Genomic DNA, 57,671 nt, shown 5'->3' with positions numbered 1-57,671 from the left:
AAGCCGAAGACGATCCCGGCGCTGCACGAGCCGGATCAGGCGATCGAATCGGCGCGCGAGCCGCAGGGGGACGAATGGGCCGGCCCGATCGGCGCGCGCTGAACGGGCGCGACCGTATAATGGGCAGCGGCGGCCGCGACGACGGCCGCCGCCCGCGAACGAAGGCGTCAAAGGTGAAGGAGCAGCCATGGCGGATGCGATTGTGTTGATCACGACGGACAGCGATATGGTCGGCGATGCCGCGAAGCGCATCGTCGAACTCGACGGCGTGCGCGACGTCTACTCGGTGGCGGGCGACGTCGACCTCGTGGCCGTCGTCTCCTCCGACCGTTTCGAGGACCTCGCGCAGATCATCCCCGAAGGCATCGCGAAGGTGGACGGCGTCGCCGCCACGCAGACGCTGATGGCCTTCCGCACGTACTCGAAGGAGGACGAGGAGGCCGCCTTCGACCTCGGCGGCGACTGATCGCGTCGCGCAGGTGCCGGAACACGCCGAACATGACGGCCCGGCGGCAGCGTCCCGTGCAAGCGCACGTCGGATGCTGCCGCCGGGCCGTCGGCCGTCAGTCGCCCTGCTCGGCGACCGCCTTCGACGCGACGGCGCCGACGTAGTAGATCGGCTGGTCGAAGTTCGGCTGGAACAGGAAATCGACGTCGGCGAGCATGTCGATCGTGAACCTCGCCTGGATCGCCACCGATACGACGTTCGCGGCGCCGGAGACGTCGACGCTCGAGCAGAACTGCGCGCCCTTGACGAGGCGCGTGTTCGGATCCCAGGTCAGGATCGACGTGACCGGCGCCGTCGTCGTCATGAAGGTGGGACGGTAGTCCTCGACGAGTTCCGTCGAACGGATGTCCATGCCGCGGCGGTCCGCGCCGCCCTGCGTCAGGCCGGACGCGGAGAGCGACAGGTCGTAGAGCTGCACGGCGCTCGTCGCCTGCGTGCCCATGTACTTGCGCGTCGGCCGTTCGATGTTCGCGCCGACGAGCATGCCCTGGCGCACCGCGTTCGTCGCGAGCGGGATGTAGTCGTGCGCCCCGGTCGGGTTGTACAGGACGGTCGCGCTGTCGCCGGCCGCGTACACGTAGGGCGTCGACGTCTGCATGTATTCGTTCGTGACGATCGCTCCGTTGTCCATCATGTCGAGCTGCCCGCGCACGAGGTCGGTGTTCGGCAGGAACCCGACCGCGAGCACGGCGAACTGCGCCGTGTACTCGCCGCCATCGGTGACGACGGTGACGGTGTCGTCCCCGTCGTTGTCACGGAACGCGACGACCTTCTCGCCGAGCGCGAGCGTCACGCCGTGCGCACGGTAGCGTTCCTCCACCTGATCGGTGATCGGCTTGTCGAAGTTGTTGGCGAGCACGCGGTCGGCGGCGTCGACGAGCGTCGTCTCGACGCCGATGCCGCTGAACTGCTCGGCGAGTTCGGCGCCGATGTAGCCGGCGCCGATGACGACGACCGACTTCGCGTCCGTCGAACGCTCCTTGAGCTCGATCGCGTCGTCCCAGTTCTTGCACAGCTGCACGCGCTTCGAATCGACGCCTGGGATCGACGGCACGACCGGGCGCGATCCGGTCGTCACGACGAGCTTGTCGAACGGCAGCGTGGCCGTGTCGCCGGTCTCGAGATCGCGGTATTCAAGCGTCTTCGCGGCGACGTGCACGTCGGTGACGTCGGTGCGCATGTGCATCGTGGCGCCGGCCGCCTCGAGCTGCGCGGGCGACGAGTAGAACATCTTCCTCGGATCGGACACATGGTCGCCGACCCACAGCGCGATGCCGCACGAGAGGAACGACACCGTGGCGTTGCGTTCGAAGACGTGCACATCCCAGTCCGGATGCGCATGGAGGATCGACGATGCGGCGAAGGTGCCCGCGTGGGTGCAGCCGATGATTGCGACAGTGGTCATGAAAGTCTCCTTCGATGGTCGTGCGAAGGCCGGCGATCCGTTTCGCGCGGCGCCCGGCCGGTGGCTCCGATGATAGGTGCGGGGCGCCGGTGCGGACGCGGTTTTGCGCGCAACGCCGATAACGCCGACCGTCCGGTCCTGCGCGCGTGCATGCGCGGGCCGCGACTTACATGCCTTATGGCACAATGAAGGGCTGATGGGTGACGGCGCGGCCGGCCGCGGAAATAAAAACGGCGGCGCGCGGGTAGATATACAGAAAGACGGACGGACTTACTCGGAAGGCGCCGCATTGCGCCTCCCGCGGCAGCGATAGGACATGAAAGAGGTAGACGTGGCCGAACATACGGATGACGTGTTGCACGTCGTTGGTGGCAAGCCGCTCAACGGAACGATCAAGGTCCGTGGAGCCAAGAACTTCGTCAGCAAGGCGATGGTCGCCGCATTGCTTGCGCCGGGCACGAGCGTGCTCAAGAACGTGCCGGAGATCCGCGACGTGCACGTCGTCTCCGACCTGCTGCGCCTGCACGGCGTGAACGTGGACGTCGACGGCTCCGAGGGCGTCGTGACGATCGACGCGACGAACGTGCAGCTCGCCGACGTCGCCGACGTCGACACGCTCTCCGGATCGAGCCGCATCCCGATCCTGTTCTCCGGCCCGCTGCTGCACCGCCTCGGCGAGGCCTTCATCCCGGCGCTCGGCGGCTGCAACATCGGCGGACGCCCGATCGACTTCCATCTCGAGACGCTGCGCAAGCTCGGCGCCGACGTGGACAAGGAGCACAAGGACGGCATCCACATCACGGCGCCGAACGGCCTGCACGGCGCGAAGATCCATCTGCCGTACCCGTCGGTCGGCGCGACCGAGCAGACGCTGCTCGCCGCCGTGCTCGCGGACGGCAAGACCGAACTGTCCGGCGCGGCGACCGAGCCGGAGATCATGGATCTCGTGGCCGTGCTGCAGAAGATGGGCGCGATCATCTCGGTGGACGTCGACCGCACGTTCCGCATCGAAGGCGTCAAGGAGCTCAAGGGCTACACGCACACGGCGCTCACCGACCGCATCGAGGCCGCAAGCTGGGCGTCGGCGGCGCTCGCGACGCACGGCGACATCTTCGTCAAGGGCGCCACGCAGCCGGAGATGATGACCTTCCTCAACGTGTTCCGCAAGATCGGCGGCGAGTTCGACATCACCGACCGCGGCATCCGCTTCTGGCATCCGGGCGGCGACCTCAAGCCGGTCGCGATCGAGACCGACGTGCACCCGGGCTTCATGACCGATTGGCAGCAGCCGCTCGTCGTGGCGCTCACGCAGGCCAACGGCCTGAGCATCGTGCATGAGACCGTCTACGAGAACCGCTTCGGCTTCACGAAGCCGCTCGTGCAGATGGGCGCGACGATTCAGCTGTACCGTGAATGCCTCGGTTCGCTGCCGTGCCGGTTCCAGCAGCGCAACTACAAGCATTCGGCCGTCATCTTCGGGCCGACGCCGCTCGAGGGGCGCGACATCGACGTGCCGGATCTGCGCGGCGGATTCAGCCATCTGATCGCGGCGCTCACGGCGAAGGGCCCCTCCGACGTGCGCGGCATCAGCCTCATCGACCGCGGCTATGCGGACTTCCGCGGCAAGCTCAATGCGCTCGGCGCGCAGATCGACTGATCCGCGCGGGCGCACCGCCCGTCATCCTCATTCTTTCTTTCCCACCGGCCGGCTGGCTCTTCTCTCCAGCCGGCCTTTTCATATCCGTGGTCCATGTCCGTGCGGGGCCGCGGGACGGGCGCGCAGGTAAGTACGGTTCTCGGGGCACAATGGGGGGCATGGCATCCAAAGGCAAACCCTCCCCGCGCTCGGCGGTCGAGCCGCTGAGCAATACGCAGGTCGCCAGGCTCGCGGCCGAATACGATCTCGTCGATCCGACACGGCCGTTCCCGACCGGTCGCATCCGCCCGAACCAGAAGGAGATCGACGAACTCAACCCGAAGACCACGCACCGTCTCGTCGAAGGCGCGGCGAAGGTGCTGCGCGCGAGCTGCAAGGTGCGCGCATGGGGATTGGACAACGTGCCGGTCGAAGGCTCCTACATCACGGCAGCCACGCATGTGACGCAGTTCGACGTCTTCGTGCCGATGGTCGCGATGTTCCAGATGGGGCGGCGCCCCCGCTATATGGCGAAGGCCGAGATGGGCAAGTGGCCGATCATCGGCAAATGGTTCCGCGACGTCGGCATGCAGCCGGTGCCGCGCCGCAGCGGCAAGGCGCGCCAGATCGAGGAGGAGTCGATCAACATCCTCACCTCCGGCCACGCGCTGACGATCTGGCCGGAGGGCACCGTCACGCGCGACCCGAAGAAATGGCCGATGAGCATGAAGAACGGCATCGGCTTCATCGCGCTCGAGGCCTCGCGCCGCGTCGGCCATCAGATTCCGCTGCACTGCGCGGTGACGTGGGGCGCCGCGAGCATCAACCATTGGTGGCCGTGGCCGCGCAAGAACGTCGTCATGTGCTACGACGTGCGGCTCGACTACGCCGACCTGCTCGCGCACGCCGACCAGTGGGGCGACGAGCCGCCGGTCGAGCTCGCCGACGAGCTCGCGCGCCGTGTGCGCGTGCGTATGAAGGAGGTCATGGCGAACATCCGCGGCGTCAAGGCGCCGGACGGGTTCTACGACTACCGCATCATGAAGGAGGTGCCCGAGGTCGCCCCCTTCACCGATCCGCACGTCGTCGACGCGCGGGCGCTCGGCAAGACCACGGACGCGTTGCCGAAGGACGAATAACGCGCCAAGAGCGAAATCGAACATGGCCGCGCGGCAACGGCAACAATAGAGAGCAGACGAATCAGCGGGGACGAGCCGGCGCCCGGCCCCGCCACCAACGACAGATGCCGGCGCACGCGCGCGGCGGAAGGAGCACGATATGGCGAACATCACGGTTCTGGGCGCGGGCGCCTGGGGAACGGCCTTCGGACAGGTCCTCGCGGATGCGGGCAACAACGTGACGATGTGGGCGATCGAACCGGAGATCGTCAAGGCGATCCAGACCGAGCACCGCAATCCGGTGCGGCTGCCGAGCGTCGAGAAGCTGCCGGACACGATGACGGCGACCGGCGACCGCGCCGAAGCGGTCGCGCACGCCGACGTCGTCGTCGTCGCGATCGCCGCGCAGGTCGCGCGCAAGGCGCTGGAGGAGTTCAGGGGGCTGCTGCCGGACGAGGTGCTCGTCGTCTCGCTGATGAAGGGCATCGAAAAGGACACCGGCAAGCGCATGGACCAGGTCGTCGAGGAGGCGCTCGACCTGCCGTCCAACCGCTTCCTCGCGCTGTCCGGACCGAACCTGAGCAAGCAGGTCGCCGCACGCGAGCCGGCCGCCGCCGTCGTCGGCTGCACCGACATCGACAACGCGCGCGCGTTCGCGAAGATGTGCACGACCGACTACTTCAAGGCCTTCATCACGGTCGACGTCATCGGCCTCGAACTGTGCGGATCGCTCAAGAACGTCGTCGCGCTCGCCGTCGGCATGTCGCACGGCGCCGGCTACGGCGAGAACACGGCCGCGATGATCGAGACACGCGGTCTGACCGAGATCAAGGAGGTCGGCACCGAGGCGGGCGCGCTGCCGGAGACCTTCTACGGCCTCGCCGGCGTCGGCGACCTCATCGCGACGTGCGGCTCGTCGCTGTCGCGCAACTACACCTTCGGCTACAACCTCGGCAAGGGCATGAGCGTCGAGGAGGCGACGAAGGCCAGCAACGGCGTCGCCGAAGGCGTCGCGACCGCATCCGCGGTCGTCGAGCTCGGCGAGCGGTACCATGTGGACACGCCGCTCGCGAAGGCCGTGACGCGCGTGCTCGACGACGGCATCTCCTTCGACCAGATGATCTCCGAGATGTTCCCGAAGGACATCACCGTCGAGTGACCGATTGATCGATTATCGATAACGCGAATACGAATCAGGAGGGCCGTGCACAGCATCCGCTGTGCACGGCCCTTTGTCCTATTTGCGTGGCGGCTGCGGCCGCCGTCAGCGGCCCAGCGCGCCTTCGATGAGCAGTGTGACCATGTCCGGGAACGGGATGCCGGTGGCCTCCCACGCCTTCGGGAACAGCGAGATCGACGTGCAGCCGGGGAAGGTGTTGATCTCGTTGACGAGGACGTCGCCTTCGGCCGTCACGAAGGTGTCGACGCGGCTCAGGCCGGTGCCGTCGACGGCGTTGAACGCACGCACCGCGGTGTCGCGGACACGTTCGATCAGCTCGTCGGACAGCTTCGGCGGGATCTCGGTGTGGCTCGCCTGCGCATCCATGTACTTGCTGTCGAAGTCGTAGAACTGGTCGTCGCCGTCCTCGCGCTTGTCGAGCACGACCTCGCCGGGCAGGCTCGCGCGCGCCGAGTCGGTCGGCTTCGGGCGGATGACGCCACATTCGATCTCGCGCGCGTCGATGCCCTGTTCGATGAGCACGCGCCAGTCATGCAGGCTCGCCTCATACACGGCGGCCGCGAGCGCCTCCGGGTCGTTGACGCGCTCGACCTTCGTGACGCCGAAGCTCGAGCCGGCGCGCGACGGCTTGACGAACAGCGGATAGGCGAGCCCGGCCTCGTCGACGAGCCCCAGGAAGGCCTCGCCGTCGGCGGCGAAACGGTCGGAGGCGTCGAAGCGGCGCGTGTCGATCGTGATGCCGGGCGCGACCGGGATGCCGGCGGCGCCGAGCAGCACCTTCGTGTAGTGCTTGTCCATGCATGCGGCCGACGCGAGCACGCCGCAGCCGACGTAGGGCACGCCCATCATCTCGAAGAGCCCCTGGATCGTGCCGTCCTCGCCGTACGGGCCGTGCAATGCCGGGATGACGACGTCGATATGGCCGAGCGAATCGAGCGTGCCGTCGGCGTTCTTCGCCCAGAAGCCGTCGGAGCCCTGACCGATGTTGAGGACGACGTCACGTGAGCCTTCGACGCGTTCGACCTGCGGCAGGCCGTGCGCGAGGTCCCAGTCGAGCGGATCGGCGCCGTCGGTGATCCACGCGCCGTCCTTCGTGATGCCGATGAGGACGGGCTCGAACCGCTCCGGGTCGAGCGCGCGCAGGAACGTGGCGGCCGTGATGCAGGAGATCGAATGCTCGTCCGCCTTGCCGCCGTATATGACGGCGACGCGCGTGCGGTCGGTGGTTGCTTGCTGGGGCGTCGGTTCGGACATGGTCACCTCTGTGCTGAAAAGTCAGGATCTACGACGTCTTCAGCCTACTCGCACGACGGTAATTGCGGCCGGTCCGCCAACGGGTCCCATGACCCCCCGGGGCGCCCCTCGTGCATGCGTCGCCGGGGCGCCGGGCGCGCCGGCGACATCTCATAGGTCAGAATGGGCGCCTGCGGTGGCCGGGGCTTCGATACACTGTTGCTATTCGCGTGCGTTACCGGGAGCCATGCTCGTTGCGGCCATTGCCGAACGCCGCCGAACCACGACGTCGACGATGCCCCGGCATCGCGACGGGACGGCCATGCCGCGCCAGACGCGGAGGCGGCCGTCCGGCCGACCAGGAAAGGGAAGACACGAAGATGAGCAACCCCAATGCGCCGTACGATCCGGCTGGGCAGCCGCAAGGCAGCCAAGGCTATCCGCAGACCCCCGCCTACCCCAATTACGAGGACACGCGTTCGGCGGGACAGGAACCGACGCAGGCCTATGGCGCGCCCGCGGCCGAACCGATGGCCTATGGCGGCTACGACGAGACGCAGCCCTACACGCCGTCCGCGCCGCAGGTGAGCCAGACGCAGCCGATGCCGTCCTATCAGGAGCCGTACGCCGCGTCGTATGAAGGACAGCAGCAGCCGCGCACGACCGGGTTCGACGGCGCCGCGCAGGCGCAGCCGACGCAGGCCTTCGACTACGGGCAGATGCCGCAGGCGCCGTACGGCGCCCCGGCCCAGATGCAGCAGCAGCCCGGCGCATATCCCGGCGGCAACGGCTACGCGCCGGCGAACGGCTACGGTCAGCAGCCGGCCCCCACTTATGGCGGTCCGGGTCAGGTGCCGCCGCAGATCCCGCCGGACGGCAATGCGCCGTTCAACGGCCAGCAGCCGCCGAAGAACAGCAAGACGCCGATCATCATCGCCAGCATCGTCGCCGCGGTGCTGCTCATCGCATGCATCGTCTTCGCCGTCATCGCGCTCAACAAGAGCGACGACAACAAGCCGGCCGAGTCGCCGAGCTCGACGCACAGCCAGACGTCGTCGCCGAAGGCGACCGATGATCCCTTCGACGATCCGACAGACGATCCCTTCGATGATCCGACAGACGATCCGACCGACGATCCCGACGACCCGCTCGGCGGCAACAGCCTCGGCAGCGACGTCCTCGAGCAGGAGCTGCGCGACGGCAAGACGCTCGAGCAGGCCTTCCGCAACCCGCAGGTCAAGCAGCAGCTCGAGGAGGCCATCGAGGAGTCCTCCGGCGACACCGAGGGCATGGCGTTCGACGTGTCCGCGAAGGGCAACACGCTGATCTACTCGATCCGCTTCACCGATTCGGCCTATGACGGCTACGGCAGCATCTACACGACGATGATGGACGGCATCATGTGCTCGCCGATGAGCGAATTCGCCAAGCAGCTCGAGAACCAGTACGACCTGAAGGACGCGAAGGTCGAGTTCATCCTCGAGGATTCGACCGGCAAGAAGATCCTCGACGAAACCTACGATCCGCAGTCGGAATGCGAGGTGACGAGCGACGACTACGATTCGCTGCTCGACAACGATTGACGGCCGATCGCGGCCGACGGCCGACGATGGACATGGGGACGCCGCGTGCACCACGCGGCGTTCTCGTCTAATGTAGAGACGATGCGTGGCGCCCGCAGGCGCCGAGGACACGCGCGCATGCGCGGGAAACGAGGAGACGATGAGCCAGAACAACCCGACCATGAACAACCCGTACATGGGAGGCGGGGCGCCGATGCCGCCGCAGTACCCGAACTACCAGACGCAGCAGCCGCAGTACTACGCCGCGCCGTCGTCGAAATGGAACGCCATGGCGATCGCCGGCTTCGTCTGCTCGTTCTTCTTCTCGCTCATCGGCCTCGTGCTGAGCATCATCGGCTACTCGCAGACGAAGAAGAGCGGCGAGCGCGGCGGAGACTTCGCGCTCGCCGGCATCATCATCTCCGCCGTCTCGCTCGCGCTGAGCATCCTCGCGTGCATCCTGCTCTTCGTGCTCTTCGGCACCGTCATCACGGCCGCCGTCGTGCAGTGAGGCCGCCGATGAGCGCTCCGATGACTCCGGCGCCGCAGCCGATGTACTATGCGCTGGGGCCGCAGACGCCCCGTCCGCAGATGGAGGCCCGCATCGCGAATGCGCGCCGCGCCGCGTCGTCGATCGGCGCCGGATTCACGTTCATCATCGTCATCTGGAGCGCGATCACGCTGCTGCTGCAGTCGGCCTTCATGTGGCTGCGCAGCAGCATGGCCGGCTGGATGGCGCTCGCGATCTCCGACTTCGCGCTGTGCGTATGCGCGATCCCGATCGGCTACCAGCTGCTGCGCAACACGCCGCTGCCGGCGACGCGCCGCTTCGGCCTGCGCTTGTCGCAGTGGTTCGCCTATCTGCTGATGTGCCTGCCGATCATCTGGGTTGGCAATCTGCTCGGCGCCGGCCTGTCCGCGCTGCTGTCGTCGGGGCGCGCCGGCAACCGCGTCACGGAGCTGATGAGCGGATCGAACTGGTTCGTCATGGCGATCGCGACCGTCGTCGTCGCGCCGCTCGTCGAGGAGTGGCTGTTCCGCAAGCAGATCATCGGCCGTCTGCGCCGCTACGGCGAAAAACCCGCGATCGTCCTGTCCGCGCTGTTCTTCGGCCTGTTCCACCTCAACCTGTACCAGTTCTTCTACGCCTTCGGCCTGGGGCTGCTGTTCGGCTACGTCTACACGCGCACGAGCCGGCTGCGCTACAGCGTCGCGCTGCACATGGCGATCAATGCGAACAGCGCGATCATCGGCACGTCGATGCTGGGCCGCTACGAGCGGATCATCGCGAAACCCGACCTGCTGAGCCATCCGCAGACCGCGGACGTCCTGTTCATCGTCGCGATGGCGCTGTATCTCGTGCTGATGTTCGCCGGCATCATCGCCGGGTTCGTGCTGCTCATCCGCAGGCGCCGCCGCTTCCGCTTCTACACGGCGCCCGACGAGCTGCCGCGCGGCGCGGCGATGCCGGCCTTCTTCGGCAACGCCGGCGTCGTCGTCTTCCTCGTCGTCGGCGTCGTCGGCACGTTCGCGCTGACGCTGCTGTAGCCGCGCGTCAGCGGGCGGCTGCGTCCTTCGCGGCGACCGATCCCGAGGCGGCCAGGTCGGTGAACATCGACGACGCGCCCACGTCGCGCGCGATCGCGTCGGTCACCGCCGACAGCGCGACCCCCGGCTTCGCGTAGGCGATGATGTTGCCGGTCGTGCCGGCCGGCGAAAAGCCGGTGAAACGGATCAGCGGCCTGGGGGAGGGGCAGATCAGGTCGTGCGCCGACTCGTCGATCTTGCCGAGCAGCTCGTCGGTCAGCGCGTCCATGTCGACGCCCGGCTTCGCCGTGAACGGGATCGTCACCTGCGATTCGTTCGTCGGCAGGCACTTCTCGAGCGCCGTCGTGTTGAGCACCGAATTCGGGATCATCAGCGTGTTGCCGTTGCGCTCGCGCACGACGGTCTGCCGCCAGGTGACGTCGGTGACGGTGCCGGTCACGCCGGAGATCGAGACGACGTCGCCCGGCTGCAGCACATGAGAGAACATCAGCTGGAAGCCGCCGATCGTGTTCGCGATCGAATCCTTGAGACCGAGAGAGATCGCGAAGCCGCCGATGCCGAGCGCCGTGAACAGGGTGACCGGGTTGACGCCGAAGACCGGCTTGAGCACGATCGTGATGGCGAGCGTCCAGATGAGGATGCGCGCGAGGTTGATGAAGATCGACGCGTTCGGGATCTGCGAGCGGCGCAACACCTTGTCGAGCACACGCGACGTGATCCGCGCCGCGATCATCGCGGCGACGGTCACGATGACGACGAGGATGATTTTGCCGCTGTTCGCACGCAGCCAGTTCAGCACGATGTCCATGACGCTCCCGGAAGAATCGGATCGATGACCGCCGGTCGGCGGCACCGCCATCATAACGGCAGCGCGGGAACCATGACGACCGCGCCCCCGGCGGCCGTCAGGCCGCCGGGGGCGCGCACAGCGGGGGCGCTGCCCCGCTCAGCGGTAATGGTCGCCGGGCGCGATGAAGCTCGGCACATGGTTGTGGACGCGGTTGTAGCCAAGCACCACGCGGCGCCAGAAGGACATCGGATCCTCATCGGCCATCGTCAGGAACAGCCCCATCACGAGGATCGCGACGTCGCTGTCGAGCAGGTCGTCGACGGTGACGTCGTTGCGCAGCTGCGGCCAGTTGTACAACGACGACAGGATGCCGCCGACGCAGAAATCGACGAGCATCCTCGTCTTCGGCTCGATCGAGACCGTGTCGGAGCCGACGATCGTCAGCAGCGTCATGCGCAGGAAGTCGCGCAGCGAGTCGACGAGCTCGTCGGTGCTGTGCGGGCCGACGAGCAGCGACAGGCGGTTGAGATGCTGCAGCTGATCGGGGTCGTTGAGCAGGCGGACGCAGAAATGGCGCCATTCGACGTTCGGGTCGCCGTCCACACGCGTGTAGAGCGGCATCGGCAGCCGCTCCACCTCGTGCAGGATCGACGAATCGGCCAGTTCGGGCAGGCCGGAGTAGTGGTAGTAGAAGGAGTTGCGGTTCACCTGCGCCGCATGCACGATGTCGGTCACCGTGATCCTGTCGTAATCATGGTCCTCGAGCAGCGTCCAGAAGGCGTTCTCGAGCCGATCCTTGGCTGGGAGGATCTCTGAATCACGACGAGGCCTAGACATGGGTTTCGCTCCTTCGGATTGGGTCGATCGCTTCGATCGATGACGGCGGCCCATGTGCCGTGTGCTCTTCGGGGCCATGTGTCGCGTGCGAGACGGGGTGCGGGACGGGGCCCGCGCTCCTTCGTTGTCTACCAGTGTATAGGCATGCGGTTGCGATTCGGCCGGACGATGGCTGCTGGCGAAAAACCGGGAGATGGATCGGGGGCGCCGGTCAATGGCGGAACGTGGCCGTGGCGAGCATCCACAGCGCCTGGTTGATGTACCGGCGCTCCTCGCTCGTCAGACCCACATACCGGCCGAGCATGCCGGGGATGACGCGCGGGCCGGCCTTCATCAGTTCGGTCGTGCTCTTGTATCCGCTCGACGTGAGCACGCGGAACAGCGCTTCGACGCCGTGCTCGCGCTGGCGCTGCGTCATGCCGGACAGCCACGAATTGAGGGCGTCGTTGAAGGTCTTCGAGCTTTCGGATAGGCCGCCCTCGGCGATGTCGAAGTCGTCGCCGTGCATCCGCCAGCTGTAGCAGGAATGCTGGGCCAGGCCGTCGGCGTCCGACCTGACGACGACGAGACGCTCGTTCGGCGACTCGTTGAGCAGCATGCCGATGATCGATGAATCGGGGACGACCTTCGTGATGCGGTTGACGACGGTGCCGTACTCGTAGCTGTGCACGACGTCGGGCGGGAATCCGGGGCCGTCGAAGGAATAGATGTGGCGGATGCGGTCCTTGACGTCGTCGCGCGCGTTCATCGCCGCATACACGGAGACGTTGCCGCCCTTCGAGTGCCCGGTGAGGATGATGTCGCCGTCCCACAGCGCGGCCACCTTCTCGAGGTAGTCGGCCGCCTGCTTCTGCGCCGGCACCGGATACTGGTAGGCCATGTTGAAGTCCTCCTTCCAGCCGACGAGGGAATCGTCGGTGCCGCGGAAGGCGATGACGAGCTCGCCGGTCGGCAGCCGGAACGTCAACGCGGCGAACTGCGTCTGCGCGGCCTCGTCGAACCGTTCCTCGGCCGCCGCGACGCGCACGACCGAAAAGCGCGGATTCGCGGCGATCGAACGGTAGAACTCGTGCGATTCGCGCGGATCGCCGAAACCCGCATGCTTCGCGATGTACGGGTGGAGGGTCTCGTACTCGCCGAGCTCATGCTCGATCTGGCGCAGCGCGGGGCCGTCGAACGGCGCGCGCACGAGCGCGCGCACCGAATGGGAGAGCCGGTGCCAGTCGAAGGAGCGCAGGCGCCTCGACAGGCTTCCGTAGCGCCGTTCGAGCGTCGCAAGCGTCGGCACGTCGGCGGGGATCCGGTCATAGCTCAGCAGCGCGAACACGAGCGCGTCGGCCGTATGGAACGGCCATTGGGAGAAATCCCGCGTCTCCGTGCGCGCATAGTCGAGAATGTTACCCATGCCGGCCTTCCCGGAACGTGCCGCCGCGGCCGTCCCCGACCCATTGTACGGGCGGCCGGCCGCGGGCGTGCGTGCGATTGCGGCGGGCGGAAGTCAGCCGCCGTACACCTCGGACACGAACTCGCGCAGCCTCGCGACGCCGCGGCGCACCTGGTCGGTCTCCAGACAGTAGGAGATGCGCAGATAGCCGGGCATGCCGAAGGAATCGGAGGGCACCATGTACAGGTCGTAGTCCATCGCCTTGCGCGCGAACGCGTTCGCGTCCTCCTCGAGCGCCTTCGGGAAGATGTAGAAGGTGCCGCCGGGGCGCTGCACCGTGAATCCGAGGTTGATGAGCGCGTCGTAGATGATATTCATGTTCGTCTCATAGATCGACAGGTCGCTCGTGTCGTCGAGCACGCGCGCGACGGCGAGCTGCATCGACGACGACGGGCAGTTGTGGCCGATTGTGCGGCTGATCTGCGCGAACATCGGCACGAGCAGGTCGGCGTCCGTCGCGCGCGGGTTGACGGCGATGTAGCCGATGCGCTCGCCCGGCAGCGACAGCGACTTCGAGAACGAGTAGCAGGTGAGCGTGTTGTCGTAGAAGCGCGCCGGATACGGCTGCTCGGCCCCGTCGAAGACGATCTCGCGGTACGGCTCGTCGGAGATCAGGAAGATGTCATGGCCGAACTCGCGCTGCTTGGCGCGCAGCATGTCGGCGAGCGCCTCGAGCGTCTCGGCGGAGTAGACGGTGCCCGACGGGTTGTTCGGCGTGTTGATGAGCACGGCCGTGACCTTCGGGTTGAGCGCGCGCTCGAACGCGTCGAAATCGATCTGGAACCGTTCGGTGTCCGGCGGCACGACGGTCAATACGGCGCCGGTGCCCTCGACGTACGGCTGGTATTCGGGGAAGTACGGTGCGAAGGTGACGATCTCGTCGCCCGGCTTCGTCACCGCGCGGAACGCGTGCGCGAGCGCGCCGGTCGCGCCGGCGGTCGGGAACAGGTGCGCCGCCTCGTAGTCCATGCCGAAGCGGCGGTTGAGCGAATCGGCCATCGCCTGGCGCACCGACAGGATGCCGGTCGACGGGCTGTAGCCGTGCAGCACATGCGGCGGTTCGGTGGCGTAGAGGTCGAGCATCGCGTCGGTGAACTGCGACGGGCACGGGACGTTGGGGTTGCCGATCGAGAAGTCGAAGACGTGGTCCGCGCCGATCTCGCGCTTGCGTGCGCTCGCGCGTTCGCTGATCGAACGGATGACGGATTTCTCGTTGAGCATGTCCTTGTAGCGGTCGTTGATCATGGTGGCCTTTCGGATCGGACGGGACGGGGATGAGGCCAGCGTACGCCGAAGTCATGTCGCGCGCGTTGCGCCGGCGCAGGGGTCAGCGCGACGCGCGGCGCTCGCGGTATTTCGCGAACTGCGCGCGGACCTCCTTGAGCACATGCGGGTCGTGCGCGGTGCGCATCCGTGGGTAGGCGTCGATGAGGCGGCGCTGCTGCAGGCTGAACAGGTCGTGCACATGCGTCGAGAACTGGTCGCTCGTGTCCCTGACGGCCTCGCTGGCGTCGCGCACCCTCGTGCCGATGCGCGCGCCGAGGTCGTCGGTGGCCGCGTTGAAGCGCGCCTCGGCGGCCTCGATATGCTCGTCGGCGGCCGTGATGCCGACGTCGATCCTCGCGATGCCGCGCCGTTTGAGCGCCTTGATGTCCGATTCGGCGCGGCCGAGACGGCTGTTCATGCTGATCAGGCCGGCGAAGGTGATCACGGCGTCGACGAGCGTCAGCACGAGCAGCGTCGTCGCGACGGCGATCAGCGTCGTCGGGGGAACCGCGTCGAGCGCGGCGACGACGTGCGGCTGCACCCACAGTTTGATGGCCGTGCAGCCGAGACCGAAGAAGATGAAGCCGTTGAGGTAGACGCGTCCGTTGATGTTGAACGGCTTGTCCGAATAGTCCCACAGCCGCATGTGGAACAGCTTCTCGATGCCCCACGACGTGAGGTATTCGAGCGTGCACGCGAGGACGCCGCTGCTGAGGAAGACGGCGAGGAACGAATGCTCGCCGGGCAGCGCGTAGATCGCGAGCATCGCGCCGAAGCCGTAGATCGGGCACAGCGGGCCGTTGAGGATGCCACGGTCGACGAAGCGCCGCTTCATGACGATGTTGAGGCAGGTCTCCCACAGCCAGCCGACGAAGCTGTACAGCAGGAACCACAGGAAGATCTTGTCGAAGGCGAGGATCATATGCGTCATGGACACCACGGTATCGCATCGGCCGCCGCGGCGGTTCTCACGTGCTGGGATGGCGGTGAAGGCGCGCCGCGACTGCGCTACACTGACGAAACCATGGAAAGGCGCGCCACAGCGGTGGCGCAGGCGCAATGCCCTCTGCGGGCGACGAGGTCTCGCAGACGACCGGTCCGGCGACGGACGGCGAGGAGCGCCGCAGACGCAGCAGACGACGACGGCCGGGGCCGGCCGTCGGGAAGGAGCATACGCGACGTGTTTGGATTCGGCAGGAAGAAGGACAAGGCGAAGCGCGACGCCGAAGCCGCGGCGCAGCCCATGCAGCCGTCGCCGCCGCAGGCCCCCGGCATGGGCGCCGTGGTGCCGCCGCCCGCCCCGACGAACGGGCATACGCACGGCCCGGTGCGGCTCATCGATCCGGTGCCCGGACAGCCGCAGGACATGCGCGTCGGCGTCGTGCAGGCGCTCGAGCAGCCCGAAGGCGGTCAGGGATACATCGTCGAACTCACGCCGGTCGGACAGATGAACATCCTCGCGTGGATCGGCGACGACGACGCCGTGCATCCGACCTCCACCGTGCTCGCCGAGGATCCGGGCACCGCGGACGTCGAACTCAAACTCGACCCGTGGAACGAAGGCAACGACCGCATCGGTGCGATCTTCATCTGGGACACCGTGCATGGCTTCCAGGGCGACGACCCCGACATCCCGATCTGCATCGGCGAATACACGGTCGACCGGGACCGCAGCGTATACATCGCCCAATGCTCCCTCGACGCCGGCACCTACGGTTCCGCGTCACATCCGCGTGCCGACGCGATCGCCGCATGCTGGCTGCTCGCATGCCGCCTGCCGGCGCTGCGCGGCGAGCGGATCACGACGAGCTCGGGCCGTTTCGCCGACCTCTTCGACCAGATCGAGAAGATGCCGCTGCCTGACGCGATCGACATGATCATCCACCGCGGCACGTCGAACACCGGCCGCGTCACGCCGGTCGAACGCGCGCTCGCGCGCCAGCTCGTCGAGATCGGCGCGCCGCAGCTGCGCGCGATCGCCGCGAACACCGAATTCAACCTGCGTCGTCTCGACACGACCGGCCAGTTCTGGATCAACTTCGACGAGGAGGCCGTGCAGGGGCTGCAACGCGACCTCGTCATCGCCGTCGAGGGCGCGTTCAACCGCGCCGTCGACGCGCGCAACGCCGCCGCGCACCGTGACAACGACGTCGCGTTGCTCGCGACGCTCGACGAGCGCACGACCGGTTTCGTGTTCCGTGACGCCTTCGGCCACTGGGGCGAGCATGCGCGCTTCGCACGCGGCCAAATCGACGCGCGCAACCCGTACATGGAGCTCTACGACGCGCACGCCAGACGCGGCGGCGCATGGGAGTCGCTGACGCGCTTCGGCAACGTCGCCGAACGGCTGCGGCTGCCGCTGCGCCTCCAATACGGCGTCGACGTCGACAACGCGTCCGGAGCGATGGCGATCGCGTTCAGCGCGCCGACGGCGATGGGCTTCCCGGCCTCGTGCGTCGACGACGACGGCGTCTGGCGCGACGTGCGCGACACGCGCGGCGCGCAGGCCTCCGTCTACGCGCTGCGGCTCGCCGGACTGCTCGCCTACGTTGGCTTCTCATCGAGCACGGCGACGACGTCGGTGACGATCACGGCGCGTGCCGGCACGATCACCGGCACGCCGGTGCTGTCGATGCGCTTCGAACGCATGGCCTTCTACGGCGCCGTGCTGCCGTACTACCTCGGCGGCGACATCGATGACGATGCCTTCAGCGTCGACCCGGCTGCGTTGCTGCGGCTGCTCGCGCCGGCCGCGCAGGCCGTCGACTTCGGAGAGGACCTCGGCCTCAGGGGCGTCACGCCGTTGCCGATGCCGCCGGCGATCAAAGCGCACCGCGTGCCGCTGTGGAAGGACATGCGCGAACTGCCCGCCGACCTCGGCGAACGGTTGCGCGCCGAACGCGCGTGCGAGCTCGACGTGCTGCACGACGATGCGCCGATCTCGATCGCCGACGTCGAGAAGATCATCAAGGACAACGAGGAATCGCCGGTCTCCGCCGCGATCGAACTCGAATCGGTCGTCATGGAACTGTCGAAGTCGCTGCCGCAGGAGACGCCGACGTTCCGCCCGCTGTACTGCAACAACCAGGGAGAGCGCGAACTCGTCACGCTCGCCGACGACGACGATCCGCAGACGCATGCGGACGGCCGGCCGAGCGTCGACCCGTCGACGATCCGGTACTTCAAGGTGCCGGACGCGCTGTTCCGCGCGCTGATCGAACTCGCGCGCATCAGCATCGCCAACGGGCAGCTCGACAAGGCGAGGGAGCTGCTCGCGCGCATCCACCACATCGGCAAGCTGTCGATCCCGCCGTACGTCAGCGAATCGGTGATGTACGTGGACGTCGACGAACCCGACTGGGCCAAGGACGCCGACGTGCTGACGAAGGCGTTGCCTTACGCCGTCGAGGCCTCCGACGTCGCCATGCTCTACTACCGCCTCGCCTACGCGATGCGCAACCTGGACAAGGCCGATCTGTCCGCCGCCTGCTACGCGATGACGCTGACGATGCCGGTGCGTTGGCTGCGCGACACGGCGATCGAGGAGCTGAGCGAGCTGCTTGACGGCGACCTGAGCCGTGCGCCGGCGATCGAGGACGCCAAACAGCTGCTGCGCGCGAACGGCATTCCGATCGTGCCGTCGCACGGCCTGATGCATCTGCTCGCGCGCAACACGATCGACCTCGTGGACGCCGGCTTCCCGAAGGCCGCCGGCATCGGCACGCGGCTGCTCGCGGCCGCCGAACGCGACGACACGCTCAACTGGCTCGGCGGCACATTGCTTTACGGCACCTACGGCGAGGACGAACTCGGCGACGAATGAGCGCGCCCGGACCTCCGGCCATAGGGTGGCCAAGCCCCGTAACGACCCCAGCAACGACCAAAGGACGCAACGATGACGCAGATGAACGGCACGAACGGTTTCACCGTGCCACCGATTCCGCCGGCGCCGGGATCCGGCGCCCCGACGCCGCCTCCGATGCCGGCGCCCCCGCAGCATGCGGCGCCGCAGCCGACGCGCGCACGGCATGCGGCGCACCCGATCCGCCAACTGGACGGCCACGGCCGCACCGACCGGCTGCCGGCGCTGCCCGGACAGCCGGTGGATCACGTTTACGAAGTGACGGACGCGCTGCCGCAGCCGGAGCGCGGCCTCGGCTACGTCGTCGAACGGGTCGCCGGTGGCGTGCGGATCCTCGCCTGGATTCGCGACGACATGAAGGTGTACCACACCGAACATCCGATCGACGAGGACGCCGGTGACCCGCTGCGCGACGACCATGCCGACATCCACCTCGACCAATGGGACGAAGGCAGTGAAGACCTCACCGGCGCGATGCGCGTACGCAGCATCTTCGATGCCGAACGCGGCGTCAGTTTCGGTGAATACCAGCGCACCGGCAACGATCTGACGATCCTCGCCGCCGCACTCGACTTCGGACCCTACGCGCATGGAGCGCACCCGATGACGGAGGTCCTCGCGGCGAGCTGGCTGCTCACCTACCATTTCCCGACGATCGCCGGGCGTCGTCCCGGTGTCGGCCTCGGCCGCATCTTTGACGAGTTCAGGAGGGTGACGCGCGAGCCGGTCGCCGACGCCGTCGACGCGATCGTCTGGAAGGGCGCCGTGAACGCGTCCACGGCGGCGCCGGCCGACCGTTTCGCCGCCCGTGAGCTCATCGAGGCCGGCGCGGCCGCGCTGCGTCCGGTCAGCGCACGTGAATCGGTGCGCTTCATCATCGTCGAGGGCACGAACCTGTTCTGGGCCGTGTTCAACGGCGACATGGCGACCGCTGACCGGCACGTCGTGCTCGCCATCGAATCCGCGCTCAACCGCATCGGCGCCGTGCGCCATGCGGCCGACGCGAAGGACAACGAGAACGGCTTCGTCACGACGCTCGACGAGGCCGCCTGCTACGACGCGGTGCGCCGTCGCGACCATATCTGGTCGCAGCACGTCGAGCATGTGCTCGACTACGCGGACGTCAACAACCGTTTCGCGCGAATCAACGACGCGGCGGCCGCGCCGGGCGGCATGTGGGACACGTTGACGCGCTTCATCACGATCGGCGAATCGCTGATCCTGCCGCATCGCTTCGAATACCGCGCCGACGTCAACACGGACACCGGCGAGATGGCGATCATCTTCTCCGCCCCCGACGAAACGCAGTTCCAGTCGAGCGACTGGCGCGACGGCCATGTCGTCGACGTGCGCGAGATGCGCGCCGCGCACGCCGCGACGTATGCGCTCGAACTCGCCGGACTGCTCGCGCAGATCGCGTTCACGGCCGGCCCGTCGGTCAACGCCGTCACCGTCACCGGATACCGCGGCTCGCTGTACAAGACCGAGGATCCGGTGCTCTCGCTGCGCTTCGACCGCGCGCGATTCACGGCGGACGTGCTGCCGCGCTACCGCGCCGGCGCCTTCGACGATGCGTCGCTCGACGACGACCCTGCGCGCGTCATGCCGATGCTCGAGCCGACGGCCTTCGCGCTCGCCTTCAACGCGCGCCGCGGCCTCGACGTCATCACGCCGCTGCCGGTGCCGCGGTCGCTGCTGGCGAACCGCACGCCGCTGTGGGCGGACACGCGTCCGCTGCCGCCGCAACTGTCCTCGCTGCTGCGCGCCGACCGCGCGCAGGACCTCGACATCCTGCACGACAACGCCTCGATCAAGGGATCGGAGGTCATGGATCTGCGGCGTGACAACGAGGAGGACACGCCGATCGGCACGTCGATCGAACTCGAATCGGTCATCATGCAGATCGAGATGAGCGAGCAGGCGCCGGCGAACCAGCGGCCGCTGTACTGCGAGAGCCCGACGCAGCGGCTTCTCGTCTCCCTCGTCGACGACGGCCCGGACACGCGCTACTGGAAGGCGCCGGACGCGCTGTACAACGCGCGCGTCGGCCTGACGCACATCTACCGCGACGACGGCGATTACCAGGCCGCCGTCGCGCAGGCGCAGGCGATGGAGCGCATCGCGCCGACCTGCGCGTCCGCGTATTTCGAGGAGGCGGTCGTGCACGCCGACAACGAGGACTACGAGGCCGCGGCGCGCGTGCTCAAGTTCGCGCTGACGATCGCCGTCGCGCGCGACGACGTCGACTTCGTCTACTACCGCCTCGCCTACGCGTTGTGGAATACCGGCGACCGTGAATCGGCGGCGGCCTGCTATGCGATGCGCACGCTCGACAGCGCCTCCTATGCGCCGTCCGCACGCCGTGAGGTCGCGCAGCTGCTTGCGCAGCTCGGCTGGGACAAGCTGCCCGACCATGACGACGCCGTCGCCAGGCTGCGCGAGGTCGGCATCCCGGTCGCCCCGCAGGCGCGCGCGCTCGATGTGCTCGCCGAGGCGGCGATGGGACTCGTCGACGCCGGATTCCCGTGCGCGGCCGACGCCGCCGCGGACATCCTCGCGAACTCAATCGAAGGCGACGTGTTGCGGCTGCTGCGCCAATGCCTGCGCTACGGCGTGCTCAACGCCGATGACGTGCTCGCGGCCGAGCGCGGGGAGTGACGCGCGCCGATGGGCGCCGATCGACGAAGACGGGCCGGGGCCTTGCGGTCCCGGCCCTGTTTTTGCATGGGTGGATTTTCGTGGAAGATCAGTCGGCGAGGCGCTCCTTGATGAACGCGGTCGCCTCGTCGTAGGGCGGGCAGACGGGGACTCCGTCCGCGTTGTGCGCGATCGACAGCGCGGCGGCCGCGTTCGCGATCTGCACGCTTGCCTCGAGGTCCCATCCCTCGGCGAGCAGCGCGCACAGCGCGCCGGTGTGCACGGGGCCGGCGGACCGGATGTGCGTCGCCTTCGTCGGGAAACCGTCGATGTGCATGACGCCTTCGCCGTGCTGGCGGATCCATGCGCCGCGCGAGCCGGCGCGCAGCACGATCGGCGCGTGCAGCACGTTGCTCAGCGCCGTGCACAGTTCGTGCATCGACTCGTCGAAGCCGCCGGAGACGCGCAGCGTCGGCGTCTCGTCGATGCTGATCGACAGCCGTTCGGCGAGCGAATACGCCTGCTGGCGGTTCATCGACCAGATCGGGCGTGCGAGGATCAACGTCTCGAGCAGCTGCGCATTGACGAGGCGCAGCGCGCTCGTCGAATTGAGCACGATGCGGAAGTCGCGCGCCTGCGGCTGGCATTCGGGGCGCGACAGGAACTGGTGGACGGCGATCGCGCCGTCGTTCATCAGCGCGTTGCTGCCGATGTGCACGACGTCGCCCTTCCTCGGATGGACGTTCCTGTAGGCGTCCGCATCGCCGCGCGACTCGGCGCCGTGATGCGCGACGTAGGATTTCGCGTCGCCGTCGGACAGGATGATGCGCATGCCGTTGTCCTGATTGGGCAATGTGCGGCCGGTGTGGGTGATGTGCGCCTGGCGCAGCGCATCCGCGATGCAGTCGGCCCACGGGCCGGTGCCCATCATGCTCGCCAACTCGGTGCGGGCGCCCATATGTCCCGCCGCGTCGAGCACCTGGAAGCTGCCGCCGATCGAACGGGTCACCGTGGCCGCCTCGACGAAACGGCCGGCCTGCGGCATCTCCGGCACGTGCATCAGCGTGTCCACCCAGGTCTGGCCGAGGGAGACGACGGTCGGTTCATGGTCGCGCTGCGCGCGGATCTTATTGACGATGTCACTGAGCATGACTGGTTCCTTTCTCACCGGAACCCGGCGCGATTCCCGCCTGTGGCTGCGCGCGAGGCTCCACTACCTCTTCCTTTACCCACTCCCGATATGATCCGGCACTTTCCGGTACCGATTGGCGGCCCCCTGAGAAGACGCTCTGGTTATGATTGTAGACGCTGCATGCGGGAACGGGACACGGGGCGGTGCGGATGCGGGCAGTCAGCGTTCTCGATGGAGCTTGCTGGGACTTGATGGGCGCGGTTGGGCGCAATTGTGAAGAATGCAACGGAAAAGTGGCGTTGTCCGGCATCTGGATGTATCATTGGGAAGTTGTGTGTGACGGCGTACGTTCTTGTATGCACGCAGCCGCACGCAGACTTGCAAGTCAACAGTAATTTATAGGGAGTCCATTATGGCAGCTCGTTGTGCAGTGTGTGGCAAGGGCCCGCGTACGGGTTATTCCGTGTCGCACTCGCATATTCGTAACAAGCGCCGCTTCCTGCCGAACCTCCAGCCGGTTCGCACCACCGTGGACGGCCAGAACGTCCGCCTTCGCGTGTGCGCGAAATGCCTCAAGGCAGGCAAGGTTCAGCGTGTGAGCGCCAACTGATATGCATTGAACCATGCGGAACGCATGAGGAAGCCCCGTCGGATGAGTCCATCTCGTCCGGCGGGGCTTTTCGTTGCCCGGGGTTGCCGGAGGTAGCGGGGCGGGGGTGTCCGGCGTCGAAGTGGCGGAGCAGGTACGGGACGCCGCGGCTCTCGGCCGCCGGCCGCCGTCGCGGGTGGGATCGTCGGCCGGGTCGATGGTTCGGCCCGGAAAGTGGCTGGTCGGCGGGATGGTTCGTCGGCGTCCTCGACGGTTTGGGACGCTGCAGGTGGGTTCGTCGGCCGGGTCGATGGTTCGGCCCGGAAAGTGGCTGGTCGGCGGGATGGTTCGTCGGCGTCCTCGACGGATCGGGACGCTGCAGGTGGGTTCGGCGGCCGTGTCGATGGTTCGGGACGGAAAGGCGCCGGTTCGCGGGTGTGTTCGTCGGTCCGCTCGACGGTTTGGGACGCCGCGGCCCGTTCCGTCGGGTGCGTCGATGGTTCGGCCCGGAAAGTGGCTGGTCGGCGGGATGGTTCGTCGGCGTCCTCGACGGTTTGGGACGCCGCGGCCCGTTCCGTCGGCCGGGTCGATGGCTCGGCCCGGAAAGTGGCTGGTTTCCGGGTGGATCCGTCGGGTGCGTCGACGGATTGGCCCGGAATCGGACCCGGCGGGACGCGCCGTGGCGCCTCGTCCGCGCGCGTGCGACAATGGGGGACTATGAGTACCGTGACCGTGGAATCACCGCTGGCGTCGTTGCTGACGAACAAGCGGCGCGTCAGCGCGCTCAAGGCGCTCGGCGTCACGACGGTCGGCGAGGCGCTCAGCTACTATCCGTTCCGCGTGACCGAGCCGGTGCCGGTGCGCGCGCTCAGCGACGTGCGCTTCGGCGAGAAGATGGCCTGCCCGGTCGTCGTGCGCGGCGTGCGCGTCGCGCCGATGAGCTCGCGCGGCTCCTACCGCCTCGAGGTGCTCGTTGACGACGCCGACTACGCGCGCGACCACGGGCTGCGCCCCGCCGCCGCGAACCTCGTCTTCTTCGCCCACCGCAAGTCGTATATCGACTGGATGGCGTCACGGCTGGCCACCGGCATGCGCATCGTCATCGCCGGCGATCCGAGCGTGTTCAACGACCGCCTGCAGTTCACGCATCCCGAGATCCTGACCGTCGCCCCCGACACGCCGCCGCCCGCGCCGGCGCAGCTCGCCTTCGACGATCCCGCCGCCGCGCGCGCCGCCGGCCGTCCGCGCAACACGCCCGCCCGCACGCTCAAATACGACGTCGACTCCGTCGCGCAGGGCCTCGCCCGCGTCTGCCGTCCGCGCCCTGTCTACCATGCGAACTCGCGTATCTCGAGCGAACACATCCACGAGACGATCCTGATGCTGCTGCATATGCTCGCCGGCGAGGAGCCGCAGTCCGCCGCCGAACCTTCCGACGACGCCCCGGCGCGCTCGCTGTGGGACGACGGCGAATCCGTGCGCGCCGCGCTCGAAAAGGCGATTCCGGACGTGCTGCCGGAACAGGTGCGCGCCGAACTCAATCTGATGCACCGCGCGCAGGCCTTCTGCGCGATCCACGACCCCGACGCCGTCGCCGACTTCCGCCATGCGATCCGGACGATGCGCTACGAGGAGGCCTTCGTCTGCCAGTGCGCGCTGCTGATGGCGCGCGACGCGGCGAGCGCGAGCGAGGCCTTCCCCTGCGGCGACGTCACGTTGCGCGACGACTACATCGCCACGCTGCCGTTCCCGCTGACCCACGGCCAGCGCGCCGTCATCGACCAAATCGGCGATGACATGCGCGCCGACCACCCGATGCAGCGGCTGCTGCAGGGCGAGGTCGGCTCCGGCAAGACCGTCGTCGCCGTCGCCGCGATGCTGCAGGCCGTCGGCTCGGGGCATCAGGCCGTGCTCGTCGCGCCGACGCAGGTGCTCGCCGAACAGCATTACCAATCGATCGCCGCATCGGTCGGCGCATTGGACGCCGACGTGCCGGTGCTGCTGCTCACCGGCGGCATGAAGCTCGCCGCGCGCCGCCGCGTCCTCGCGAAGGCCGCGAGCGGCGAGCCGTGCATCGTCGTCGCGACGCACGCCGCGTTCTCGAAGTCGTTCCAGACGCCGAACCTCGCGCTCGCCGTCATCGACGAGCAGCACCGCTTCGGCGTCGAGCAGCGCGACACGTTGCGCGGCAAGTCGGAGCGCGATCCGCATCTGCTCGTCATGACGGCGACGCCGATCCCGCGCACGGCGGCGATGACGTGGTTCGGCGACCTCGACATCTCATGGCTGACCGAACTGCCGGGCGGCCGCCGTCCGATCCGCACGTTCATCGTGCCGGAGGACGACGGCAAGCTGATGTCCGACATGTTCTGGCATCTGCGCGCGCGCGTCGACGCCGGTGAGCGCGCGTACGTCGTCTGCCCGCGCATCGACGTGCCGGAGGACGACGGTGCGACCTCCGCCGACGACGACATGCAGGTCGTCGAGCTCGGCGACGAAGCCGACCATCCGCGTCCGCCGCTGCGTTCGGTGGAGGAGATCCGCGAACGATTGCAGTCGCTGCCGCAGTTCCGCGGCGTCGCGATCTGCACGCTCACCGGGCGTGACGACGACAAGACGAAGCAGCATGTCATGGAGGGGTTCGCGAGCGGCGCGACGCCGGTCATGGTCGCGACGACCGTCATCGAGGTCGGCGTCGATGTGCCGCAGGCGAGCTGCATCGTCATCTTCGACGCCGACCGCTACGGCCTGTCGCAGCTGCATCAGCTGCGCGGACGCGTCGGCCGAGGCGGCACCGACGCGTGGGCGTTCCTCGTTTCGCGGGCCGAGCCGGCGTCGATCGCCGAGGAACGGCTGCAGGTCATCGCCGATTCGCTCGACGGCGCCGACATCGCCGCCAAGGACCTCGAATTGCGCGGCGCCGGCGACGTGCTGGGCGACGCGCAGTCGGGCGGCAAGTCGAGCCTCAGGCTGCTGCGCGTCGTCAAGGATGCGCCGATGATCGCCGATGCGCGCGAACGTGCACAGGCCGTGCTTGACGCCGATCCGACGCTCGACGGGCATGTGCAGCTCGCCGGCGCCGTCCTCGATTTCACGCGCGGCAACGAGAAGTTCCTGACGAGCAACTGAGTCGGACGGATCGGCAGATGCAGGTTGCGACACGCCGATGGGGTGCCGTCGTTTGTGAAAACATTGGGGAAATTGCCGATGGCGGATGTGCGTTTCCATGGTTCTTTGCGCGATGGTATGTGGCAACAGCGGCGCGATCGCGCTGTGCATGCGTGGATGGGACGCTTGCGGGCGCACATATTGAGACGCCATCGACGCCCCGCGATTCTGCTGATAGCGTGTATGCTGAAAGGTAAAACCGGAACCTCGCTGATGAAGTAGGGATTGCATCCGCGGTGTCCGGATCCTGATTTCCTGCGGGGGGGGGGGGGGCTCATTTGCGCTTCTGTCCACAGGGGGAAAACCGAGACAAAGGCACTGTGATGAATGGACAGCAGGTGCTCGAGTGGGGGAAGCGACTCTTCGACTCAGTGAGCACATATACGAAAAAAACGGCTGCGGCCGTGATCGGCCTGGTGATGATCGCGACGATGGCGATCGTCATGACGCCGACGCGCGCGGAGGCGAGCAATGCCGAACGCGTCGCCGATCCGACGACATTCACGCAGTGGGAGCAGGGCATCGGCAACCAGACCGATCCGCGATCGACCGGCCGAGTGTGGACCGACAAGTCGGTCTCGACGGATGCCGTTGAGCTCAAGACCTACGATGGCAAGACAGTGCGTGTGGCGCCGAAGCATACCGACAAGGACGCGTTCCTCGTCGGGCTTTCGGCGATGTCAAGCGCGCAGAAGATCACCGGCGTCTCGAACGTGACGAAGCCGCTCGACATCGTGCTCGTGCTTGATACGTCCAGTTCGATGACGAGCGGTTTCGGATACCGTGAGGTATACCCGCCATTCACTGAGACGCAGTTGAAAGAACTGTTCATCCTGAAAGCCAATGGGCACCATCAGAGAATCACCTGCAACGCGGCTGGGACCTCATGCCGCCGGGATGACACGAACAGAAGCATTACTGTCAAAACAGGCCCGAACGACACCAACCCCCAGCATACGCAAGTGTATTATCGCGATACGTTCAAGATCACGGCGTTGCAGACCGCAGTCAATCATTTCATCGACCAGACGATCACGGCGAATGGAACCGTAGCCAATCCGAATAGGAAAAACCGCATCGGACTGATTTCATACGGCACCAATGTCACCGTCCAGAGTAGTCTGACCGATGACCTCGATGGGCTGAAGACCAAAGTGGATGCGCTGACAACGGCTGGGCTCACCCGCTCCGATCGGGCATTGGAGCAGGCACAATCGATGTTGTCCTCGGGTGCTCGCGCCGATGCCTCCCAGATCGTCATCTTCTTCACCGATGGCTTGCCTACGGGAAGCGAAGGTGATAAATTCAATCCGACAATCGCCAACGACGCGATTACACAGGCGAAGGCCATCAAGGACGGCTTCGCGTCGATTTACGCCGTCGGCATCTTCGATAACGCCGACCCTGCCATCGATGTGTCTGATGTAACCGCAGACAGCAGCGACGCACTGAAGGCGAATGCGTTCATGCAGGCCGTCTCCAGCAACTATCCGGATGCGACAGCATATACGGCGCTTGGCGCGCGTGCCCCCGACGCCGATTACTATCTGACAGCCTCTGATTCGCAATCGCTCAATACCGTTTTCGAGACGATCTGGGACGAGGTGTCAAGCAAGCCGACGTCGCCGATCCAGTCGAGCACGACGAGCGGCACGACGGCCGGCTCGTCGCATGGCGTCGTGCGCTTCACCGACCAGCTCGGCGACTACATGCATGTGCTCGACATGAACAGCATCGTCTTCGCCGGGCAGCAATTCGAGCAGGTCTCGAAAACCACATCAGGCGACACGACGACCTACGTCTTCGAAGGCACCGTCGAAGCGAACGAGATCTACAAGGCCGCCGATCTGAGCAGGATGACTATCACCGTGCGCAGCTTCGACACGACGACGCCGGACGCCGAAGGCTATACGCCGGCTCGTCAGGGCGATCTCGTGACCGTCGACGTGCCCGAGGAACTGTTGCCGTTGCGCCTGTATTCGGCGAAGGTCAACGCCGACGGCACCGTCGAGACGCAGATCAACCGCACTCATCCGATGCGCCTGTTCTACGAGGTCGGGCTCAAGGACGGAGTCCGGGAGCTCGTCTCGAAGCCGGACGACGACATGACCCAGTACATCGCGGCGAACAAAGGCGCCGACGGCAAGATCCGCTTCCTGACGAACCGCTACGACGGCCAGCCGAACGAAGGCTACGGCAATACGACCGCCGTGTTCACGCCGGCGACGACGAACGACTTCTACTATTTCACGCAGGACACGCCGCTGTACGCTTCGCAGAGCCTCGACGCTCCGGCGAAGGAGGTCGACGCCGCCGGCACCTACTACTACCAGCGTGTGTTCTACGCCGATATGGTGGATGGCGAGCACACCGACGAGGCCAGCGGCATCGTGACCTCATGCTCGGCGAAGACGTGCACGCAATGGGTTCCGGTGCCCGGCGACGCCGCCGTCCGTGCCGCATCGAAGAACCCGGCGACCGATCAGTACTATGCGACGGCCGGTACTCCCCGCACCGTGCTCGCGAACCAGTACACGCGCGAGAAGAAGGAGAATCCGACCAATACCGCGAAGTACGCGTCGTCGCCGCAATGGCGCGATACACAGGTCAATGTGCGCCTCGGCAACAACGGCCTGCAGCTGATCGAGATCCCCGGTGCGCTCACGGTGACCGAGGACGTCGTCTGGCCGCAGGGCGTCACGCCCGATCCGGACAAGTCCTTCCCGTTCACGTTGACGTTGAAGAACGCGGACGGGACCGACTTCAGCGGCACCGTGCGCGGCGAGAAGAGCGACGGCACGATCATCGAGATAGGCAACGGCTCGACCTTCTCGCTCAAGGACGGCGAATCGATCAGCGTCTACGACATCCCGGCCGGCGTCACGGCGACCTGTATGCAGACGGATGCCGGCGGTCCCGGCTGGAGCGTCGATGATGGTCCGACGCGTGCGGGAACGGTGACTTCCGGCGGCATGCTGACGATGCCGTATGTGAACCGCTACACGCTCGAGCCGGTCACGCTCGAGGAGCCGTCGGTCAGCGGCGTCAAGGTGCTTGAAGGTCGAGACTGGAACACCGACAACGACCGCTTCACGTTCACGATCAGCGCCGGTGATGCGAATCCGGCCGACGCGATGCCCGAGCAGACGAGCGTCACATTGAGCGGCGGATATCACAATCACGACCAGGTGCCGTTCACCTTCGGTTCGATCGTCTACACGGTGCCGGGCACCTATCGGTACGTCATCAGGGAGTCCGACAACACCGATACCGGCGACGCGCAGCCCAACATGCGCTATTCGGCGGCGCGCTATGTGCTCACCGTCGTCGTCAAGGACGACGGGAACGGCAATCTGATGATCGCCAGCCGACAGCTGACGCACACCTTCACCGACGACGGCGCGCATATCGACGGCGAACCGGTCGTCGAAGGCGGCGTCGCCGTGTTCACGAACCGGTTCCTCGGCACCAACAAGGCCACGGCCGACATCCACGGCATCAAGCGTTACGAGGACGTCACCGGCACGAACCCGAACAACACGGTCGGCAAGTTCAAGGTGCGCGTCACCGCCGATCCGGCCAATCCCGATGGCGGCCCCGAGCTGCCCGAAGGCGGCGCGATCATCAACGTCGGTCTTGACGGCAGCTGGCGGCAGGTCCTCCAGTTCACCGGCAGCGCGCTTGGCCACGATGACGAGCCGAAGCGGTTCACCTACCATGTCAGCGAAGTCGTCCCCGAAGGCGTGACGGTCGAGAATCCGACGAAGGACGGCATGACCTACGACCTGAACGACTACACGGTCGTCGTGACGGTGAGCCGCGACGCGCAGGCTAACCTCGTCACGTCGGTCGAATATCCCGGCGGCGGCACGCAGGTCGAGCTGAGCAACCGCTACGAGGCGACGCCTGTTGACGCCCAGCTGGACGTGCGGAAGAAGGTCACCGGCGGCGCCGCCGCGGAAGGCAAGTTCACGTTCGAAGCCTCGCTCGCCGGCGAAGCGGCGAACGTGATGGTGAACGATGCTCCATGGGCCGGTACGCTGACGGCCACGACGCCGGAGATCGCCAAGGACGCCACCGGCGATGTGACGTTCCCGAAGTTGACCTTCACGAAGCCGGGCACCTATACGTTCACGATCAACGAACAGCTGCCGGAGACGGTGCTGCCGGACACATTGCAGCCGACGGCCGAAGGCTGGACCTACGACACGCACCGGCACACGGTGACCGTCGTCGTCACGGACGAGCAGGGCACGCTGCAGGCGACGCTGGGCTCCGACGAATCGACGAAGCTGTTCACGAACAGCTACGCCGTTGAACCGCTCGACTACGGCGACGTCGGCGCGCTGCGCATCAGCAAGACATTGACCGGACGCGCGATGCGCGCAGGCGAGTTCCCGTTCGGCATCACGCCGATCGGCGATGCCCCGCTTCCGGAAGGCGCGGGACGGACCTCGAACCCCTACACAGCTCCGGCAGGTCAGGCGCTCGTCTGGCCGGTCAACGGCACATTGCTCGGCGGACTGACCTTCACGAAGGAGGACGCCGGCAAGACCTACTGCTACGAGATCGCCGAAATCGTCCCGTCTGCCGCGATGCCCGGACCGGACGGCGGACCCGTCTTCCAAGGCGTGACCTACGACACCGCCGTGCACAAGGCGTGCATCGCCGTCAGCGACACCGGCAAGGGCACGCTCGAGGCGACGACGACCGTCGATGATGCAGCCACTACGGTCGCGGCGTTCACGAACCATTACAAGATCGAGCCGACGACGCAGTCCGTCACGTTCATGAAGGCGCTGCAGGGCCGCGACTGGAAGGACGGCGAGTCCTTCACGTTCGCGCTCGCCGTCGATAAGGACTCCTCCTCCGTCGATGAAACGACGCTCGGCGCGGCCATGCCGCAGACCCATGAGGTGACGGTGACGAAAGACAACGCCAACGGCTTCGGATTCGGCGACTTCACGTTCAGCAAGCCGGGCACCTATGTCTATACGGTCACCGAAGCCAACGCCGGCAAGACGATCGACGGTCTGCAGTACGCGGAGTCGGCGCAGCTGCGCTTCAGCGTCGTCGACAACGGCCTTGGCGAGTACAGCGTCGGGTGGACGGTCACCGGCATCGACGGTACGACCTTCGTCAACGTGTACGAGCCGGAGCCGGTGCAGGTGGCGACTCCGGCCGAACTGACGAAGGAACTGCGTGCGCCGTCCTGGGACGACGATTGGAGGTTCCGCTTCACGCTGCAGGACGTGACCGAATACGCGGACGACGACCCGCAGCCGACATTGCCGCAATGGACGGTCCAGCAAGGCGACGACGAGGCCACCGGCGGCGACGCGACCGACGACGGCGACCCCGGCGAAGCGCCCGAAACACCGCAGAGCCCGCTCAGCTGCGATGTCGAGACGCGCACATGCACGGTGGGCGTCGGCAAACCGGAAAGCGGCCTCGTTACGCCGATTGACTTCGGCACCTTCACGTTCACCCGCGCCGGCGCCTACGTCTACGAAGTCCGCGAAATCGACGATTCGGCGACCCAAGGCGGCATCTACTACGACACGCATACGGCGACGCTCACGATCACGGTGACCGATGAAGGCAACGGCAAGCTGACGGCGACAACGCGTGTTGACGACGGCACCTTCGTCAACACGGCCGGCGTCGAACTGCCATCGACCGGCGGCAGACGCGAACAGGGCATGATCACGCTTGCGCTTGCGATCGTGTTCCTCTTCGGTGCCGCAGGCTGTGCGATCCGTATGAACCGCGTCACGATGGGCGGGTGAGGCGCTAGGCTCGAAGCCATGCATGTCATCACCGGCAGATTCAAGGGCGCGCCGCTCACGACGCCGCTTTCCGTGACGCGACCGACGACCGACCGCACGAAGGAGGCGTTGTTCTCGCGCCTCGAATCGCACGGCCTGCTGCGGGACGCGCGGGTGCTTGACCTCTTCGGCGGCACCGGCGCGCTCGGCATCGAGGCGCTGAGCCGCGGCGCGCGCGAGCTCGTCGTCGTCGAGGCGAACGCGCAGGCGGCGAAACTGATCGCCGGCACGTTGACGGCGCTCAAGCGGCACCACGGATGGGAAAAGGGCATGGACGCGCATGTCGTGCGCGCGAAGGCCGAACGCTACGCGGCGAAGGCGAAGGTAGACGCGCCGTTCGACCTTGTGCTCATCGATCCGCCGTACATATTCGCGACCGACGACTGCGCACGGCTGCTCGACGACCTCGTCGCGCGCGGATTGGTGGGGGAGGACGGCGCGATCGTCCTCGAACGCTCGAAGCGTACGGCTGCGCCTGCCGCGCCCGCAGGATGGGTCGAGGACGACCGCCGCGACTACGGCGAGACGACCGTCTACACCTACCGTTCGGCCGCCTATGAGCGGCTCGTCGACGCGCAGCGCGCTGACTGAAACGGTTCAGCGCGGGAACGGTCAGCCAAGACGGCGCGGATGCGCGCCGGAGACCTCCCAGCCGAGCGCCATCAGCGTCTTGCGGTCGGCCTTGTCGAGCGCCGCGCAATCGAGACGCGCGATCAGATCGGGCCGGATCCTCGACGTCTTCCCGAGCGCCTCGTCGCGCCGGAAGCGGTCGACCTTGCCGTGGTCGCCGGAGATGAGCACCGGCGGCACTGCCATGCCGCGCCAGGTGGCCGGCTTCGTGTACTGGCTGTGCTCGAGCAGCGCGTTCGCACCGGTGTACGACTCCTCGACGATCGAGTCGGCGTTGCCCATGAAACCGGGCAGCAGCCGCGTGATCGCCTCAAGCATCACCGAGACGGCGACCTCGCCGCCGTTGAGCACGTAGTCGCCGATCGAATACTCGCGCACATCGACGCCGCGCTCGCGGTAGTACTGCGGGATGCGCGCGTCGTAGCCCTCGTAGCGGCCGCAGCCGAAGACGAGATGTTCGGCGTGCGACAGCTCGGTCGCGTCCTGCTGCGTGAACAGCGGCGCCGACGGGTTCGGGAAGATCAGCACCGGGGAGCCGGGGGAGGGCGTCGCATCGGCGTCCGCCGGAGCGTCCGCCGCGATGCCGAGCAGCTCGTCGAGGCATTCGGCCCACACCTCGGGCTTCATCACCATGCCTGCGCCGCCGCCGACCGGCGTATCGTCGACCGATTGGTGCACGTCATGCGTCCAGTCGCGCAGGTTGTGCGCGCGGACCGTGACGAGCCCGCGTTCCATCGCCTTGCCGAACAGGCTCAGGTTGAGCACGTCGAAGTACTCGGGGAACACGGAGACGATGTCGATGTCCATAGGGCTCCTTGCAGTGTTGGGATTGCGGCGTTGATGGCAACGCGGTGTTGAGGTCATGCAGCCGAATGCCCCGGTCGCATCAGGCGGCCGAGGCATTCGGGACGGCGGATGGATGGTCGGGCGGCGGCCGTCAGATGCCCGGGATCAGGCCGCCGGGAGGGTCGATCGTCAGATAGCCCTCCTCGAGGTCCACGTCGGGCACGAGTTCGATGACGAAGGGCACAAGTGCCGTCTTCTCGTCGCCGACCGGCTCGGCCAGGCGGATCTTGAGAAGCCACTGTGCGCCTTCGATCATGTCGACGACGTTGCCGAGGACGCGACCGTCCGATGCGAGCCGCGCCTCGAGGCCGACGATGTCCTTCGGATAGAACTCGTCCTCCTCGAGCTCCCACGGCTCACCATAGAGGATCGTGCCGTTGAGCGCCTCGGCCGCGTTGCGGTCGTCGACGCCTTCGAGCTTGATGTACCAGCGGTTCTTGAACGTGCGTGCGCCTTCGACGACGTATTCGTCCTCGGCGTCCTTCGTGAACAGCGGCGAACCGGGAGCGAAACGCTCCTCGGGTTCGTCGGTGAACAGCTGCACGCTCACTTCGCCTTTGAGTCCCTGCGCGCGTCCGATACGACAGACCCTCAGCAGCTCGGGCTGTTGAGGGTCCATCGGTGAAGATCGATGATTCACTTGCGCACATCCATGATGTCGACGCGCACCTTGTGGTCGGCCATCGCCTGCACCACGGTGCGGATCGCGTTGGCGGTGCGGCCGTTGCGGCCGATCACACGTCCGATGTCCTCAGGATTGACGCGTACGCGAATCAGCTCACCACGCGCGTTCTCATGGGACTTGACCGAGACGTCGTCAGGGAAATCGACGATGTTCCTAATCAGATGTTCCACGACTTGAGCAAGCATGATCAGACGGCTTCCGGAGCGGACTCTTCAGGATCGGCGAACTCGACCTTCTCGTCGGCCTTCTGCTCGGCGGCGGCGTCCGGGTCGGTGGCGGCCTCGTTGGCCTTGAGCTCGGCTTCGGCCTTCGCGGCCTTGAGCTTCTGCGCCTTCGTGTCGGCCTCTTCGATGAGCGTGGCCGCATCCGGCTTCGCGGCGGCGGTCTTCAGCGTGCCCTCGGCGCCCTTGAGGCCCTTGAACTTCTGCCAGTCGCCGGTGATCTTGAGCAGGTTGCGGACCTGGTCGGTCGGCTGGGCGCCGACGCCAAGCCAGTACTGCGCGCGATCGGAATCGATCTCGATCGTCGAAGGCTGCGTGTTCGGGTTGTACAGACCGATCTCCTCGATGGCCTGGCCGTCGCGCTTGCTGCGCGAATCCATGACGACGACGCGGTACACGGCATAGAACTTCTTGCCCATGCGCTTGAGACGAATCTTGGTTGCCAAAACGGCTCTCCTTGGTTGACTAGGGTTGCGCGCCGCGCTTCGCCGTGTGGGGCACGGATCGGCCGGCACGCGCGTTCCTTGACGCCTACGGGTGATGAGAGGGTCCCGCATCGCCAAATAACCAAGTCAGGATACCTCGACCCGTGGTCATCGCGGCCGTCCCCGGCCGCCGACGGCGTAACGGGTCCTCGCGGCATGACGCCGTGGGCGGATTATATAGTGTGAGATGACATCGCCGTGGCCGTGCGAACCGTGCAAGCCGCGGCGCACGCCGCACATCGACGAGGATCGATCACAAGGAGGGCTGCGATGTTCGTTCCGCGCTATTACGAGGACCTGTCCACGCTGCATGTGGGCTGCGAGCCGAACCGCGCGTATTTCATCCCGGCGAGCGAGGCGATCGACACGGGCTTCGACCGGCGCGTATGTTCCGACCGCTTCCAGCTGCTCAACGGCGACTGGGCGTTCCGCTATTACGCGAGCATCCACGAGCTCGACGCCGAGGTCGCCGCGGCGAGCGCCGCCTACGATCCGATCTTCACCGACGTCGCGTTCAACCCCGGCGACGACTACACGCAGATCCCGGTGCCGTCGGTCTGGCAGATGCACGGCTTCGACCACAACCAGTACACGAACATCCGCTATCCGTTCCCCTTCGACCCGCCGTTCGTGCCGCAGGACAACCCGTGCGCCGTCTACCGCACGACCTTCGACTACGAGCCCGACGGGGCGGCGCCGCGCGCGTATCTGAACTTCGAGGGCGTCGACAGCTGCTTCTATCTGTGGCTCAACGGCGCCTTCGTCGGCTATTCGCAGGTCTCGCACGCGACGAGCGAATTCGACGTGACCGACCTGATCGAGGACGGCGAGAACACGATCGCCGTCCTCGTGCTCAAATGGTGCGACGGCAGCTACCTCGAGGACCAGGACAAGCTGCGTATGAGCGGCATCTTCCGCGACGTCTATCTGCTCAAACGCCCGACGCGGATGATCCGCGACTACTTCGTGCACACGGCGATCGACTTCGACGACGGCCGGCGCACGGAGGTGACCGTCGACTTCGACGCCGGCGCCTACGGCCTGCCCGGGCATGTGGCCGTCTCGATCCTCGACGCCGACGGCGGGAGCGTCGACGCCGCCGAGGCGCAGGCCGTCGTCGCCGATGACGTCAGCGCAGCCGACGACGACGTGTTCGCAGTCCGCGCACGCGCACGGCTGACGATTCCGGCCGCGCGGCTGTGGAATCCCGAGGAGCCCTACTGCTACCGCCTCGTCATCGCGACCGACGACGAGACGATCACGTCGCTGTTGAGCGTCTGCGAGGTGCGTGCCGCGCTCGGCGACGACGGCGTGCACGAGCGGATCGAGCTCAACCGCCGGCCGATCACGATCCACGGCATGAACCGCCACGACGCCGACCCGGACACCGGCTACGCCGTCACGCCGAGGCGTTTCAAGGAGGATCTGCTGCTGATGAAGCAGCACAACGTCAACGGCGTGCGCACGAGCCACTACCCGAGCGCGCCGTACTGCTACGACCTGTACGCCGAACTCGGCTTCCTCGTCGTCGACGAGGCCGACATCGAGGCGCACGGCGCCTACATGCTGCAGCACGCGCACGACGGCGCAAGCGTCGACGACACGGCCGCGCTCGAAGGATGGAACGCGCGCATCGCCGACGACGAGGACTTCGCGCCGGCCATCCTCGACCGCGTGCGCCGCTGCGTCGAACGCGACAAGAACCACGGCTGCGTATTGTTCTGGTCGCTCGGCAACGAATCCGCGTACGGCGTCGGCTTCGAGCGCGCCGCCGCATGGGTCAAACGCTACGACACGTCGCGGCTGACGCATTACGAAAGCGCGCGCTACGTCGAGCACGGCGGCCATGACCGCCACGACTACGACGCGATCGACGTGCACAGCCGCATGTATCCGAGCATCAGGGAGATCGACGCCTATTTCGGCGCCGACGGCCCCCGCGGCGACGGCGCGAACGGCGAGGACGGCACGAAGGCCGGAGGCGTCGTCAAACCGTATCTGATGTGCGAGTTCTGCCATGCGATGGGCAACGGTCCGGGCGACCTCGAGGACTACTTCGAGGCAATCGAACGGCATCCGGGACTCGCCGGCGGCTACGTGTGGGAATGGTGCGACCATGCCGTCGACGTCGGCCGCACGCCGCAGGGCAGACGCGAATACCTGTACGGCGGCGACTTCGGCGACCGGCTCAACGACGGCAACTTCTGCGTCGACGGCATGGTCTCGCCCGACCGCACGCCGCACTCCGGCCTCGACGAATTCAAGAACGTGTTCCGCCCCGCGCGCGTCGTCGCCGTCGCCCATGACGGCGCCGACGTGCAGGTGACGCTGCGCAACCACCTCGACTTCACGACCTTGTCCGACCGCGTGCAGCTCATGTGGGAGCTGTACATCGACGGCGCGATGCAGGGATACGCGCTGTGCGACGACGAGGCGACCGCCGCCGCGCTGGAGATCGCCCCCGGCGCCGAAGGCACGCTGACGCTGCCGGGCATGCCCGACCTGCGCGATACGGACGGCAAGGCCACGATCGTGCTGCGGTATCTGACGAAGGAGCCGATGTGGGGGATGGCGGCGCTGTTCGAACTCGGCTTCGACGAGATCGCCGTCGACGTGGACGGCGCGGACGCGCGCAACCAGTGGGTCGCGCGCCAGCATGAGGAGATGCGCGCCGGCGACGAGCGCGGCGCGACGATCCAGCTGCGGCGCGCAGGCGCGTCGATCGTGCTCGAAGGCGCCGACTGGCGCTACGAACTCGACGTGCGCACCGGCCTGTTCTCGCGGATGAGCTACCGCAACCACGCGTTGCTCGCGCAGCCGATGCAGATCGACGTTTGGCGTGCGCCGACCGACAACGACCGGTATGTTCGCCGCGCATGGGAACGTGCGCAGTACGACCATGCGAGCGCACGCGCCTACGACGTGGCCGTGCGCACCGTCGCGTCGAGCGGCATCGCACAGCCCGAGGAAGGCTGCGCGATCGCGAACGAGGTCGACCCAGACGACGCGCGCCTCGCGCCGAACGCCGTCGAACTGCGCGTCTCCATGGGCGTCGTCGCGCCGAGCGTGCAGCCGATCGCGCACGTCGACGCCGTCTGGACCGTGCACGCCGACGGATCGGTCGCATTGACGATGGACGTCGCGCGCGACGCGGCGTTCCCGTTCCTGCCGCGTTTCGGCATACGCATGATGCTGCCGGAATCCATGAGGAACGTCGTCTACTGCGGCTACGGGCCGAACGAAAGCTACATCGACAAGCACCGCTCCAGCTGGCACGGCATCTTCGAGGGGACGCCGAAGACGCTGGCCGAACATGAGATCAGACCGCAGGAGAACGGCAACCACCACGAGTGCGACTGGGCGAGCGTCGGCGGCGACGGCGTCGCATTGGTCGTCCTGCGCGGCGACGGCGCCGAGGAGGCGCGCGCCTTCGACTTCCAGGCGCTCGAATACACGGCCGAGGAGATGACGCGGGCGCGGCACGACTTCGAACTCGAGCGCGCCGGCATGACCGTCGTCTGCGTCGACTACATGCAGTCGGGCATCGGCTCGAACAGCTGCGGGCCCGAACTGCTGCCGCAGTACCGGCTCGACGACGCGCGCTTCCGCTTCGTCGTCACGTTGCGGCCGCAGACGGCCTGAGCGGCGTCAGTCGGCATCCGCCTCGTCGTGTGCGGCGCGGATATGGTCGCGGGCGCGCTCGCGGGCGAGCGGCGGCAGCGAATCCGGCCATGTCTCGCCGGCGCCGGCGTTGAGCGGCGTCGGATGGTCGATGATCGTCAGCGTCGCGGCGAGCGCGAGATGGTCGGTGCCGGGCACTTCGGCCGCGCGCACGTCACAGGCGGTCAGATAGTCGGTGAACAGCACATGGTCGAGCACGATGCGCGGCCACTTGATCCAACGCGGATAGGTCGGGCGCAGCCCGCGCGCGTCGGTGAGCGCCGCGTCGTGGAAACCGGCGGCGAGCAGCTTGCGGAAGCTCGGATGCGGGACGCTCGAGTTGAAATCGCCCATGACGACGCAGATCGTCTCACGTTCGGGCTGCTGTGCGGCGGACGACTGCGCGGTCTGCGCTTCCGCCACGGTCGTGGCGGCGGCGTGGCCGGCGGCGTCGTGATGGGCCGCGCGGTCGGCCGTCGCCGAATGCGCGGAGATGCCGGCCTGCGCGAAGGCGCCGTCACGGGAGCCGTCCTTCTCGGCCGCCGCGGCCGCCGCGCGGTTGGCCGCGTCGATCGCGGCGAGCGTCGGGTACTTTTCGCGCGGCTCGTCCTTCGGATGCGCGATCAATGCACGCAGGCCGATGATGCCCTCCGACCAGGCGCGGCAGCCGCGCATCGGCGACTTCGGATGGGCGGACGCGAAGGTGATGTCGCGCGTCGACGAGAACGGGATCGTCATCGTCGGCACGTCGGCGGCCGGGATCGGCACGCCGGTCGGCGTGCTCGCCGACGGCTCGACGCGCATCCAGACGCCGTTGAAGCCGCCGTTGTCGGTCGGCAGCGGCTCGCCGAGCTCATGGTAGGGCAGCAGCGCGTTGAGGCCGGCGGCGTCGAGACGCGCGACGAGGTCCTCGCTGAGCTCCTGCAGTGCGAGGACGGCGACGTCCTCGTCGCGCACGAGGTCGACGATCCGTCCGGCGTCGGCGCGGCCGTATCGGCAGTTGAGCGTCAGCACGCGGAACTGGCCGTGGTCCGGATGCGATTTGCGCGGGCGGGCGGCGTCGGACGTCGTGCCGGACTCACGCGCCTTGCGTTCGGTGAGCCGGCGCGCGAGCGCGGCGGCCGTGTTCGGCGCCTTGATGTCGTTGAGCCAATAGGCGGATTGGCGCATCAGCGACGCGATGAGCATGACGACGGCGCAGATCGTGAACGGCCACGCATGCAGGCAGGCGCCGACGATCGCGAGCGCGGTGAAAGGGATCCACAGGAAGGGCGTCAGCGCGATCAGATAGGGCAGCGGCTTGTGGCCGTCCCAGCCGGCGGGCAGCTCGGTGAGCGCGAGCCACGAGATCAGCACGATCAGCACGATCCACATCGCGATGAGCATCACAAAGACCTTTCTGTAGGATGTTCGGTACATCGAAAAGGCCGTGGCGGTCGGGCCACGGTCAGGAAAAAGGCGGCTGCTGCTGGCAGCCGCCCCTCACATGGACGGATCAGTTGCCGCCGAGCAGGCCGCCGAGGCCGCCGCCGAGATTCGGCGGAAGGTCGGCGCCTCCGAGCATCCCCTGCAGCTCGTCGGGCAGCTGCGGCGTCTTCGGCTTCTTGGCGAAGGCCGAGCCGGAGGCGTTCGTCTTGCCGGACAGCCGTGCGCGCAACGCCTGCTCCTCGGCCTCGCGCTTCATCGGATTGCCGGACTTCGACGCGCCCTTCTTGCCTTTCTTGCCCTTCTTGGCGTTCTTGCGGGACGAACCGCCGCCGAAGCCGCCCATCGAGCCGAAACCGGCCTTGTTGCTCATGCGCTTCATCATCTTCGAGGCCTGCTCGAAACGCTGCAGCAGCGCGTTGACGGCGGAGACGGTCACGCCCGAGCCGTAGGCGATGCGCGCGCGGCGCGAGCCGTCGATGATCTTCGGGTTGCGGCGCTCCTGAGGCGTCATCGAACGGATGATCGCCTCGGTGCGGTCGATCTCGCGCTCGTCGAACTGCTCAAGCTCCTTGCGATGCTGCGCCATGCCCGGGATCATGCCGAGCAGCGACTTCATCGAACCGAGCTTGCGCACCTGCTGCAGCTGCGCGAGGAAGTCGTCGAGGCCGAAATCGCCCTCGGCCATCTTCTCGGCGGCCTTGCGCGTCTGCTCCTCGTCGAATTCACGCTGCGCCTGCTCGATGAGCGTCAGGATGTCGCCCATGTCGAGGATGCGCGAGGCCATGCGGTCCGGGTGGAAGACCTCGAAGTCCTTGAGGCCCTCGCCGTTCGACGCGAACAGGATCGGCTTGCCGGTCACCGACGCGACCGACAACGCGGCGCCGCCGCGCGCGTCGCCGTCGAGCTTCGACAGCACGACGCCGGTGAAGTCGACGCCCTCGTCGAAGGCCTGCGCGGTGCGCACCGCGTCCTGGCCGATCATCGCGTCGATGACGAAGAGGATCTCGTCCGGCTGCACGGCGTCGCGGATGTCGCGCGCCTGCTTCATCAGCGTCTCGTCGACGCCGAGACGGCCCGCCGTATCGATGATGACGGTGTCGTAGAGCTTCTGGCGCGCGTACTCGATCGAATCGCGCGCGACCTTGACAGGATCGCCGTGCGTCTCGCCCGGTGCGGAGACCGCTTCGCCGCCGGCCGACTGCACGCCCTTCTCCGGCGCGTACACCGGCACTCCGGCGCGCTCGCCGACGACCTCGAGCTGCGTCACGGCGTTCGGGCGCTGCAGATCGGCGGCGACGAGCAGCGGCGTATGGCCCGATTCCTTGAGCCAGTAGCCGAGCTTGCCGGCGAGCGTCGTCTTGCCGGCGCCCTGCAGACCGGCGAGCATGATGATCGTCGGCGGCGTCTTCGCGAAGTTGAGCGGACGGTCGACGCCCTGGCCGAGGATGTCGGTGAGCTCGTCGTTGACGATCTTGACGACCTGCTGCGCCGGGTTGAGCGCCTCGGAGACCTCGGCGCCGAGCGCGCGCTCGCGTACGCGCGCCGTGAACGAACGCACGACGTCGAGCGAGACGTCCGCGTCGAGCAGCGCGCGGCGGATCTCGCGGATCGTGCCGTCGATGTCGGCCTCGGAAAGCTTGCCTTTGCTCTTGAGATGCTTGAACGCGTTCGAGAGCCTGTCTGTAAGAGAACTGAATGCTGCCATAATGGCTACGATTCTACCGTGTTGAGGGGAAATCGTGCAGCCTGCGCACCGGAGCTCCACGGCCATGCGCGCGTTCACTACACTGGTGGGGGTGTGACAGGTGACGGCGGCCGCGCGTACGACGACGCGGCGCCATATGGCCCGATGAGGAGCGAGGAGGCGGCATGCATCAGAAGAGAATCGAACAGCAGGCGTTGAAGGTCGGCATCATCGTCAACATCGTCATGGTCGTCGCCGGATTCTTCGTGTTCTTCGTCACCGGACTCAAATCGATGTTCCTCGACGCGTCGTTCACCGTGATCTCGGTGATCTCGGGCGGCGTCGCGGCGTATCTGTCGAAGAAGACGGTACGCGTGAGCGAACGCTTCCCGAACGGCATGTTCGCGCTCGAGCCGATCTACGCGATCTGCAAATCGATCTTCACGATCTGCCTGCTGCTGTTCTCGTTCCTCGACGTGCTGCGCGTCGCGATCGACTACTTCGCGTACGGCGAAGGCGAGCGGTTGAGCTTCGGCCCGGTCATCATCTACCAGATCGCCGCCGTCAGCGTCTGCCTCGTGCTCGTGTGGTACTACCGCGCGCGCAACCGCTCGATCGGCGACGCGAGCCTGATGCTCAAGGCGGAGGCGAACGGCACATGGATCGACGGCATGATCTCGCTCGGCATCGGCGTCGTCGCCGTGCTGCTGTACTTCCTGCCCGATGGGACGCCGTTCGATTTCCTGCACTACACCGGCGACTTCTTCATCACGACGATCATCGTCGCGTTGACGATCAAGGAACCGGTCGTCGTGCTGCGCGACGCCTTCGTCGAACTCGTCGGCGGCACACATGACGACGAGGAGACCTCCGCGTTCGTCGCGCGCGAGGTCGAGGCGCATCTGCCGTCGGCGATCGAGATGGAGAAGATCCACGTCTTCAAGACCGGCATGAACTTCGACGTCGACATCTTCATCGGCAGCACGCAGGGCAGTGTGCGGATGGAGGAACTGGTGGCCGCGCGGCAGACGATCGAGAAGGCGCTCGAACCGAAGCTGCACATCGTCAACGTCGACTTCGTCTTCGAGTGACGGCGCCCAGCGGAGCGGCCGCGGACGGCGGTGTGTGGGCAAGTGCATCCCTAGGCGGCAGCATGTGGATGACCTTACGCACAGACGACTGTTTTAGGCGGCGGCGATGGTCGTGGTCGCTGCACGAGCCGCTGCTCGTGACCGTCATGGTCGCCGCTGCGGTGCTGAATTTCGGCGTCAACGGCGTCGAATATGCGATTCAGCTGCATCTGATGCAGCTCGGGACGAACGCGACGCTCATCGGCGCCATCGGCAGCGGCATCGCCGCGATGATGCTCGTCGGTGCGTTCGCCGCCGCGCGCTTGAGCGACCATGTGCCGGTAGGCGCCTGCATCTGCACGGGATTCATGTTCCTGTGCATATGCGTCGTGCCGATGCTGTTCGCGTATCGGCCGGGCATGCCGGGAGGCGCCTCCTATGCGCTCGTGTTCGCGTCGAACTCGGTGATGGGGCTGCCGTTCCCGATCATCGACGCGCTGCTGCTCGGGTTCGTCTACGCCAAGGCGCCCGCGTCGATGCAGGGCAGGATCGCCGTGACGCTCACGGTGCCCGCGCAGGCGCTCTCCGCGTTCTCCAGCGCGACCGCCGGCACGCTGCTGCCTGCGTTGGGATTCCGCGGAACGGTCGCCGTGTACCTCGCGGCGCTTGCGTCGTCGACGGCGATCGTGCTGTGCAGTGCGCGCATCCGCCGCATTCCGCGCGCCGACAAATGGGGCGCCGCGCAGCTGTAGTGATATGGCCGGGTCGCCGTGATGGCGACGGGCGGCCGCATCATTCGAATTCCGGGTCGAACCCGTCGTCGGCGGGCCGGTAGTGCTCGCCGAAGGCTTCGTCCATCGTGTACCGTCTGCCGTCATCGTGTTCCATGCGCTCGCGTGCAAGCTCGTACAGAGCGCGATCCTCCGCCGTGATGATGGCCGATGTCGTCTCGTCGCCGCGCATGGGGAGGCTGCGGCCGGTCAGTTGAGCGTCCACGAGGAGCCGGTCGGGCCGTCCTCGATCGTGACGCCGAGCTTGGCGAGGTCGTCGCGGATCCGGTCGGCCGTCGCGAAGTCCTTCGCGTTGCGCGCGTCGGCGCGCGCCTCGAGCTGCGCGTCGATCAACGCGTCGAGCGTCACGCGCGCCTTGTCCTCGCCGCCCTTGTCGTCGCCGCCGCCGATCCACGGTTCGGCGAGCGGGTCGAGGCCGAGCGTGTCGAGCATCGCGCGGACGTTGACGAGTATTGCGCGCAAGCGCGGCTTAGCGTTCTCTGGAGTGAGAGTGTCATCAGTGCCGCAGCGACCATTGGTCTCAATTGTGGCAACAATGCTGTTGCCGGCGCGCAGCTGCGTGAAGATGACGGCGGTTGCACGTGAAACATTGATGTCGTCGTTCATCGCGGCGATGAAGTCCGCCGGCAGCTCGTCGGCGGTCACGGCCGTGATTTCGTCGCGCGACGGCTGCTCGCCGAGCGCTTCGCCGGCGTGCTCGATGAAGTTCATGACGCGGTCGTAGGCGGCCTGCGCCTCGGCGAGCGTCTGGTCGGACCATTCGAGCATCGAACGGTACTGGACCGAGCCGAGGGCGTAACGCACGACCCACGCGGAGTGCTCGGCGAGCACGACCGGCACCGAAAGGCCGTTGCCGAGCGACTTGCTCATCTTCTCGCCCTTCGCCGTCACCCATGCCGAATGCATCCAGCGGTTCGCCGTGCGGTAGCCGGCCGCGCGCGTCTGCGCCATCTCGTTCTCATGGTGCGGGAAGCGCAGGTCGAGGCCTCCGCCGTGGATGTCGAACATGCCGTCGAGGTAGCGGTAGCTCATCGCCGAGCATTCGATATGCCAGCCGGGGCGTCCGGTGCCGAACGGCGTCTTCCATCGCGCGTCGGCGGGGTCGGTCGGCTTCGGCCGCTTCCACAGCGCGAAATCGCGCGGGTCGCGCTTGTCCTCGGACAGGTCGGCAGGATCGACCGGGTTGTACTTGTCTTCGCCGGTCATGTCGACCGACGGCCCCATGCGGTCGGCGACGGCGGCGGCCTCGTCGACCTCGGTCGTCTGCTTCTGGTGCGTCAGCTCGCCGTAGTGCGGCCACGACGCGACGTCGAAGTAGACATCGCCGGTCAGCTCGCCGCGTTCGTCGCGGATGACGTAGGCGTGGCCGTTGTCGATGATGCGCTCGATCAGATGGATCATGTCCATGATGTGGCCGGTCGCGCGCGGTTCGTAGGTCGGCGGCAGGACGCCGAGCCTGTCGTACGCGTCGGTGAACTCCTGCTCGTAGTGGTAGGCGCGCGCCCACCAGCGCTGGCCGGCGGCGGCCGCCTTGTCGAGGATCTTGTCGTCGATGTCGGTGACGTTGCGGATGAACGTGACCCGGTAGCCGAGCTTGAGGAACCAGCGGCGGATGACGTCGAAGGCGACGCCGGCGCGGATGTGGCCGATGTGCGGCGAGCTCTGCACCGTCGCACCGCATACGTAGATGCCCACGTTGCCCGGTTGGATCGGCTCGAAACGGCTGATCGCATGCGACGCCGTGTCGTAGAGCCTCAGATCGACGGCCGCGTTCGCGACGCCGCCGTCGCCGGCCATCAGCGTCTCGGTGAACTGCGGGTCCTGAAAAGTGCCGGAAGTGTTGGCGTTGCTTGCTTCGTGGGAATGCTCGGTCATGGTTCGAGCGTATTGCGTTTTGTAGACAAGCGGCGGCTGTCAGAGCTCAGCGTCCCGCAGTCACTGGTCCATCTGCTCGGACAGGTCGAGCCATTCGGACTCGAGGCCGTCCGATTCGGTCGTCAATGCCTGCAGCTGCCCGTTGAGCTCGTTGAGACCGGCGTAGTCGCTCGGATCGTGCGCCGCCATCTGCCGCTCAAGTGCCTCCTTCTGCGTCTCGAGCTTCTCGAGCTTGCGCTCGATCGCCGAGACGCGCCGCGATGCCTCCGCATACGCCTTGCCGCTGAGCCTCGGCGCGGCCGGCGCCGCGTCCGCCGGACCGGTGGCCGCATCCTCGGCCTTGACGGTGTCCGCGTCGACGGTCGGATCGGCCGCGCCCTCGGCCTTGTTCATGCCGAGCGGATCCTCGCCGCGGCGCAGCGCGTCGACGATGTCCAGATAATCCTGCACGCCGCCGGGCAGATGCCGGATCTTGCCGCCGATCAATGCGAACTGCTCGTCGGTGACGCGTTCGAGCAGATAGCGGTCGTGGCTGACGACGATGAGCGTGCCCGGCCATGTGTCGAGCAGGTCCTCCATGACGGCGAGCATGTCGGTGTCCAGATCGTTGCCCGGCTCGTCCATGATGAGCACGTTCGGCTCGTCGAGCAGGATCAGCAGCAGCTGCATGCGTCGCTTCTGCCCGCCGGACAGGTCGCGGATCGGCGTCATCAGCTGCGCCGCCTCGAAGCCGAGCCGCTCCATCAGCTGCCCCGGCGTGACCTCCTTGCCATCGACGATGTAGCTCGGCTTGTAACGGCTGAGCACTTCCTTGACCTTGTACTTGCCGAGCTTCTCGAGTTCGTCGAGACGCTGTGAGAGCACCGCGAACTTCACGGTCTTGCCGATGTTCACATGGCCGGCCGTCGGCGTCAACGTGCCGTCGAGGATCCTGAGCAGCGTCGATTTGCCGGCGCCGTTCGCGCCGACGATGCCGAAGCGGTCGCCCGGGCCGATCAGCCATGTCACGTCGTCGAGGATCTCGCGTCCGCTCACCGTCAGTTCGACGGCCGCCGACGTCACATCCGACGCCGTTTCGCCGTCCGCCTCGCCGCGCGTGCCGCGCAGCGCGTTGATCTCGCCGGCCGGCTCGCGGTGCGTGAGCCCATGCGCGGCGGCGACCTGCGCCGCACGCGAGCCGAAGGCCGACTTCAGGCGCGGGTCGTCGGCGTCGTCGACGGCGATCGTCACCTCGCCGAAGGCCTGCGGCTCGCTGACCATCGGCTCGACGACGTCCACCGTCGACGCCGACTTCGCGCTCGCCGCGAGCGCCGCCGCGTCCGGGTCGATGTCCGCGTACGCGCCCTGTTCGCGGTCGAAGATTTGCGTGACGTCGACGAGGTCGACGACCTGCTTGCCGAGCCGTGACGTCGCCATCTGCTTGAGTTCGAGCGTGTTGCGCATCGGCGGGACGTCGGCGATGAGTTCGCGCGCGGCCTTCACATGGAACTTCTGCTTCGTCGAGCGCGCGCGTGCGCCGCGCGACAGCCATGCGAGCTCCTTGCGCGCGAGGTTGCGCCGTTTCGTCTCGCGCACGTCGGCCTGACGGTCGCGTTCGACGCGCTGCAGCATGTACGCGCTGTAGCCGCCTTCGAAGGGTTCGATCTCGCCGTCATGCACCTCCCACATCGATTCGCAGACCTCGTCGAGGAACCAGCGGTCGTGCGTGACGAGCAGCAGCGCGCCGGTGCCTTTCGGCCAGCGGTTCTTGAGATGTTCGGCGAGCCAGTGGATCGTCACGACGTCGAGGTGGTTCGTCGGTTCGTCGAGCGCGAGGATGTCCCAGTCCTTGAGCAGCAGCCGCGCGAGGTCGGCGCGCCGGCGCTGGCCGCCGGAGAGCGTGCCGATCTTCGCGTCGAGGTTGAGGCCGCCGAGCAGCGCCTCGACGATTTCTCGCGACTGCGTCTGCGCCGCCCATTCGTAGTCGTCGCGGCCTTCGAGCGCGGCCTGGCGCAGCGTCGCGTCGTCGTCGAGTTCGTCTCGCTGACCGAGGACGCCGAGCGTGAGGCCGTTGCGGCGGCTCACACGGCCCGAGTCGGGCGTCTGTTCGCCGTCGAGCAGATGCAGCAGCGTCGATTTGCCGTCGCCATTGCGGCCGACGATGCCGATGCGGTCGCCTTCGAAGACGCCCTGCGTGACGTCGGTGAAGATGGTTTTCGTTGCGAAGGAAAGGGAGACGTGTTCCAGTCCCAGATCAAAAGTCGGCATAGGGAACACTGTAATGGTGGCGCGGTAAATCGGCGGTGCGCACGCCCCGTCGCCGGAGTCGCCGCGCACCGCCGTTCAGCGTATTCAGCGCATCAATGTGGTGGCGTAGGTGTTGCAGCGGGCGGCGAAACCGGAGAAGACCTGTTCGGCGAGCGGCTGCAGCTGCGGGCTGCAGGTCGCGTACTGTTCGCGCAGCTGCGACTTCGAGCCGCCGGACGCCTTGAGCTGCTTGACCATGAGCGGTTCCTCGAGCCATTCCTCGAGCAGCTGCGGCGTCACTTCGAGGTGGAACTGCATGCCCAGGGCGGAACCGAAGCGGAAGGCCTGCACTTTCGCGGCGCCGGAGCGGGCGAGCAGCGTGGCGCCGTCGGGCAGCGTGACGCAGTCGTTGTGCCATTGCAGCACGTCGAGTTCCTTGTTCCACATCGCGAAGTAGTCGTGACGTTCGACGCGTTTGATCGGCAGCACGCCGATCTCCGGATCGTTGTTCGTCTTGAGCTTCGCGCCGAGCGCGGTCGCGATGATCTGATGACCGAGGCATACGCCGAGCACCGGCTTGCCGACGCTGATCGCGGCGCGCACGAGCTTGCACTCCGCCTTCAGTCCCGGGTAGCCGTCGTAGTCGGTCGCGGACATCGGTCCGCCCATGACGACGACGCCGGCGACCTCGTCGAAGTCGGGCATGTCCGGCTTCTTTTTCTTCGCGATCGTCAACGTCTGGGTCGGCAGATTGATCTCTTCGAGCTCGGTCTGGATGCGTCCTGGCTTCTCCCAAGCGGCGTGCTGCAGAATAAGGACTTCCGGTTGTGTCATGCCTCCCATTGTGCCATCCGCCCTGACTTGGAGCCGCCGGAGCCGGCTGTGCGCTGATTTTTGCGCGATGCGGGGGTGGACGCCCCCTCCTGGGCGTCCACCCCCGCATCGCGAGGCGCTGCATCAGCGGCCGGTGATCTCCGAGCCGATGACCTTCTCGCTCAGCGCGCGCGGACCACGGCTCATCGCGACGGCGCCGGAACGCACGAGCTCGATGATGCCGTAATGGTCGAGCAGCCCGAGCAGCGCGTCGATCTTGCCGCCGGCGCCGGTGGCCTCGATCGTCAGCGACTCCGGGTTGACGTCGACGACGCGCACGCGGAAGAGGCGCACGATCTCAAGGACGTCGGAGCGGTTGGACTCGTCGGCGGCGACCTTGATGAGCACGAGTTCGCGCTCGACCGTCGTCTCCGGATCGAGGTCGACGATCTTGAGCACATGCAGCAGCTTGTTGAGCTGCTTGATGATCTGCTCGAGCGGCACCTCGTCCACGTCCGCCGTCACGGTGACGCGGGAGATGTCGGGGCGTTCCGTCGGCGAGACGGACAGCGAGTTGATGTTGAACGCGCGCCGCGCGAACAGGCCGGCGATGCGTGCGAGCACGCCCGGACGGTTCTCCACGAGCACGGACAATGTGTGGCGCTTGGATCCCGGCTGGGATGCTGGATACGATGCCATGGCGGTGCTCCTCTCAGTTCTCTTCGTTCTCGTCGGCTGCGGCTGCGCCGTCCATGTCGTCGGCGTCGTCCAGCCGCACGTCGCCGGTCGGGTTGAGCAACGGCTTGATGCCCGGCATGTAGGTGACGTTGTTGTTCGAATCGCCGGCGGCGACCATCGGCCACACCATCGCGTCCTTCCACACATGGAAGTCGATGAGCACCGGACGGTCGTTGATCTCATTGGCCTTGCGGATGCATTCGATGGCCTCTTCCTTCGTGCGTGCGCGCAGACCGACGCAACCGTAGGCCTCGGCGAGCTTGACGAAGTCGGGGCAGCCGACGAGGCCCGTCTCATCCTCCTCGTGCAGGATCGTGGCCGAGTAGTGCTTGTCGTAGAACAGCGTCTGCCACTGGCGCACCATGCCGTACACCGAGTTGTTGAGCAGCGCGATCTTGACCGGCGTGCCCTCGAGGAAGGCCGTCGCGAGCTCCTCGCTCGTCATCTGGAACGAGCCGTCGCCGTCGATGAGCCACACCGGCTTGTCGCCGTTGAAGTAGCGCTGCGAGCCGACCGCCGCGCCGATCGCCGCCGGCAGGCCGAAGCCCATCGTGCCGAGGCCGCCCGAGGAGATCCACTGATGCGGCTTGCGGAACTTGATGAGCTGCGTCGCCCACATCTGATGCTGACCGACGCCGGAGACCCAGATCGTGTTCGGATCGGCGGCCTCGGAGAGCTGTTCGACGACCCACTGCGGCGCGAGCGTTCCGTCCGTCGGCTCCTCGTAGCGCACCGGATACTGCTCGACCCACTTGTCGAGCAGCTTCCACCAGCTGCTCAGGTCGGGCTTGCCGTATTCGGCGTGCAGCTGCTCGATCTGTGGGATCAGCGCCTGGAGCACCGTCTTCACGTCGCCGACGATCGGTACGTCGGCGGTGCGGTTCTTGCCGATCTCCGCCGGGTCGATGTCGATGTGGATGACGCGCGCGCCGGGGGCGAAGGCCTCGAGCTTGCCGGTGACGCGGTCGTCGAAGCGTGCGCCGATCGCGACGAGCAGGTCGGAGCGCTGCACGGCGCCGGTCGCCGCGATCGTGCCGTGCATGCCGAGCATACCGAGCACGGCCGGATCGTCGTCGGAGACGATGCCGCGCGCCGGCAGCGTCGTGACGATCGGCGCGCCGGTGAGGTCGGAGAGCGCTTTGATCTCGTCACCCGCGTCGGAACGCACGGCGCCGCCGCCGACGTAGAGCACCGGGCGGAACGAGCGCTGGAACATCTTCGCGGCCGTCGTCAGCACGCGGCCGTGCGCCTCGGTCGTCGGGTTGTAGCCGGGCAGGATCATGCGCTGCGGCCAGCTGTAGTACATCTCCTCGTTCTGCGCGGTCTTCGTCAGGTCGACGACGACCGGGCCGGGGCGGCCTGAACGCGCGATGTAATGCGCCTCGGCGAGCACGCGTGGCACGTCCTGCGCGCTCGTGACGAGATACGAATGCTTGGAGACCGGGTACGTCGCGCCGACGATGTCCGCCTCCTGGAACGCGTCGGTGCCGATCGAGTTGACGCCGACCTGCCCGGTGATGACGATCATCGGGATCGAATCCATGTTCGCGTCGGCGATCGCCGTGATGACGTTCGTCGCGCCGGGGCCGGAGGTGACGATGCACACGCCGACCTCGCCTGTGGCGACGGCGTAGCCTTCGGCGGCATGGCCGGCCGCCTGCTCGTGGCGCGCGAGGATGAAGCGGAAGTCCGTGTCCTCGTTGATGGCGTCGTAGACGGGCAGGATCGCGCCACCGGGGACGCCGAAGACGTCCTTGACCCCCAGATCCTCAAGCGCGCGGACGAGCGCCTGCGCACCCGTCATCTTCTCGCCTTCCGTGACCGCATGCTTCTGGTGGGCGGCGGCGGATTTCGTCACGCCGCTGAACGCCTGCAGGGGTGTAGGTGACACTGCTGATCCCTCCCTTTTCCTTAAGTGGTGTCTGCTGGTTGTCCACGTCATCCTACTGGAAAGAGGCCGGATCCCCGCAGGCATGACCGAATGATGAATGTTTTTCCGGACAGGTCGGGGAAGTTCGGGGAGGGGCGGCGTCGCCCAGTGATCGTCGCGGGCACGGATCGCGGCCGTCGCGTTCGCAAACGCCGCCGCTCGTGAACGCGACGGGCCGATACCGCACCTGTCACGTTCGCTGCGGCGCCGGTATGCGAACGTCGCAGGTGCCGATCGCGGCGGTGGCGTTCGCAGACGCCGCCGTTCGCGAACGCCACCGCCGCAATCGGCACCTGTCACGTTCGCCGGTGTCGTGGTTTGCCGGCGTGCGATCAGTCGGCGTCGGCGGCCGCGGCGGCGTCGAGGTTCCTCCACGCCTGTTCGGCGGCCGCGAGCTGCGCCTTGCGCTTGCTCGTGCCGCGGCCGATGCCGATGACGTCGTCGCTGTCGCCGAGCATCGCGCGCGCCGTGAACTGCTGCGCGTATTCGGGGCCGCCGACCGACATCTGGTAGCGCGGCTCGCCCAGTCCCAGCTGGTGCGCCTTCACGGTGAGCGACGTCTTCCAATCGAGCGCCGGGCCCTCGCTCGCGACCTCGGCGAGCGTGTCGTCGATGAGGCGGTGGACGACCTCGCGTGCGCCGTCGATGCCGTATTCGACGAAGGTCGCGCCGATCAACGATTCGACGATGTCGCACAGGATCGAGCTCTTCTCGGCTCCGCCCTGCTCCATCTCGCCGTGGCCGAGCAGGATGTACGGGCTCGCGTCGAGCTTCGTGCGCGCGACCGCGGACAGCGCCTCCTCGGAGACGGCCTTCGCGCGGATCTTCGCGAGCTGCCCCTCGGTCATGTCCGGATGGGCGGTGAACAGCGTCTCGGTGACGACGAGCTCGAGGACGGCGTCGCCGAGGAACTCGAGACGCTCGTAGTTCTTCGCATCGGGATGCTCATGGGAGAAGGAGCGGTGGGTGAGGGCCTCGACGAGCAGGTCCGGCTGCAGCGTCGTGCCGAGCGCCTCAAGCAGCGGATGGGCGGGATTGGGGTCGTCGATGGTTACGGTCACATGGTTGGTCATGTCTGCCATAGTAGTCGGCGGTGCGTGCGGCGCAGGGCGCGGCGAATGACGCATCCGGACGCCGGGCATACGAAAAACGCCCCGCCACCCGTCGATGGCAGAGCGTTTTCGTTAGGCGTTATCGAAGATCCGCGACTCAGCGAGAGTAGGTGCTGCGGATGGCCTCGCGATAGACGCGACCGCGGTAGGAGCCGCAGGTCGGGCAGGCCATGTGGGCCATCGTCGGGGCGCCACAGTTCGGGCAGCTGATCGTCGGGACGGCCTTGGTCTTCCAGTTAGCGCGGCGCGAACGCGTGTTGGCGCGCGACATCTTGTACTTTGGCAGTGCCATAGTTTGTTTCCTCTATTCGATCGAACAATTGAGCTTAAGCGTTCAGAAGTTTAACGCATCGGCCGTACAAACGCGGCGCGCGGCCGCCGCGGGCCGCACGGTCGCTCAGTTTTCGCCCGCCGGGACGTCCTCGTCCGCGACGTCCGCATCGCCCTCGGCGCCCTCGAGCTGCGCCTTGAGCGCTTCGAGTCCGGCGAAGCGGATGTCGGTCGTCTCGTGACGGTGGTCGGGATGCTCGTTGAGGTCGACGCCGCACTGCGGGCACAGGCCCTTGCAATCGGGGCGGCACAACGGCTGCAGCGGCAGCGCGTCGACGAAGGTGTCGCGGATCAGCGCCTCGAGGTCGGCGAAGGAGCCGTTGTCCATCAGCGGGTAGACGTCCTCGGCCTCGTCCTCGCCGGCGACGATCTCGACGTCCTCGTCCTGCTTGCCGCCCTTGGATTCCGGCTGCTGCTCCTCGTAGGGGAGGAACGCCGTCACCTGCTCGCTCCAGTCGTCGTCGAGCGGCGTGTCGCAGCGCGAGCAGACGGCGTGCACCGGCGCCGTGAAGGTGCCGGTGAAGATGAGTCCGTCGACGATCGAGTCGAACCGTCCGTCGACGTGGACGTCGGCGCCCTCCTTGACGCCGACGATGCTGTCGCCGATGCCCGACGGGGCCGGGAAGATGCGGTCGAGCGGCATCTGCTGCCCAGCGTGGGAGCCGACCTGCGCGACCGGCACCGTCCAATCCGTGTACTGCACGCGTGCCATGCGTTCCTCTTTTCCTTGGTTTCCTTGCTGCGTTGTCTGCGTTGTCCGTCCTCGGCGGAATCCGTCCGTCTCGACCAATCGCCGATCCGCGACGATTATTCCTGCGCGCATCGCGCGCCGTCCCGCCGGGCCGTCACGACTGCGGGTAGTCGTCGTCGGAGACGTGCGGCACGTCCTGCGCGGCCTTCTGCTGACGGTCCTCGAGCACCTGCAGGCCGCCGGCGACGTCCCGCTTGAGCTTGTCGAGCTGCTCCTGCAGATCGTTCATGACGCCGATGCAGTAGCGGTCGGCGCCCTGCGTCAGGCGGTCGGAGGTGTGCTGCGCCTTGTTGAGCATCTGCGTCGCTTTCTCGCGAGCCAGCTGCGTGATGTTCTCCTGGCTCGTCAGGAACTGCACCTGGTCGTTCGCGTCGCGGATCATGTCAGCGGCGCGGCTCTGCGCCGAGGTGATGATCACGTTCGCCTGCGACTGCGCGCCCTCGAGCCGTCGTTCCGCCTCGCGCATCAGCGCGGACGCGCGCTCGAGCTGCACCGGCAGCATCGCCTTGAGCGACTGCAGCTGGTCGAGGAAGTCCTCACGGTCGATCTTCACGAGCGTCGGAGAGAACATCGTGCCCTTCGCCTCGTTGAGCGTGCGCTCCATCGCGTCGATCGTGTCGTAGACGGTTGTGAACTCCTCCTGCTCGCGCGACGGCTGGGGCGCGTCGTCGGATCGGCGGTCGCGCAGATCGGGCAGATCGCCCATGTTGAAGGCCGCACGGCCCCCCGCGTTCGCCGGGATGTGCTCGTCGGTGTCGTCGACCGGTGTCTCGTCCGTCATATTCGTCCTTCCTCGATGGGTGGGTCCGCGTCGGCCCGTCAGTCGCGCGTCGCCCGGAGCGCGACGTTGAGTTTTTCGACGACGTAGTCGGGGAGCATGCCGCGCACATCGCCCCCGTGCCGCGCGACGTCCTTGACGACGGAGCTCGAGATGTGCTCGAGCACCGGGTCGGCGGGCAGGAACATCGTCTCGATGCCGGCGAGCTTGCGGTTGACGAGCGCCATGCCCAGCTCGGCCTCGTAATCGCCGTTCTGCCGCAGCCCCTTGACGATGACGGTCGCGCCGACCTGCTCGCAGTAGTCGGTGATCAGGCCGTCGGTGGAGCTCACGACGATGTTCGTGGCGCCATCGCCCTCAAGTGTGTGACGGATGATGTCGACGCGCTCCTCCTCGGTGAACAGCGGCGTCTTCGCGGCGTTCACGGCGACGACGACGTGCACTTCGTCGAACAGGCGCGCGCAGCGCCGGATGACGTCGAGGTGGCCGTCGGTGATCGGATCGTAGGATCCGGGGCATACAGCAATAGTCATACGTATAAGAGTAGCGACACGTAAGGCGTTCGGGCCGCGTTTCACGAAAAAGGCGACGGGAATGCGCATGGGCCGCGCGCGGTTGTGCAGGCGGAAGGCGCATGTCGGATCCGCATGGGGTGCGTGCGCTATCATGGACGCACTGCGCACCGGATGCGTCAATGGGCGCGACGCGCGGGCGGACGCGGATGGGTGCGCCGCGGAACGGAGAACATCATGGAATCAGCAATCGAACAGTTTGAACAGTTCGCACCGTGGAGGAACGCGGGGGCGGTCGATGAGGCCGATCCGCTCACGCAGACCGAACCGGACACGAACACTGGCACGACCGTGCTCGAGCGGCCGGTCGAAGAGGAGCAGGCGCAGCGCAGCGACGACGGCGACGCCGACCGCTTCGCGCATTACGTCTCGAGGGAGCGCATCGAGGAGTCGCGGCTTACCGGAAGGCCGGTCGTCGCGCTGTGCGGCAAGGTGTGGGTGCCGAAGCGCAACCCGGCCGATTATCCGATCTGCCCCGAGTGCAAGCGCATCTACTCGGAGTACGGCGGAGCGCAGTTCTAGGTCCTTTCCGGGGGCTTGCGGCTCCGGGTCTAGAGGCCGGTTACCGAGATGATGCTCCCCCTCAACGGCGATATATCGGCGTGTCGCAGCCGTTATCGCCGTTGAGGGGGAGCATCATCCTTGATTTACTTGGACAGCGAGTCGATGCGCGCGAGCTCGTCGGCGGTGAAATCGGTGTTGGCGAGGGCGGCGAGGTCGTCGAGCAGCTGGGCCGGACGCGAGGCGCCGACGAGCACCGTCGTCACCGCCGGATCGTGCAGCAGCCATGCGAGCGACATCTCGGCGAGCGACTGGCCGCGCTGCGCCGCCAGCTCGTTGAGTCCACGGATGCGCCGCAGACGGTCGTCGGTGAGCGCGCTCGCCTGCAGGAAGCGGCCGTCGCGCGCGATGCGGCTGTCGGCGGGGATGCCGTCGAGATAGCGGTCGGTGAGCAGGCCCTGATCGAGCGGGGAGAAGGTGACGAGGCCCTTGCCGAGGCGCGCGCCGGTCTCCTTGAGCCCGTTGCGCTCGATCGTGCGGTCAAAGATGTTGTAGCGGTTCTGGTTGACGATGAACGGCACATGCAGGTCGGCGAGGATGCCCATCGCGCGTTCCATCGTCGGGCCGTCGTAGTTCGACAGGCCCACATAGAGCGCCTTGCCGCTGCTCACGGCGGTCGCGAGCGCGCCCATCGATTCCTCGAGCGGCGTGTCCGGGTCCATGCAGTGGTGGTAGAAGACGTCGACGTAGTCGAGGCCGAGGCGGCCGAGCGAGGCGTCGAGGCTGCTCAGCAGGTATTTGCGGCTGCCGCCGTGGCCGTAGGGGCCGTCCCACATCTCGAAGCCGGCCTTCGTCGCGATGACGAGTTCGTCGCGGTGCGAGGCCAGATCGGAGCGCAGGATGCGGCCGAAGTTGCGTTCGGCGGCGCCGGGTTCCGGGCCGTAGTTGTTGGCGAGGTCGAAGTAGGTGACGCCGTTGTCGAAGGCCGTGCGGATCGTGGCGCGCATGTTCGCCAGCGGTGTGTCGTCGCCGAAATTATGCCACAGGCCGAGTGCGATGCGCGGCAGCTTGAGGCCGCTGACGCCGCAGCGGCGGTACTCCATCGATGCATAGCGCGTCGGATCGGGTGTATAGGCGTCGGTGGGTTCGAGCATCGTGACCTCGCTGTCTGGCTGGTTGATGATACGGCTGCCCCCATTGTAGCGACGTCCCATGGCACCCGTGCGCCGGCGGCATTCCGTGGGTGAGTTCACCCAAATACTGCCGTCTGCGGCTGTGGCGGCGGTCGTTTATAGGTGCGGTTACCCATGGAATGCCGTTTGCAGCTGTGATGGTGGCATTTTGTGGGTGTGGTTACCTGAATACTGCCGTTGCTGACCGTGGCGGCGGCGTTTTGTGGGTGTGGTCAGCTGCAGAATGCCGCTGTACTTACACCCACACCCGCACTCACTACGCCCACAACAACCGCCGCCGCCAACCGCCTACTGCGGCAGGACGAGCGTCTGCGTCGGAATCACCGGATCGCCGCGCATCAGCGACTGCGCGGTGATCGGCAGCGCCTTGAGCGCCTCCTCGTGGTGTGCGCGCGCGTCGATGATCGCGTCATGGCCGCGCCAGCGGTCGTCGATCCGCCCGTGGTCGACGAAGTCGACGAGCAGATCCTGCCATCCCTCCTCGGGAGTGAACATGTCGAGTTCCTCCTTGCTGCCGGCGATGACGTGCTCGCAGTCGGCGAGCGAGTATTCGTAGGAGCGGAACGCAAGCTTGCGGCCCGGCACCGTCGCCTTGTTCGTCGACTTCTTCGCGACCGGCACCATCGTGCCGTCGTCGCCGGCGCGTTCGGTGAGCTTGTACACCATCGCGCAGGTCGGCGCGCCGGAGCCGGTCACGAGCTGCGTGCCGACGCCGTACGAGTCGACCGGCGCCGTCTGCAGCGACGCGATCGCGTACTCGTCGAGGTCGTTCGTCACCGTGATCTTCGTGTTGACGGCGCCGAGCGCGTCGAGCTGGTTGCGCACGCGCTGCGCGAGCGACGCGAGGTCGCCCGAGTCGATGCGCACGCCGCCGAGTTCGGGTCCGGCGACCTCCACCGCGGTTTTCACGGCCTCCTCGATGTTGTAGGTGTCGACGAGCAGCGTCGTGTTCCGGCCGAGCGCGTTGATCTGCGATTCGAAGGCGGCGCGCTCGCTGTCGTGCACGAGCGTGAAGCAGTGCGCGGCCGTGCCGATCGCCGTCAGATCGTAGAGTTTCGCGGCGAGCAGATTGGCGGTGCCTTGGAATCCGCCGACGATCGACGCGCGCGCGGCGGCGACGGCCGCCCATTCGTTCGTGCGCCGGCCGCCCATGTCCATGCACGGGCGGTTCTTCGCGGCCGACGTCATGCGCGACGCGGCCGCGGCGACCGCCGAATCGTAGTTGAGGATCGACAGGATCAGCGTCTCGAGCAATGTGCACTCGCCGAACGAACCCTCGACCTGCAGGATCGGCGAGTTCGGGAAGTACATCTCGCCTTCGCGGTAGCCGCGGATCGAACCGTGGAACTCGAAATGCTCGAGCCAGTCGACGGTCTCCTTGTTGACGATGCGCCGGTCGCGCAGGAACCTGAGATCCTCGTCGGCGAAGTGGAAGTCGGCGAGCGCGTCGAGCAGCCGTCCGGTGCCGGCGACGACGCCGTAGCGGCGCCCCTCGGGAAGATGGCGAGTGAAGACCTCGAACACGCAGTCGCGCGACGCGGTGCCGTCCTGCAGCGTCGCGTCGAGCATCGTGTACTCGTACATGTCGGTCATCAGGACCGGGTTGTAG

At 67.0% G+C, this 57,671-nt stretch carries 44 protein-coding genes and 2 pseudogenes (1 of these 46 running past the window's edge); 18 read left to right on the top strand and 28 right to left on the bottom strand.

The genetic code is table 11. The features are described 5' to 3' along the window. Together leuD and B1400_RS03285 are read left to right on the top strand one after the other, a co-directional pair. A protein-coding gene (leuD, locus tag B1400_RS03290) for a 3-isopropylmalate dehydratase small subunit (protein ID WP_095613035.1) crosses the window boundary here: on the top strand, positions 1-102 show its final stretch. It extends 579 nt beyond the left edge of the window; 102 of the gene's 681 nt are visible here — the last part of the coding sequence; its start codon lies off the left edge, out of view; its stop codon occupies positions 100-102. Between the two features lie 85 nt (positions 103-187). Beyond that, complete coding sequence (locus tag B1400_RS03285) at positions 188-466, top strand: Lrp/AsnC ligand binding domain-containing protein (RefSeq protein WP_095613034.1); 279 nt, start codon at positions 188-190, stop codon at positions 464-466. Between the two features lie 97 nt (positions 467-563). Here the strand turns inward: B1400_RS03285 and B1400_RS03280 are convergent, their stop codons facing one another. Beyond that, positions 564-1,913 (bottom strand): NAD(P)/FAD-dependent oxidoreductase, encoded by a 1,350-nt coding sequence (locus tag B1400_RS03280; protein ID WP_095613033.1) that lies wholly within the window; start codon positions 1,911-1,913, stop codon positions 564-566. A 331-nt stretch (positions 1,914-2,244) separates the two neighbouring features. On the opposite strand from B1400_RS03280, the gene murA reads away from it, so the two are divergent. The 3 genes from murA to B1400_RS03265 all read left to right on the top strand — a co-directional run bounded on the left by murA (position 2,245) and on the right by B1400_RS03265 (position 5,826). Next, positions 2,245-3,570: a UDP-N-acetylglucosamine 1-carboxyvinyltransferase gene (gene murA, locus B1400_RS03275; protein WP_026644730.1), complete on the top strand. Its 1,326-nt coding sequence runs from the start codon at positions 2,245-2,247 to the stop codon at positions 3,568-3,570. 158 nt (positions 3,571-3,728) lie between these two features. After that, positions 3,729-4,688, top strand: coding sequence for a lysophospholipid acyltransferase family protein (locus B1400_RS03270; protein ID WP_095613032.1), 960 nt, complete (start codon positions 3,729-3,731; stop codon positions 4,686-4,688). A 139-nt stretch (positions 4,689-4,827) separates the two neighbouring features. Continuing rightward, the gene (locus tag B1400_RS03265; RefSeq protein WP_095613031.1) at positions 4,828-5,826 is read left to right on the top strand and encodes an NAD(P)H-dependent glycerol-3-phosphate dehydrogenase; all 999 of its coding nucleotides are present in this window, start codon (positions 4,828-4,830) and stop codon (positions 5,824-5,826) included. Between the two features lie 105 nt (positions 5,827-5,931). Here B1400_RS03265 and B1400_RS03260 read toward each other — a convergent pair whose 3' ends face one another. Then, complete coding sequence (locus B1400_RS03260) at positions 5,932-7,101, bottom strand: D-alanine--D-alanine ligase family protein (protein WP_095613030.1); 1,170 nt, start codon at positions 7,099-7,101, stop codon at positions 5,932-5,934. 359 nt (positions 7,102-7,460) lie between these two features. On the opposite strand from B1400_RS03260, the gene B1400_RS03255 reads away from it, so the two are divergent. From B1400_RS03255 to B1400_RS03245, 3 genes are all read left to right on the top strand, one after another. Then, positions 7,461-8,663: a DUF4854 domain-containing protein gene (locus B1400_RS03255; protein WP_095613029.1), complete on the top strand. Its 1,203-nt coding sequence runs from the start codon at positions 7,461-7,463 to the stop codon at positions 8,661-8,663. Between the two features lie 139 nt (positions 8,664-8,802). Further along, positions 8,803-9,153 carry a DUF4190 domain-containing protein gene (locus tag B1400_RS03250; RefSeq protein ID WP_133064604.1) on the top strand — a complete coding sequence of 117 codons (351 nt, stop codon included), beginning with the start codon at positions 8,803-8,805 and terminating at the stop codon, positions 9,151-9,153. 8 nt (positions 9,154-9,161) lie between these two features. Continuing rightward, positions 9,162-10,190, top strand: a complete 1,029-nt coding sequence (locus tag B1400_RS03245) for a CPBP family intramembrane glutamic endopeptidase (RefSeq protein WP_095613027.1) — start codon at positions 9,162-9,164, stop codon at positions 10,188-10,190. A gap of 7 nt (positions 10,191-10,197) precedes the next feature. Here the strand turns inward: B1400_RS03245 and B1400_RS03240 are convergent, their stop codons facing one another. From B1400_RS03240 to B1400_RS03220, 5 genes are all read right to left on the bottom strand, one after another. Continuing rightward, positions 10,198-10,998, bottom strand: a complete 801-nt coding sequence (locus tag B1400_RS03240; protein WP_095613026.1) for a mechanosensitive ion channel family protein — start codon at positions 10,996-10,998, stop codon at positions 10,198-10,200. 138 nt (positions 10,999-11,136) lie between these two features. Further along, positions 11,137-11,817 carry a TetR/AcrR family transcriptional regulator gene (locus B1400_RS03235; RefSeq protein ID WP_095613025.1) on the bottom strand — a complete coding sequence of 227 codons (681 nt, stop codon included), beginning with the start codon at positions 11,815-11,817 and terminating at the stop codon, positions 11,137-11,139. Positions 11,818-12,028: 211 nt separating this feature from the next. Further along, entirely contained in the window at positions 12,029-13,222 is a 1,194-nt protein-coding gene (locus B1400_RS03230; RefSeq protein WP_095613024.1) for a DUF2974 domain-containing protein, read from the bottom strand. Between the two features lie 93 nt (positions 13,223-13,315). After that, the gene (locus B1400_RS03225; RefSeq protein ID WP_095613023.1) at positions 13,316-14,506 is read right to left on the bottom strand and encodes a pyridoxal phosphate-dependent aminotransferase; all 1,191 of its coding nucleotides are present in this window, start codon (positions 14,504-14,506) and stop codon (positions 13,316-13,318) included. Between the two features lie 82 nt (positions 14,507-14,588). Next, on the bottom strand, positions 14,589-15,458 hold the full coding sequence (locus tag B1400_RS03220; protein ID WP_162288165.1) for a putative ABC transporter permease: 870 nt from the start codon (positions 15,456-15,458) through the stop codon (positions 14,589-14,591). A gap of 249 nt (positions 15,459-15,707) precedes the next feature. On the opposite strand from B1400_RS03220, the gene B1400_RS03215 reads away from it, so the two are divergent. Further along, positions 15,708-18,350, top strand: a complete 2,643-nt coding sequence (locus B1400_RS03215) for a tetratricopeptide repeat protein (RefSeq protein ID WP_095613021.1) — start codon at positions 15,708-15,710, stop codon at positions 18,348-18,350. Between the two features lie 72 nt (positions 18,351-18,422). Beyond that, positions 18,423-21,047 carry a tetratricopeptide repeat protein gene (locus tag B1400_RS03210; RefSeq protein ID WP_095613020.1) on the top strand — a complete coding sequence of 875 codons (2,625 nt, stop codon included), beginning with the start codon at positions 18,423-18,425 and terminating at the stop codon, positions 21,045-21,047. 88 nt (positions 21,048-21,135) lie between these two features. Here B1400_RS03210 and B1400_RS03205 read toward each other — a convergent pair whose 3' ends face one another. Beyond that, positions 21,136-22,176 (bottom strand): PfkB family carbohydrate kinase, encoded by a 1,041-nt coding sequence (locus B1400_RS03205; RefSeq protein WP_095613019.1) that lies wholly within the window; start codon positions 22,174-22,176, stop codon positions 21,136-21,138. A gap of 394 nt (positions 22,177-22,570) precedes the next feature. On the opposite strand from B1400_RS03205, the gene rpmB reads away from it, so the two are divergent. From rpmB to B1400_RS03185, 4 genes are all read left to right on the top strand, one after another. Beyond that, positions 22,571-22,768 (top strand): 50S ribosomal protein L28, encoded by a 198-nt coding sequence (gene rpmB / locus B1400_RS03200; RefSeq protein ID WP_081663964.1) that lies wholly within the window; start codon positions 22,571-22,573, stop codon positions 22,766-22,768. A gap of 696 nt (positions 22,769-23,464) precedes the next feature. Then, positions 23,465-25,876 (top strand): ATP-dependent DNA helicase RecG, encoded by a 2,412-nt coding sequence (locus B1400_RS03195; RefSeq protein WP_095613018.1) that lies wholly within the window; start codon positions 23,465-23,467, stop codon positions 25,874-25,876. A 362-nt stretch (positions 25,877-26,238) separates the two neighbouring features. Further along, a complete protein-coding gene (locus B1400_RS03190) occupies positions 26,239-31,704 on the top strand; it encodes a Spy0128 family protein (RefSeq protein ID WP_095613017.1) in 5,466 nt (1,821 codons plus the stop codon). 18 nt (positions 31,705-31,722) lie between these two features. Beyond that, entirely contained in the window at positions 31,723-32,334 is a 612-nt protein-coding gene (locus B1400_RS03185; RefSeq protein WP_095613016.1) for an RsmD family RNA methyltransferase, read from the top strand. A 21-nt stretch (positions 32,335-32,355) separates the two neighbouring features. Here B1400_RS03185 and trmD read toward each other — a convergent pair whose 3' ends face one another. The 4 genes from trmD to rpsP all read right to left on the bottom strand — a co-directional run bounded on the left by trmD (position 32,356) and on the right by rpsP (position 34,571). Then, entirely contained in the window at positions 32,356-33,180 is an 825-nt protein-coding gene (gene trmD, locus B1400_RS03180) for a tRNA (guanosine(37)-N1)-methyltransferase TrmD (RefSeq protein WP_095613015.1), read from the bottom strand. Positions 33,181-33,310: 130 nt separating this feature from the next. Next, positions 33,311-33,838 (bottom strand): ribosome maturation factor RimM, encoded by a 528-nt coding sequence (rimM, locus tag B1400_RS03175; protein ID WP_095613014.1) that lies wholly within the window; start codon positions 33,836-33,838, stop codon positions 33,311-33,313. 17 nt (positions 33,839-33,855) lie between these two features. Next, positions 33,856-34,089: an RNA-binding protein gene (locus B1400_RS03170; protein WP_095613013.1), complete on the bottom strand. Its 234-nt coding sequence runs from the start codon at positions 34,087-34,089 to the stop codon at positions 33,856-33,858. 2 nt (positions 34,090-34,091) lie between these two features. Further along, complete coding sequence (rpsP, locus tag B1400_RS03165) at positions 34,092-34,571, bottom strand: 30S ribosomal protein S16 (protein ID WP_095613012.1); 480 nt, start codon at positions 34,569-34,571, stop codon at positions 34,092-34,094. A 309-nt stretch (positions 34,572-34,880) separates the two neighbouring features. Between rpsP and B1400_RS03160 the strand changes: the two genes are divergently transcribed. Further along, positions 34,881-38,252 carry a glycoside hydrolase family 2 TIM barrel-domain containing protein gene (locus B1400_RS03160; protein ID WP_095613011.1) on the top strand — a complete coding sequence of 1,124 codons (3,372 nt, stop codon included), beginning with the start codon at positions 34,881-34,883 and terminating at the stop codon, positions 38,250-38,252. Positions 38,253-38,258: 6 nt separating this feature from the next. Here the strand turns inward: B1400_RS03160 and B1400_RS03155 are convergent, their stop codons facing one another. Both B1400_RS03155 and ffh read right to left on the bottom strand, forming a co-directional pair. Continuing rightward, positions 38,259-39,656 (bottom strand): endonuclease/exonuclease/phosphatase family protein, encoded by a 1,398-nt coding sequence (locus tag B1400_RS03155; protein WP_157909626.1) that lies wholly within the window; start codon positions 39,654-39,656, stop codon positions 38,259-38,261. A gap of 109 nt (positions 39,657-39,765) precedes the next feature. After that, the gene (gene ffh / locus B1400_RS03150) at positions 39,766-41,403 is read right to left on the bottom strand and encodes a signal recognition particle protein (RefSeq protein ID WP_095613009.1); all 1,638 of its coding nucleotides are present in this window, start codon (positions 41,401-41,403) and stop codon (positions 39,766-39,768) included. A gap of 164 nt (positions 41,404-41,567) precedes the next feature. Between ffh and B1400_RS03145 the strand changes: the two genes are divergently transcribed. Beyond that, complete coding sequence (locus B1400_RS03145; protein WP_095613008.1) at positions 41,568-42,473, top strand: cation transporter; 906 nt, start codon at positions 41,568-41,570, stop codon at positions 42,471-42,473. A 68-nt stretch (positions 42,474-42,541) separates the two neighbouring features. Then, on the top strand, positions 42,542-43,204 hold the full coding sequence (locus B1400_RS03140) for an MFS transporter (RefSeq protein ID WP_133064603.1): 663 nt from the start codon (positions 42,542-42,544) through the stop codon (positions 43,202-43,204). Positions 43,205-43,244: 40 nt separating this feature from the next. Here the strand turns inward: B1400_RS03140 and B1400_RS09475 are convergent, their stop codons facing one another. From B1400_RS09475 to coaD, 12 genes and pseudogenes are all read right to left on the bottom strand, one after another. After that, complete coding sequence (locus tag B1400_RS09475; RefSeq protein ID WP_133064602.1) at positions 43,245-43,448, bottom strand: hypothetical protein; 204 nt, start codon at positions 43,446-43,448, stop codon at positions 43,245-43,247. Beyond that, positions 43,433-45,040, bottom strand: a complete 1,608-nt coding sequence (gene cysS / locus B1400_RS03135) for a cysteine--tRNA ligase (RefSeq protein WP_407641062.1) — start codon at positions 45,038-45,040, stop codon at positions 43,433-43,435. Before cysS ends, B1400_RS09475 begins: the two co-directional genes overlap by 16 nt. Before the next feature lie 138 nt (positions 45,041-45,178). Next, positions 45,179-45,406: pseudogene (locus B1400_RS10140) on the bottom strand (ABC transporter C-terminal domain-containing protein); the annotation flags it as partial. Positions 45,407-45,537: 131 nt separating this feature from the next. Next, positions 45,538-47,365: pseudogene (locus B1400_RS03130) on the bottom strand (ABC-F family ATP-binding cassette domain-containing protein); the annotation flags it as partial. Positions 47,366-47,449: 84 nt separating this feature from the next. Next, positions 47,450-48,178, bottom strand: coding sequence for a type 1 glutamine amidotransferase (locus B1400_RS03125; protein WP_095613004.1), 729 nt, complete (start codon positions 48,176-48,178; stop codon positions 47,450-47,452). A gap of 123 nt (positions 48,179-48,301) precedes the next feature. Next, positions 48,302-48,856, bottom strand: coding sequence for an acetolactate synthase small subunit (gene ilvN / locus B1400_RS03120; protein WP_095613003.1), 555 nt, complete (start codon positions 48,854-48,856; stop codon positions 48,302-48,304). 13 nt (positions 48,857-48,869) lie between these two features. Continuing rightward, on the bottom strand, positions 48,870-50,837 hold the full coding sequence (locus B1400_RS03115) for an acetolactate synthase large subunit (RefSeq protein ID WP_095613002.1): 1,968 nt from the start codon (positions 50,835-50,837) through the stop codon (positions 48,870-48,872). Positions 50,838-51,157: 320 nt separating this feature from the next. Then, a complete protein-coding gene (gene rnc, locus B1400_RS03110) occupies positions 51,158-51,907 on the bottom strand; it encodes a ribonuclease III (RefSeq protein WP_407641061.1) in 750 nt (249 codons plus the stop codon). A gap of 127 nt (positions 51,908-52,034) precedes the next feature. Beyond that, a complete protein-coding gene (gene rpmF, locus B1400_RS03105; RefSeq protein ID WP_095613000.1) occupies positions 52,035-52,229 on the bottom strand; it encodes a 50S ribosomal protein L32 in 195 nt (64 codons plus the stop codon). Between the two features lie 105 nt (positions 52,230-52,334). Further along, positions 52,335-52,979 (bottom strand): YceD family protein, encoded by a 645-nt coding sequence (locus B1400_RS03100; protein WP_095612999.1) that lies wholly within the window; start codon positions 52,977-52,979, stop codon positions 52,335-52,337. Positions 52,980-53,112: 133 nt separating this feature from the next. Then, complete coding sequence (locus tag B1400_RS03095; protein ID WP_235607296.1) at positions 53,113-53,799, bottom strand: ATP synthase subunit B family protein; 687 nt, start codon at positions 53,797-53,799, stop codon at positions 53,113-53,115. Between the two features lie 38 nt (positions 53,800-53,837). Continuing rightward, the gene (gene coaD, locus B1400_RS03090) at positions 53,838-54,329 is read right to left on the bottom strand and encodes a pantetheine-phosphate adenylyltransferase (RefSeq protein WP_095612998.1); all 492 of its coding nucleotides are present in this window, start codon (positions 54,327-54,329) and stop codon (positions 53,838-53,840) included. A 216-nt stretch (positions 54,330-54,545) separates the two neighbouring features. On the opposite strand from coaD, the gene B1400_RS03085 reads away from it, so the two are divergent. Further along, on the top strand, positions 54,546-54,890 hold the full coding sequence (locus B1400_RS03085; RefSeq protein ID WP_095613041.1) for a DUF3039 domain-containing protein: 345 nt from the start codon (positions 54,546-54,548) through the stop codon (positions 54,888-54,890). A 125-nt stretch (positions 54,891-55,015) separates the two neighbouring features. On the opposite strand, the gene B1400_RS03080 is transcribed toward B1400_RS03085, so the two are convergent. Together B1400_RS03080 and B1400_RS03075 are read right to left on the bottom strand one after the other, a co-directional pair. Next, positions 55,016-56,023, bottom strand: a complete 1,008-nt coding sequence (locus B1400_RS03080; RefSeq protein ID WP_095613040.1) for an aldo/keto reductase — start codon at positions 56,021-56,023, stop codon at positions 55,016-55,018. A gap of 327 nt (positions 56,024-56,350) precedes the next feature. Further along, positions 56,351-57,671, bottom strand: a 1,321-nt coding sequence (locus B1400_RS03075) for a nicotinate phosphoribosyltransferase (RefSeq protein ID WP_106408292.1), incomplete at its 5' end; no start/stop codon positions are given.

It is taken from the genome of Bifidobacterium italicum (genome assembly GCF_002286915.1).
Taxonomy (GTDB): domain Bacteria; phylum Actinomycetota; class Actinomycetes; order Actinomycetales; family Bifidobacteriaceae; genus Bifidobacterium; species Bifidobacterium italicum.
Note: the sequence above shows the minus strand (reverse complement) of the source record. Positions and strands in the feature narration are given on the sequence as shown.

Excerpts from the sequence above, each read along its gene's own strand:
- B1400_RS03285 (WP_095613034.1), top strand. The coding sequence starts at position 188 with ATGGCGGATGCGATTGTGTTGATCACGACGGACAGCGATATGGTCGGC.
- B1400_RS03280 (WP_095613033.1), bottom strand. The coding sequence starts at position 1,913 with ATGACCACTGTCGCAATCATCGGCTGCACCCACGCGGGCACCTTCGCC.
- B1400_RS03270 (WP_095613032.1), top strand. The coding sequence starts at position 3,729 with ATGGCATCCAAAGGCAAACCCTCCCCGCGCTCGGCGGTCGAGCCGCTG.
- B1400_RS03265 (WP_095613031.1), top strand. The coding sequence starts at position 4,828 with ATGGCGAACATCACGGTTCTGGGCGCGGGCGCCTGGGGAACGGCCTTC.
- B1400_RS03260 (WP_095613030.1), bottom strand. The coding sequence starts at position 7,101 with ATGTCCGAACCGACGCCCCAGCAAGCAACCACCGACCGCACGCGCGTC.
- B1400_RS03255 (WP_095613029.1), top strand. The coding sequence starts at position 7,461 with ATGAGCAACCCCAATGCGCCGTACGATCCGGCTGGGCAGCCGCAAGGC.
- B1400_RS03250 (WP_133064604.1), top strand. The coding sequence starts at position 8,803 with ATGAGCCAGAACAACCCGACCATGAACAACCCGTACATGGGAGGCGGG.
- B1400_RS03245 (WP_095613027.1), top strand. The coding sequence starts at position 9,162 with ATGAGCGCTCCGATGACTCCGGCGCCGCAGCCGATGTACTATGCGCTG.
- B1400_RS03240 (WP_095613026.1), bottom strand. The coding sequence starts at position 10,998 with ATGGACATCGTGCTGAACTGGCTGCGTGCGAACAGCGGCAAAATCATC.
- B1400_RS03235 (WP_095613025.1), bottom strand. The coding sequence starts at position 11,817 with ATGTCTAGGCCTCGTCGTGATTCAGAGATCCTCCCAGCCAAGGATCGG.
- B1400_RS03230 (WP_095613024.1), bottom strand. The coding sequence starts at position 13,222 with ATGGGTAACATTCTCGACTATGCGCGCACGGAGACGCGGGATTTCTCC.
- B1400_RS03225 (WP_095613023.1), bottom strand. The coding sequence starts at position 14,506 with ATGATCAACGACCGCTACAAGGACATGCTCAACGAGAAATCCGTCATC.
- B1400_RS03220 (WP_162288165.1), bottom strand. The coding sequence starts at position 15,458 with ATGACGCATATGATCCTCGCCTTCGACAAGATCTTCCTGTGGTTCCTG.
- B1400_RS03210 (WP_095613020.1), top strand. The coding sequence starts at position 18,423 with ATGACGCAGATGAACGGCACGAACGGTTTCACCGTGCCACCGATTCCG.
- B1400_RS03205 (WP_095613019.1), bottom strand. The coding sequence starts at position 22,176 with ATGCTCAGTGACATCGTCAATAAGATCCGCGCGCAGCGCGACCATGAA.
- rpmB (WP_081663964.1), top strand. The coding sequence starts at position 22,571 with ATGGCAGCTCGTTGTGCAGTGTGTGGCAAGGGCCCGCGTACGGGTTAT.
- B1400_RS03195 (WP_095613018.1), top strand. The coding sequence starts at position 23,465 with ATGAGTACCGTGACCGTGGAATCACCGCTGGCGTCGTTGCTGACGAAC.
- B1400_RS03190 (WP_095613017.1), top strand. The coding sequence starts at position 26,239 with ATGAATGGACAGCAGGTGCTCGAGTGGGGGAAGCGACTCTTCGACTCA.
- B1400_RS03185 (WP_095613016.1), top strand. The coding sequence starts at position 31,723 with ATGCATGTCATCACCGGCAGATTCAAGGGCGCGCCGCTCACGACGCCG.
- trmD (WP_095613015.1), bottom strand. The coding sequence starts at position 33,180 with ATGGACATCGACATCGTCTCCGTGTTCCCCGAGTACTTCGACGTGCTC.
- rimM (WP_095613014.1), bottom strand. The coding sequence starts at position 33,838 with ATGGACCCTCAACAGCCCGAGCTGCTGAGGGTCTGTCGTATCGGACGC.
- B1400_RS03170 (WP_095613013.1), bottom strand. The coding sequence starts at position 34,089 with ATGCTTGCTCAAGTCGTGGAACATCTGATTAGGAACATCGTCGATTTC.
- B1400_RS03160 (WP_095613011.1), top strand. The coding sequence starts at position 34,881 with ATGTTCGTTCCGCGCTATTACGAGGACCTGTCCACGCTGCATGTGGGC.
- B1400_RS03155 (WP_157909626.1), bottom strand. The coding sequence starts at position 39,656 with ATGCTCATCGCGATGTGGATCGTGCTGATCGTGCTGATCTCGTGGCTC.
- ffh (WP_095613009.1), bottom strand. The coding sequence starts at position 41,403 with ATGGCAGCATTCAGTTCTCTTACAGACAGGCTCTCGAACGCGTTCAAG.
- B1400_RS03145 (WP_095613008.1), top strand. The coding sequence starts at position 41,568 with ATGCATCAGAAGAGAATCGAACAGCAGGCGTTGAAGGTCGGCATCATC.
- B1400_RS03140 (WP_133064603.1), top strand. The coding sequence starts at position 42,542 with ATGACCTTACGCACAGACGACTGTTTTAGGCGGCGGCGATGGTCGTGG.
- cysS (WP_407641062.1), bottom strand. The coding sequence starts at position 45,040 with ATGGCCGGCGACGGCGGCGTCGCGAACGCGGCCGTCGATCTGAGGCTC.
- B1400_RS03125 (WP_095613004.1), bottom strand. The coding sequence starts at position 48,178 with ATGACACAACCGGAAGTCCTTATTCTGCAGCACGCCGCTTGGGAGAAG.
- ilvN (WP_095613003.1), bottom strand. The coding sequence starts at position 48,856 with ATGGCATCGTATCCAGCATCCCAGCCGGGATCCAAGCGCCACACATTG.
- B1400_RS03115 (WP_095613002.1), bottom strand. The coding sequence starts at position 50,837 with ATGACGTGGACAACCAGCAGACACCACTTAAGGAAAAGGGAGGGATCA.
- rnc (WP_407641061.1), bottom strand. The coding sequence starts at position 51,907 with ATGGCAGACATGACCAACCATGTGACCGTAACCATCGACGACCCCAAT.
- rpmF (WP_095613000.1), bottom strand. The coding sequence starts at position 52,229 with ATGGCACTGCCAAAGTACAAGATGTCGCGCGCCAACACGCGTTCGCGC.
- B1400_RS03100 (WP_095612999.1), bottom strand. The coding sequence starts at position 52,979 with ATGGCACGCGTGCAGTACACGGATTGGACGGTGCCGGTCGCGCAGGTC.
- B1400_RS03095 (WP_235607296.1), bottom strand. The coding sequence starts at position 53,799 with ATGACGGACGAGACACCGGTCGACGACACCGACGAGCACATCCCGGCG.
- coaD (WP_095612998.1), bottom strand. The coding sequence starts at position 54,329 with ATGACTATTGCTGTATGCCCCGGATCCTACGATCCGATCACCGACGGC.
- B1400_RS03085 (WP_095613041.1), top strand. The coding sequence starts at position 54,546 with ATGGAATCAGCAATCGAACAGTTTGAACAGTTCGCACCGTGGAGGAAC.
- B1400_RS03080 (WP_095613040.1), bottom strand. The coding sequence starts at position 56,023 with ATGCTCGAACCCACCGACGCCTATACACCCGATCCGACGCGCTATGCA.